Annotated in this window: 50 protein-coding genes (2 of these 50 only partly in view); 20 read left to right on the top strand and 30 right to left on the bottom strand. The window is 72.2% G+C overall.

Going from position 1 to position 56554, the window contains the following annotated elements; all coding sequences use genetic code 11:
* The 5 genes from proC to ABD371_RS31010 form a co-directional block, all read right to left on the bottom strand.
* A protein-coding gene (gene proC, locus ABD371_RS31030) for a pyrroline-5-carboxylate reductase (RefSeq protein WP_344484310.1) crosses the window boundary here: on the bottom strand, positions 1 to 466 show its 5' portion. The gene continues 344 nt to the left of window position 1, outside the view; the window shows 466 of its 810 coding nt (coding positions 1–466); it begins with the start codon at positions 464 to 466; the stop codon falls past the left edge of the window.
* A 152-nt stretch (positions 467 to 618) separates the two neighbouring features.
* Positions 619 to 1752, bottom strand: a complete 1134-nt coding sequence (locus ABD371_RS31025) for an NAD(P)/FAD-dependent oxidoreductase (RefSeq protein ID WP_344484307.1) — start codon at positions 1750 to 1752, stop codon at positions 619 to 621.
* A 57-nt stretch (positions 1753 to 1809) separates the two neighbouring features.
* Complete coding sequence (sigJ, locus tag ABD371_RS31020) at positions 1810 to 2685, bottom strand: RNA polymerase sigma factor SigJ (protein ID WP_344484304.1); 876 nt, start codon at positions 2683 to 2685, stop codon at positions 1810 to 1812.
* An 85-nt stretch (positions 2686 to 2770) separates the two neighbouring features.
* Complete coding sequence (locus tag ABD371_RS31015; RefSeq protein ID WP_344484301.1) at positions 2771 to 3307, bottom strand: hypothetical protein; 537 nt, start codon at positions 3305 to 3307, stop codon at positions 2771 to 2773.
* A 54-nt stretch (positions 3308 to 3361) separates the two neighbouring features.
* Positions 3362 to 3709 (bottom strand): peptidase, encoded by a 348-nt coding sequence (locus tag ABD371_RS31010; protein WP_344484298.1) that lies wholly within the window; start codon positions 3707 to 3709, stop codon positions 3362 to 3364.
* Between the two features lie 137 nt (positions 3710 to 3846).
* Here ABD371_RS31010 and ABD371_RS31005 point away from each other — a divergent pair, with 137 nt between their 5' ends.
* The gene (locus ABD371_RS31005; protein ID WP_344484295.1) at positions 3847 to 6036 is read left to right on the top strand and encodes a serine/threonine-protein kinase; all 2190 of its coding nucleotides are present in this window, start codon (positions 3847 to 3849) and stop codon (positions 6034 to 6036) included.
* 146 nt (positions 6037 to 6182) lie between these two features.
* Here the strand turns inward: ABD371_RS31005 and ilvD are convergent, their stop codons facing one another.
* The 3 genes from ilvD to ABD371_RS30990 all read right to left on the bottom strand — a co-directional run bounded on the left by ilvD (position 6183) and on the right by ABD371_RS30990 (position 10019).
* Positions 6183 to 8033, bottom strand: a complete 1851-nt coding sequence (gene ilvD, locus ABD371_RS31000; protein ID WP_344484292.1) for a dihydroxy-acid dehydratase — start codon at positions 8031 to 8033, stop codon at positions 6183 to 6185.
* A gap of 55 nt (positions 8034 to 8088) precedes the next feature.
* On the bottom strand, positions 8089 to 8982 hold the full coding sequence (locus ABD371_RS30995; RefSeq protein WP_381735432.1) for a sugar phosphate isomerase/epimerase family protein: 894 nt from the start codon (positions 8980 to 8982) through the stop codon (positions 8089 to 8091).
* A gap of 104 nt (positions 8983 to 9086) precedes the next feature.
* A complete protein-coding gene (locus ABD371_RS30990; RefSeq protein WP_344484289.1) occupies positions 9087 to 10019 on the bottom strand; it encodes a Ppx/GppA family phosphatase in 933 nt (310 codons plus the stop codon).
* Positions 10020 to 10060: 41 nt separating this feature from the next.
* Here ABD371_RS30990 and ABD371_RS30985 point away from each other — a divergent pair, with 41 nt between their 5' ends.
* Positions 10061 to 10861, top strand: coding sequence for a DUF3109 family protein (locus tag ABD371_RS30985; protein ID WP_344484286.1), 801 nt, complete (start codon positions 10061 to 10063; stop codon positions 10859 to 10861).
* A 79-nt stretch (positions 10862 to 10940) separates the two neighbouring features.
* On the opposite strand, the gene ABD371_RS30980 is transcribed toward ABD371_RS30985, so the two are convergent.
* Positions 10941 to 12578 (bottom strand): BACON domain-containing protein, encoded by a 1638-nt coding sequence (locus tag ABD371_RS30980; RefSeq protein ID WP_344484283.1) that lies wholly within the window; start codon positions 12576 to 12578, stop codon positions 10941 to 10943.
* Between the two features lie 217 nt (positions 12579 to 12795).
* Here ABD371_RS30980 and radA point away from each other — a divergent pair, with 217 nt between their 5' ends.
* A complete protein-coding gene (gene radA / locus ABD371_RS30975) occupies positions 12796 to 14274 on the top strand; it encodes a DNA repair protein RadA (protein WP_344484280.1) in 1479 nt (492 codons plus the stop codon).
* 44 nt (positions 14275 to 14318) lie between these two features.
* Positions 14319 to 15443, top strand: a complete 1125-nt coding sequence (gene disA / locus ABD371_RS30970) for a DNA integrity scanning diadenylate cyclase DisA (protein ID WP_190120749.1) — start codon at positions 14319 to 14321, stop codon at positions 15441 to 15443.
* Between the two features lie 83 nt (positions 15444 to 15526).
* On the opposite strand, the gene ABD371_RS30965 is transcribed toward disA, so the two are convergent.
* Positions 15527 to 16423 carry a hypothetical protein gene (locus ABD371_RS30965; RefSeq protein WP_344484276.1) on the bottom strand — a complete coding sequence of 299 codons (897 nt, stop codon included), beginning with the start codon at positions 16421 to 16423 and terminating at the stop codon, positions 15527 to 15529.
* 184 nt (positions 16424 to 16607) lie between these two features.
* Between ABD371_RS30965 and ABD371_RS30960 the strand changes: the two genes are divergently transcribed.
* The 6 genes from ABD371_RS30960 to cseC all read left to right on the top strand — a co-directional run bounded on the left by ABD371_RS30960 (position 16608) and on the right by cseC (position 21931).
* Positions 16608 to 17219, top strand: a complete 612-nt coding sequence (locus ABD371_RS30960) for a phosphatase PAP2 family protein (protein ID WP_344484273.1) — start codon at positions 16608 to 16610, stop codon at positions 17217 to 17219.
* A gap of 113 nt (positions 17220 to 17332) precedes the next feature.
* Complete coding sequence (locus ABD371_RS30955) at positions 17333 to 18238, top strand: HhH-GPD family protein (protein ID WP_344484270.1); 906 nt, start codon at positions 17333 to 17335, stop codon at positions 18236 to 18238.
* 193 nt (positions 18239 to 18431) lie between these two features.
* Entirely contained in the window at positions 18432 to 19040 is a 609-nt protein-coding gene (locus tag ABD371_RS30950) for a SigE family RNA polymerase sigma factor (protein ID WP_190120753.1), read from the top strand.
* Complete coding sequence (locus tag ABD371_RS30945) at positions 19028 to 19828, top strand: hypothetical protein (protein WP_344484267.1); 801 nt, start codon at positions 19028 to 19030, stop codon at positions 19826 to 19828. Before ABD371_RS30950 ends, ABD371_RS30945 begins: the two co-directional genes overlap by 13 nt.
* 11 nt (positions 19829 to 19839) lie before the next feature.
* Entirely contained in the window at positions 19840 to 20535 is a 696-nt protein-coding gene (gene cseB, locus ABD371_RS30940) for a two-component system response regulator CseB (protein WP_190120754.1), read from the top strand.
* A 46-nt stretch (positions 20536 to 20581) separates the two neighbouring features.
* Positions 20582 to 21931, top strand: coding sequence for a two-component system sensor histidine kinase CseC (cseC, locus tag ABD371_RS30935; protein ID WP_344484263.1), 1350 nt, complete (start codon positions 20582 to 20584; stop codon positions 21929 to 21931).
* 96 nt (positions 21932 to 22027) lie between these two features.
* Here cseC and ABD371_RS30930 read toward each other — a convergent pair whose 3' ends face one another.
* The gene (locus ABD371_RS30930) at positions 22028 to 22702 is read right to left on the bottom strand and encodes a M23 family metallopeptidase (protein WP_344484260.1); all 675 of its coding nucleotides are present in this window, start codon (positions 22700 to 22702) and stop codon (positions 22028 to 22030) included.
* 486 nt (positions 22703 to 23188) lie between these two features.
* On the opposite strand from ABD371_RS30930, the gene ABD371_RS30925 reads away from it, so the two are divergent.
* The 4 genes from ABD371_RS30925 to ABD371_RS30910 are packed head-to-tail and all read left to right on the top strand — an operon-like array spanning position 23189 to position 31480.
* Positions 23189 to 26413 (top strand): NACHT domain-containing protein, encoded by a 3225-nt coding sequence (locus ABD371_RS30925; RefSeq protein ID WP_344484257.1) that lies wholly within the window; start codon positions 23189 to 23191, stop codon positions 26411 to 26413.
* Between the two features lie 55 nt (positions 26414 to 26468).
* Positions 26469 to 28100, top strand: a complete 1632-nt coding sequence (dacB, locus tag ABD371_RS30920; protein ID WP_344484254.1) for a D-alanyl-D-alanine carboxypeptidase/D-alanyl-D-alanine endopeptidase — start codon at positions 26469 to 26471, stop codon at positions 28098 to 28100.
* A 42-nt stretch (positions 28101 to 28142) separates the two neighbouring features.
* Entirely contained in the window at positions 28143 to 28523 is a 381-nt protein-coding gene (locus ABD371_RS30915; RefSeq protein ID WP_344484251.1) for a trypco2 family protein, read from the top strand.
* On the top strand, positions 28520 to 31480 hold the full coding sequence (locus ABD371_RS30910; protein WP_344484248.1) for an NACHT domain-containing protein: 2961 nt from the start codon (positions 28520 to 28522) through the stop codon (positions 31478 to 31480). Before ABD371_RS30915 ends, ABD371_RS30910 begins: the two co-directional genes overlap by 4 nt.
* A gap of 91 nt (positions 31481 to 31571) precedes the next feature.
* Here the strand turns inward: ABD371_RS30910 and ABD371_RS30905 are convergent, their stop codons facing one another.
* Positions 31572 to 34100, bottom strand: coding sequence for an ATP-dependent Clp protease ATP-binding subunit (locus ABD371_RS30905; RefSeq protein WP_190120760.1), 2529 nt, complete (start codon positions 34098 to 34100; stop codon positions 31572 to 31574).
* 432 nt (positions 34101 to 34532) lie between these two features.
* On the opposite strand from ABD371_RS30905, the gene ABD371_RS30900 reads away from it, so the two are divergent.
* Positions 34533 to 35177: an SCO3374 family protein gene (locus tag ABD371_RS30900; protein WP_344484243.1), complete on the top strand. Its 645-nt coding sequence runs from the start codon at positions 34533 to 34535 to the stop codon at positions 35175 to 35177.
* Positions 35178 to 35197: 20 nt separating this feature from the next.
* Here ABD371_RS30900 and ABD371_RS30895 read toward each other — a convergent pair whose 3' ends face one another.
* The 10 genes from ABD371_RS30895 to ABD371_RS30850 form a co-directional block, all read right to left on the bottom strand.
* The gene (locus tag ABD371_RS30895) at positions 35198 to 35533 is read right to left on the bottom strand and encodes a histone-like nucleoid-structuring protein Lsr2 (protein WP_190120761.1); all 336 of its coding nucleotides are present in this window, start codon (positions 35531 to 35533) and stop codon (positions 35198 to 35200) included.
* Between the two features lie 153 nt (positions 35534 to 35686).
* Positions 35687 to 36208 carry an amino-acid N-acetyltransferase gene (locus tag ABD371_RS30890; RefSeq protein ID WP_344484236.1) on the bottom strand — a complete coding sequence of 174 codons (522 nt, stop codon included), beginning with the start codon at positions 36206 to 36208 and terminating at the stop codon, positions 35687 to 35689.
* Positions 36209 to 36217: 9 nt separating this feature from the next.
* Entirely contained in the window at positions 36218 to 36682 is a 465-nt protein-coding gene (locus ABD371_RS30885; RefSeq protein ID WP_381735419.1) for a BlaI/MecI/CopY family transcriptional regulator, read from the bottom strand.
* 151 nt (positions 36683 to 36833) lie between these two features.
* Complete coding sequence (locus tag ABD371_RS30880) at positions 36834 to 37007, bottom strand: hypothetical protein (protein WP_344484230.1); 174 nt, start codon at positions 37005 to 37007, stop codon at positions 36834 to 36836.
* Positions 37008 to 37021: 14 nt separating this feature from the next.
* Positions 37022 to 37624 (bottom strand): hypothetical protein, encoded by a 603-nt coding sequence (locus tag ABD371_RS30875; RefSeq protein WP_344484227.1) that lies wholly within the window; start codon positions 37622 to 37624, stop codon positions 37022 to 37024.
* Between the two features lie 240 nt (positions 37625 to 37864).
* Positions 37865 to 38665, bottom strand: a complete 801-nt coding sequence (locus ABD371_RS30870) for a type III pantothenate kinase (RefSeq protein ID WP_344484224.1) — start codon at positions 38663 to 38665, stop codon at positions 37865 to 37867.
* The gene (gene nadC, locus ABD371_RS30865; RefSeq protein WP_344484221.1) at positions 38665 to 39702 is read right to left on the bottom strand and encodes a carboxylating nicotinate-nucleotide diphosphorylase; all 1038 of its coding nucleotides are present in this window, start codon (positions 39700 to 39702) and stop codon (positions 38665 to 38667) included. Before nadC ends, ABD371_RS30870 begins: the two co-directional genes overlap by 1 nt.
* Complete coding sequence (locus tag ABD371_RS30860; protein WP_344484218.1) at positions 39699 to 41423, bottom strand: L-aspartate oxidase; 1725 nt, start codon at positions 41421 to 41423, stop codon at positions 39699 to 39701. Before ABD371_RS30860 ends, nadC begins: the two co-directional genes overlap by 4 nt.
* Entirely contained in the window at positions 41420 to 42439 is a 1020-nt protein-coding gene (gene panC, locus ABD371_RS30855) for a pantoate--beta-alanine ligase (RefSeq protein WP_344484215.1), read from the bottom strand. The genes ABD371_RS30860 and panC overlap by 4 nt, the downstream gene beginning before the upstream one ends.
* Before the next feature lie 127 nt (positions 42440 to 42566).
* Positions 42567 to 43487 carry a Rossmann-like and DUF2520 domain-containing protein gene (locus ABD371_RS30850; protein WP_344484212.1) on the bottom strand — a complete coding sequence of 307 codons (921 nt, stop codon included), beginning with the start codon at positions 43485 to 43487 and terminating at the stop codon, positions 42567 to 42569.
* A 112-nt stretch (positions 43488 to 43599) separates the two neighbouring features.
* Here ABD371_RS30850 and ABD371_RS30845 point away from each other — a divergent pair, with 112 nt between their 5' ends.
* Positions 43600 to 44772, top strand: a complete 1173-nt coding sequence (locus ABD371_RS30845; protein WP_344484209.1) for a threonine aldolase family protein — start codon at positions 43600 to 43602, stop codon at positions 44770 to 44772.
* A 40-nt stretch (positions 44773 to 44812) separates the two neighbouring features.
* On the opposite strand, the gene ABD371_RS30840 is transcribed toward ABD371_RS30845, so the two are convergent.
* Positions 44813 to 45064, bottom strand: a complete 252-nt coding sequence (locus tag ABD371_RS30840; RefSeq protein ID WP_344484206.1) for a hypothetical protein — start codon at positions 45062 to 45064, stop codon at positions 44813 to 44815.
* Positions 45065 to 45170: 106 nt separating this feature from the next.
* Between ABD371_RS30840 and ABD371_RS30835 the strand changes: the two genes are divergently transcribed.
* Complete coding sequence (locus tag ABD371_RS30835) at positions 45171 to 46286, top strand: DUF5937 family protein (protein ID WP_344484328.1); 1116 nt, start codon at positions 45171 to 45173, stop codon at positions 46284 to 46286.
* A 28-nt stretch (positions 46287 to 46314) separates the two neighbouring features.
* Here the strand turns inward: ABD371_RS30835 and ABD371_RS30830 are convergent, their stop codons facing one another.
* Together ABD371_RS30830 and ABD371_RS30825 are read right to left on the bottom strand one after the other, a co-directional pair.
* The gene (locus ABD371_RS30830) at positions 46315 to 46992 is read right to left on the bottom strand and encodes a response regulator (protein ID WP_190120772.1); all 678 of its coding nucleotides are present in this window, start codon (positions 46990 to 46992) and stop codon (positions 46315 to 46317) included.
* Between the two features lie 251 nt (positions 46993 to 47243).
* A complete protein-coding gene (locus ABD371_RS30825; protein WP_344484203.1) occupies positions 47244 to 48440 on the bottom strand; it encodes a sensor histidine kinase in 1197 nt (398 codons plus the stop codon).
* Between the two features lie 96 nt (positions 48441 to 48536).
* Here ABD371_RS30825 and ABD371_RS30820 point away from each other — a divergent pair, with 96 nt between their 5' ends.
* A complete protein-coding gene (locus tag ABD371_RS30820; RefSeq protein WP_344484200.1) occupies positions 48537 to 49553 on the top strand; it encodes an SAM-dependent methyltransferase in 1017 nt (338 codons plus the stop codon).
* Positions 49550 to 50692, top strand: a complete 1143-nt coding sequence (locus ABD371_RS30815; protein WP_344484198.1) for an NADH-quinone oxidoreductase subunit D — start codon at positions 49550 to 49552, stop codon at positions 50690 to 50692. The genes ABD371_RS30820 and ABD371_RS30815 overlap by 4 nt, the downstream gene beginning before the upstream one ends.
* Positions 50693 to 50733: 41 nt before the next feature.
* On the opposite strand, the gene ABD371_RS30810 is transcribed toward ABD371_RS30815, so the two are convergent.
* From ABD371_RS30810 to ABD371_RS30795, 4 genes are all read right to left on the bottom strand, one after another.
* Entirely contained in the window at positions 50734 to 51777 is a 1044-nt protein-coding gene (locus ABD371_RS30810) for a hypothetical protein (RefSeq protein ID WP_344484196.1), read from the bottom strand.
* Between the two features lie 105 nt (positions 51778 to 51882).
* Positions 51883 to 52842 carry an ABC transporter substrate-binding protein gene (locus ABD371_RS30805; protein WP_344484194.1) on the bottom strand — a complete coding sequence of 320 codons (960 nt, stop codon included), beginning with the start codon at positions 52840 to 52842 and terminating at the stop codon, positions 51883 to 51885.
* A gap of 76 nt (positions 52843 to 52918) precedes the next feature.
* A complete protein-coding gene (locus tag ABD371_RS30800) occupies positions 52919 to 53614 on the bottom strand; it encodes an ABC transporter permease (protein ID WP_344484192.1) in 696 nt (231 codons plus the stop codon).
* On the bottom strand, positions 53614 to 54312 hold the full coding sequence (locus ABD371_RS30795) for an ABC transporter permease (RefSeq protein ID WP_344484190.1): 699 nt from the start codon (positions 54310 to 54312) through the stop codon (positions 53614 to 53616). The genes ABD371_RS30800 and ABD371_RS30795 overlap by 1 nt, the downstream gene beginning before the upstream one ends.
* A 129-nt stretch (positions 54313 to 54441) precedes the next feature.
* Here ABD371_RS30795 and ABD371_RS30790 point away from each other — a divergent pair, with 129 nt between their 5' ends.
* Positions 54442 to 55629, top strand: a complete 1188-nt coding sequence (locus ABD371_RS30790) for an ABC transporter ATP-binding protein (protein ID WP_344484188.1) — start codon at positions 54442 to 54444, stop codon at positions 55627 to 55629.
* On the opposite strand, the gene ABD371_RS30785 is transcribed toward ABD371_RS30790, so the two are convergent.
* Positions 55619 to 56554, bottom strand: partial view of an alpha/beta hydrolase gene (locus ABD371_RS30785; RefSeq protein ID WP_344484186.1) — the 3' portion only. It continues 174 nt past the right edge of the window; 936 of the gene's 1110 nt are visible here — the last part of the coding sequence; the start codon falls outside the window, past its right edge — the gene reads right to left on this strand; the stop codon is at positions 55619 to 55621. The two genes, ABD371_RS30790 and ABD371_RS30785, sit on opposite strands and share 11 nt — an antisense overlap.

The raw sequence follows: 56554 nt of genomic DNA, 5'->3' as shown, positions 1-56554 counted from the left end.
GGGTCTTGCCGACGCCGCCGAAGATCTCCTCGGTGTGGGCGAGGTCGTCGGAGGTGGCGTGGTTTCCGGCGGAGATCACGGACATGCCCTCGTCGACGAGGACGGGGGTGTTGGGCATGACACGGACCACGGGGGTGCCGGAGACCAGGCGCTCCTCGATGAAGGAGGTGGGGATTCCGGCCGCGGCGCTGATGACCAGGCGGTCGGCCGGGGTGTGGGGTGCCAGCTCGTCGAGGAGTCGGCCCATGTCCTGGGGCTTCACGGCCAGGATGAGGGTGTCGGCGCGCTTGGCGGCCTCGGCGTTGGTGACCGTGTCGACGCCGTAGCGGGTGCGCAGCTCTTCGGCGCGCTCGGGGCGGCGGGTGGTGACCAGGAGGTCCGCCGGTCGCCAGCCGGCTCGGATCATGCCGCTGAGGAGGGCTTCTCCGATCTTGCCGGTGCCGAGGACTGCGACTGTCTTGGTCATGGCTCTGCTCACCTCGCCGGTGGGGGTATGTGCCCACATCCTCGCACCGGGGGCGAGGCGGTGCCGTGGTGTCCGAGGGGCGGTACGGACCCCGCGTGGCGCGGGGTCCGTGGAAGGGAGCGGGAAAGGAGTGGGACGGCACCCGGCGGGGCTCAGCCCAGGCCCGGGACGAGCGGCAGGGCGCGGGGACAGCCGCGGGCCAGGCGCATGATGCCGACGGTGGCGCGGACCACCTGTTCCTTGACCAGGGCGGCCGTGCGGCCGGTGAGGACGCGGTCGCGCGGGGTGTCGTCGGGGTTGACGAACTGGATCAGGCCGTCGTGGCGGCCCAGGCTCACGCACTGGGTGACATAGCCGAAGCGCAGGGGCTCCGGCCGGCGGCCCAGGCCCTCGGCGATGATCGCGCCGGCCGCGTGGAAGCCGGTGGGCAGGGCCGCCGCGCAGCCCATGCGCAGGGGGCCGGAGGGGGCGGAGCGGGCGGCGGCGGCGTCGCCCACCGCGTAGATCTCGGGGTACGAGACCGAGCGCAGGGTCTCGTCCACCTCGATCCGGGCGGTGACCGGGTCGAGGGCGAGTCCGGCCGTGCCGGCGAGGGCGGTGTTGGGGATCATCGAGGCGGCCCAGAACAGCGCGTCCGCGTCCACCTCGCCGGGGCTTCCCACCTTCCGTCCCTCTTCGACGCGGACGCCGCGCGCGGTGAGGACCGTACGGACATGGGCGCGGCCCCTGGCGGAGTGACCGGCGGCCACCTCGCCGGCGGAGAGGAGGCTGATCTTCCAGTCGGGGTAGGTCTCGGCCAGCTCCGCGGCCGTCTCGGTGCCGGTGAGTCCGCCGCCGACGACGGCGAGGGTGCCGGGGCGGGCGCTCCGTATCCGGGCGCGGAGGGAGTCGGCGGACTCGGCGGTGTAGACGCGCTCCGTCGCCTTCTCCCACTCCGTTTCGCCCGGTGTCCCGCCGGTGCGGCTGCCGAGGGCGTACACCAGCCTGTCGTACGGCAGGTTCTGCCCGTCGTCCGTGGTGACCCGGCGGGCGGTGGGGTCGATGGCGGTGGCGCGGCGGGCGAGATGGCGGACGCCGGTGCCGCGCAGCATGGTGGTGAGGGGGTGGGGCGGGCGGGGGGCGCGGGCGACGAGTTCGTGCTGTCTCACACGCTCGGTGAAGTGGTCGCTGGGGTCGATCAGGGTCACCCGGGCGTGGGGGGCGAGCCGGAGGGCGGCGATGAGTCCGCCGTATCCGGCTCCCAGGACGATGACCCGCTGGTTCCGGTGGTTCGGTGCTGTCGTCATGCAGGGGGGACGAGGCGGGGGCCCCGGCTGTGACAGTCGGGGCCCCAGGGGTGTCGGTCAGCGCAGGGCGTCGAGATCGAGGTGGGTGAGCTTGTCCGGGTTGAGGGTGGCGTCGACGCCGGTGATGAGGCCCTGGTGGACGGTGAAGGAGTACACCGCGGCCCAGCCCTCGGGGTGGACGACGACCAGGCCGGGCGCACCGTTGACCTCGCGCATCGAGAGCCGGGTGCGGCCGGGGACGAAGCCGCGCCGGACCACGTTCTCGATGAAGAGGGCGACCTTCCGGGCGCCGACCACGGGGAGCCGGGCGGCGGTGACCTTGCCGCCGCCGTCGGAGCGCCAGATCACCTCGGGGTCGAGGATGTTCAGCAGCTCTTCGAAGTCGCCGCCCATGATGGCGGCGAGGAAGGCCTCGACGGCCTTGCGGTGCTCGCCCCGGTCGACCGAGCGGCGCGGCGCGTCCGCGCGTACCCGCCGGCGGGCGCGGGAGGCCAGCTGGCGCACGGAGTCGGGGGTGCGGCCCACGGCCTCGGCTATCTCGGGGAAGGGGACGGCGAAGACGTCGTGCAGGATGAAGGCGGTGCGCTCGGCGGGGGTGAGGCGTTCCAGCACGGTGAGCAGGGCGGTGCCGACGGACTCGTCGAGGGTGACCCGGTCCTCGGGGCCGGCTTCGGTGACCACCGGTTCGGGCAGCCAGGGGCCGGTGTAGGTCTCGCGGCGGGCGCGGGCGGAGGTCAGCTGGTCGTAGCAGATGCGGCTGATCACGGTGGTCAGATAGGCGCGCGGGTTGTCCGCCTCGCCGTCGGGGAGCCGCTGCCAGCGCAGCCATGCCTCTTGTACGGCGTCGTCCGCGTCGGCGACGGAACCGGTGATCCGGTAGGCGATGCCCCACAGTCGGCTGCGCTGACGCTCGAACTCGATGTGCTCGGCCATGCTTCCCCGGCCCCTTTTCTCTCGTTCTCTCGCGGTTGCTTCACCGGGTGGACGACGGGGGCGGCCGAAGTGTGACAGGGGCGGTTCAGCTCTTGCCGCTTCTGCCGCCGCCCTTGGTCCTGCGGCGGGCGCGGGCGGCCGGGTTGCCGGTGCGGGTGCTGCGGCGCTTCTCGTACTGGGCGCGGGCGGTCTCGTACTCCTCGCGGTGCAGCTTCTCGCCCGGGGCCTCGGTCAGGGCCCGGAAGGAGTAGGCCAGCAGGACGCCGATGAAGCCGACGGCCTTGACGCTGCGCAGCGAGTCCGGGTTGGCGGCACCGGTGAGGCGGCGGCCGAAGCCTTCCCAGGTCTTGCGGAACGCGATCGCGGCGCAGACCGCGAACATGGCGATGACCATCGCGTTGACGAAGCCGCCGACCTCGGCGATGACCAGGCCCTGGTGGGCGAAGCGGAGGATCAGGAACCCCGCGACGGCGGCGGCCAGCGCGCCGACGGCGACGGCGGCCCGGCGCGGCCCGTACCCCCCGTCGTGGTTCACCCATGTGGTGCCGAAGAAACGGATGGGTTCGGGCCGGGGGCCTTCGCCGCCGCCGTCGCTCTGGATGGTGGTTCTCTGCTCGCTCACGGGTCGATTATCCCCGGTGCGTCCCGGGATCGGCCCGGAGCGGTTCCGTCGCCGTCAGGAGCAGCGGACGGTCACATAGCCGTTGCTGCCGGTCTTCACGTAGGCGTCGGAGACGTACTCGCCGTTGGCGATGCAGTCCCAGATGGTCGTGGTGCCGTACGGGCCGGTGATCCGCTCTCCCGGCTTCTGGCAGTTGATCTGCACCCTGGCGTCGTAGGGGAGGACCCGGACGACCCGGTATCCGGTGCCGGGGCCGCTGCGGACATTGACCCGCTCACCGGGTGCGACCGGGTAGCGCTTGGGGGCGGAACGGGCGGATACGGAACTGCCGTCGCTCGCGTCGCCCGTCACGTTGTCCGTCGCGTTGTCGACTGTTTCCGGACGTGCTTCATCAATCGCCATCTAAAACTCCCCCGTTGCTGTATGCGCGGATACGCGCCGTACGACTCCCCGAGGCTAACAAGCTCTCCTCGGATCGCACGCACCATCGACTAAGCTCCGTGAGTCGCGTGTGCGCACTGATTAGACGGGGGTCGCAGATGCCACCGCTGCGCAGCACCGGGCACTCCCCGGAAGCGGAGCGTCCGGAATATGCCGGGCAGTATCGCCTTGAGTCATGTCTGGGAACGGGTGGCATGGGGGTGGTGCATCTGGCCACTTCCGACTCGGGACTACGGCTCGCGGTCAAGGTCATTCATGCCGAGCATGCCTCGGATCCCGAGTTCAGAGCCCGTTTCCGGCAGGAAGTCGCCGCCGCGCGGCGGGTCAGCGGGGCGTTCACGGCCTCGGTGGTCGATGCCGATCCCACGGCCGGGCGGCCCTGGATGGCGACCCTGTTCATCGAGGGGCCGACGCTCTCCGAGCGCGTGAAGCGGAGTCCGCTGGGTGAGGCGGAGCTGCGCCGGATGGGGGCGGGGCTGGCCGAGGCTCTGCGGGACATCCACCGGGCCGGGGTGGTCCACCGCGATCTGAAGCCGAGCAATGTCCTGCTCGCTCCGGACGGGCCGAAGGTGATCGACTTCGGGATCTCCCGCCCCACGGACAGTGATCTTCGGACCGAGACCGGGAAGCTGATCGGGACACCGCCGTTCATGGCTCCCGAGCAGTTCCAGCGGCCGAGGGAGGTCGGCCCGGCGGCCGATGTGTTCGCCCTGGGCTCGGTGCTGGTGCACGCGGCGACCGGGCGCGGGCCGTTCGACTCGGACAGCCCGTACATAGTGGCGTACCAGGTCGTCCACGACGAGCCGCAGCTGACGGGGGTGCCCGCCGATCTGGTGCCGCTGCTGCTGCGCTGTCTCGCGAAGGACCCGGACGAGCGGCCGACGCCGTACGAGGTGATGGTGGCGCTGCGCGGCTCCACGCCCTCGGCGTCGTACGACACCCAGACGCATATTCCGGTACCGAGGACTCCGGATCCGCGCGAGTGGGCACCGGCGGTGTCGAAGAATCCGGTACCGGAAACGGAACCGGAACCGGAACCGGTACGGCCCGGGGAACCCCCGGCGGGTCCGGTGTCCCGGCGGACGGGACGGCGGCGGCGGCGTCGGTGGGCGGCGGCCGGTGCGGCGGCGGTGGCGCTGGCCGTGGCGGCCGGGGTGGTGGCGGTCGTGGGGAGCGGGGGCGAGGAGCCGGGACGGACGCCCTCGGCGCGGGGCTTCGCCGGCTGGAGCGTGACGCTGCGGTCGGGCAACGAGGAGCACCGGACCCCCGTCTGCACACCGGGTCCCGGGCTGTCCGCGCTGTACTGCGCCGCGCCCGGTCTCAAGGCGGTCCGGCTCGACCCGGACACCGGGCGGACCCGCTGGTCGCTGAAGGCGGGCGGCGGCGCGGCGGCCCAGAGCGACGTGGGCGCGGCCCCGGTGTTCGCGGGCGGGCTGCTGCATGTGGTCACCCCCGGCGGGGGACGGCTGGAGGCGCTCGACCCGAAGACCGGCGCCGTCCGCTGGGACGTCCGGATGGACTCGTACTCCGAGGTCCGGCACATCGGCGACACGGTGCTGCTGGTCGGCGAGGGCGGGCGGATCAGGGCGCTGGACGCGGCGACGGGCGCGAAGCGCTGGGACGGGCGGCACGGCGGCATCGGTACGCAGTGGGTGTCCGCGCCGGGGGCCGGTGGGCCCGCGCTGGCGGCGACGCCCTCGGCGGACGGTACGTCCACGCTGATCACGGCGGTCGACCCGGGTGACGGGAAGCGGCTGTGGCAACGGCCGCTCAGGGGGGAGCTGCGGCCGGTGCAGCTCTCGGGCAGGGACCTGTATCTGCTGTCCGTGAACCGGGACGGGAGCACGGACGCGGTGGTCCGGCTCGGCACGGAGGGCGCCGGTGCGGTGGTGCGGAGGGTGCCGGTGGCGGTGCCCGCGCTGGACCAGGCTCAGGCCGTGGTCGCGAAGGAGATCGTCTATCTGAGCGGGGCGGGGGGCTCGCTGCTGGCGATCGACACCGGGGCCGGCCGGGCGCAGGAGAAGTGGCGGCGCGAGATGGGTGCGACGCATCTGTCACGGCCGACGGCGGACGGGCGCGCGGTGTATGTGACGGCGGGGGACGGCCGGCTGCTGACGGTGGACGCGGCGCGGGGCACCTTGGTGGCGCAGACGGATCCGAGGATGGACGACGGGCGGTTCACGTTCGCGTCGATGCTGGGGGCGCCGGTGGTGGGGAGGGGGAGGGTGTACGGGGCGGCACCGGATGGGGGGGTGTTCGGGGTTGCCGACGAGCGGGGCGGGCGGTGAGGTTTTGTGCGGGGCGCGGTCCGTGCGGGTCTCGGTCGGGGCTCCGCCCCGAGCCCCGCTCCTCAAACTCCCCCAGGCTCCGCCCGGGAGGGACCCCCGGAGGGGCTGAAATTGGGCTCCCCCGAGGTCGGGGGAGCCCTTGGGGGCTACGGGAGGAGGGAGATGTCGCGGACGGCGCCGCGGTCGGCGCTGGTGGTCATGGCGGCGTAGGCGCGGAGGGCGGCGGAGACTTTGCGCTCGCGGTTCTTGGGGGCGTAGACGCCGTTGAGGGCTTCGCGGCGGGCGGCGAGGTCGGCTTCGGGGACCAGGAGGTCGATGGAGCGGTTGGGGATGTCGATGCGGATGCGGTCGCCGTTCTCCACCAGGGCGATGGTGCCGCCGGAGGCCGCCTCGGGTGAGGCGTGGCCGATGGAGAGGCCGGAGGTGCCGCCGGAGAAGCGGCCGTCCGTGACGAGGGCGCAGGCCTTGCCCAGGCCGCGGCCCTTCAGGAAGGACGTCGGGTAGAGCATCTCCTGCATGCCGGGGCCGCCCCGGGGGCCCTCGTAGCGGATGACGACGACGTCGCCCTCCTTGATCTCCTTGCGGAGGATCTTGTCGACGGCCTCTTCCTGGGACTCGCAGACCACGGCGGGGCCCTCGAAGGTCCAGATCGACTCGTCGACGCCGGCCGTCTTCACGACACAGCCGTCGACCGCCAGATTGCCCTTGAGGACGGCGAGCCCGCCGTCCTTGCTGTACGCGTGGGCCGCGTCCCGGATGCAGCCGCCGGCCGCGTCCGTGTCGAGCGTGTCCCAGCGCTCCGACTGGGAGAAGGCCTCGGCCGAGCGCACGCAGCCGGGGGCCGCGTGCCACAGCTCGACGGCCTCGTCGGACGGGGAGCCGCCGCGGACGTCCCAGGTCTCCAGCCAGTCCTTGACCGACGGGGAGTGGACCGTGTGGACGTCCTCGTTGAGGAGTCCGGCGCGGTACAGCTCGCCGAGGATCGCGGGGATGCCGCCGGCGCGGTGCACGTCCTCCATGTAGTACGTGCCGCCGGGCGCGACGTTGGGCGCGACCTTCGCCAGGCAGGGCACCCGGCGCGAGACCGCGTTGATGTCGTCGAGGCCGTAGTCCAGCTCGGCCTCCTGGGCGGCGGCGAGCAGGTGGAGAATGGTGTTGGTGGAGCCGCCCATGGCGATGTCGAGCGCCATGGCGTTCTCGAAGGCGGCGCGGGTGGCGATGTTGCGCGGCAGGACGCTGTCGTCGTCGCCCTCGTAGTACCGCTTGGTGATCTCCACGACCGTGCGGCCCGCGTTCTCGTACAGCGCGCGGCGGGCGGTGTGGGTCGCCAGGACCGAGCCGTTGCCCGGCAGGGAGAGACCCATGGCCTCGGTCAGACAGTTCATCGAGTTGGCGGTGAACATGCCGGAGCAGGAGCCGCAGGTCGGGCAGGCGTTCTCCTCGATACGGAGGATGTCGGCGTCCGAGATGCTCTCGTCGACGGCGTCGACGATGGCGTTGACCAGGTCGAGCTTGCGGACCGTGCCGTCGACCAGGGTGGCCTTGCCGGCCTCCATCGGGCCGCCGGAGACGAAGACCGTCGGGATGTTGAGGCGCAGTGCCGCGTTGAGCATCCCGGGGGTGATCTTGTCGCAGTTGGAGATGCAGATCAGGGCGTCGGCGCAGTGCGCCTCGACCATGTACTCCACGCTGTCCGCGATCAGATCGCGGGAGGGCAGGGAGTAGAGCATTCCGCCGTGGCCCATGGCGATGCCGTCGTCCACCGCGATCGTGTTGAACTCGCGGGGGACGGCTCCGGCCGCGAGGATCGCCTCGCTGACGATCCGGCCGACCGGCTGGAGGTGGGTGTGGCCGGGGACGAACTCCGTGAAGGAGTTGGCGACCGCGATGATCGGCTTGCCGATGTCCGCGCTGGCTACGCCCGAGGCCCTCATCAGGGCACGGGCGCCCGCCATGTTCCGGCCGTGGGTGACTGTGCGGGACCGCAGCTCGGGCATCGTCGCTCGCTCCTCGGTAGAGAGTTTTCGCCGGGTACGAGCGTACGCCGGTGGCTCAAGATCCGGACAGAGTGTCCGGCATGCGGGACAGCCTGCTCACTCCTCGGTCGGTCGGCACCGTCCGCGCGGCTGCCGCCAGCTGCCGCCGGGTGAAGGCGAGCGCCTCGGCGAGGTCGGCCTCGCGCTCGGCCGCCGACATCGCGCGGCGGGTGTTCACCTCGATCACCACATGTCCGTCGAAACCGGTGTGGACCAGGCGCTCCAGCAGTTCGGCGCAGGGCTGGTCGCCCCGGCCGGGGACCAGGTGCTCGTCCTTCGCGGAGCCCTTGCCGTCGGCGAGGTGCACATGGCCGAGGCGGTCGCCCATCCGGTCGACCATCGCCATGGTGTCCGAGCGGGAGGTGGCGGTGTGGGAGAGGTCGATCGTGAAGTGGCGGTAGTCGTCCTTGGTGACGTCCCACTCGGGGGCGTACGCCAGCATCTCGCGGTCCCGGTAGCGCCACGGGTACATGTTCTCGACGGCGAACCGCACATCCGTCTCGTCCGCCATCCGCCAGATTCCGCTGACGAAGTCCCGGGCGTACTGCCGCTGCCAGCGGAAGGGCGGGTGGACGACGACGGTCGACGCGCCGAGCCGCTCGGCGGCGTCCCGCGCCCGCTGGAGCTTCACCCAGGGGTCCGTGGACCAGACCCGCTGGGTGATCAGCAGACACGGCGCGTGGACGGCCCGCACCGGGACCTGGTGGTAGTCGGAGAGCCGGCGCAGGGCTTCGACGTCCTGGCTGACCGGGTCGGTCCAGACCATCACCTCGACGCCGTCGTACCCCAGGCGCGCGGCGATCTCGAAGGCCGTCGCCGTCGACTCCGGATAGACCGAAGCGGTCGACAGGACGACCTTCACATCTTTCGCATCCTCCGCATCGGGGGTGCGCGCCACTGGTTCTGCCACGGGAATCAGGGTACGGGGCCGCGCCCGGCCGCGGAGCGGGTCGGGGCGCGGCCCCGGAGCCTGTGGCGAGGGTGTGACAACGGGCGGCGGGGCGGGGTGCGGGCCTACCGGGCCGGGAGGTGGTCCAGGCGGCGCAGGATCACGCCCTCGCGCAGCGCCCAGGGGCAGATCTCCAGCTCCTGGGCCCCGAAGAGGTCCATCGCGCCCTCGGCGACCAGGGCCCCCGCCAGCAGCTGGCGGGCCCTGCCGATGGAGACGCCGGGGAGCGTGGCGCGCTCCTCGACCGTCATCGCGGCGAGCTTGGGGACCCAGTCCTGGAGTGATTTACGGCTCAGCTCGCGCTGGACGTAGAGCCCCTCGGCGTCCCGGGCCGCGCCCGCGATCCTGGCCAGCTGCTTGAAGGTCTTCGAGGTCGCGACGATGTGGTCGGGGCGGCCGAAGCGGCTGAATTCACCGACCGTACGGGCGATCTCGGCGCGGATGTGGCGGCGCAGCGCGCGGACGTCCTCGGCGGCGGGCGGGTCGCCGGGGAGCGAGGCGGCCGTCAGCCGGCCCGCGCCCAGCGGCAGGGAGACGGCGGCGTCCGGCTCTTCGTCGATCCCGTACGCGATCTCCAGCGAACCGCCGCCGATGTCGATGACCAGCAGCTTCCCGGCGGACCAGCCGAACCAGCGGCGGGCCGCGAGGAAGGTGAGGCGGGCCTCCTCCTCGCCGGTGAGGACCTGGAGGTCGACGCCGGTCTCGGCCTTGACCCTGGCCAGCACCACATCGGCGTTGCTCGCTTCCCGGACGGCGGAGGTGGCGAAGCTGAGGACCTGCTCGCAGCCCTGGTCCTCGGCGGCCTGCACCGCCCGGTGGAGGGTCTCGACCAGCCGGTCGACGCCCTTGGGGCCGATGGCGCCGTCCGGGTCGAGCAGCTCGGCGAGGCGCAGCTCCGCCTTGTGCGAGTGGGCGGGAAGGGGGCGCGCACCGGGGTGCGCGTCCACCACCAGCAGGTGCACCGTGTTCGAACCGACGTCGAGGACTCCCAGTCTCATGCGCAGAACGCTACTAGCGGTCGCGGACATACCCTTGCCATGTGCCAAAGACGAAAAAGGCGAAGCAGGGCAAAGCCACGCCCCCGAAGAAGATCCAGGGCGATGAGCGGGGGCTGAACTTCCCGCGAGCGTGGGTGGAGTTCCCCGATCCGGCCGACGACGAACAGGTGTTCCGCTGCGATCTGACCTGGCTGACCTCCCGGTGGAGCTGCATTTTCGGCAGCGGCTGCCAGGGGATTCAGGCGGGCCGGGCCGACGACGGGTGCTGCACGCTGGGCGCGCACTTCTCGGACGAGGAGGACGAGGAGAGGGTGGCCGGCCATGTCGAGCGGCTGACTCCGGACCTCTGGCAGTTCCACGAGGTGGGGACGGACTCGGGCTGGGTGGAGGTGGACGAGGACGGCGAGCGGCAGACGCGCCGCTGGAAGGGGTCGTGCATCTTCCAGAACCGGCCGGGGTTCGCCGGGGGCGCGGGCTGTTCGCTGCACATCCTCGCGCTCAAGGAGGGGAAGGAGCCGCTGGAGACCAAGCCGGACGTGTGCTGGCAGCTGCCGGTGCGCCGGACGTACGACTGGATCGAGCGGCCCGACGACACCAAGGTGCTCCAGGTCTCGATCGGGGAGTACGACCGGCGGGGGTGGGGGCCGGGCGGGCACGATCTGCACTGGTGGTGCACTTCGGCGACGTCGGCGCACGGGGCGGGGGATCCGTTGTATGTGACGTACCGGCCCGAGCTGGTGGAGATGATGGGGCGGGAGGCGTACGAGGTGCTGGTGGGGCTGTGTGAGGCGCGGCTCGCGTCGCAGCTGCCGCTGCTGGCTCCGCATCCTGCGGACGGGTGAGGACGGGGCGGGCCGGGGCGGGGGACCTGGGGTTCGGGTCTCCGGCTTGATCCGGGGCCTCGGGGCGCGGGGTCCGTCCTCAATCGCCGGACGGGCTGGGAATTGACGCCCCCGTCGGAGTCGCCGATGGAGTGGTCTGGGGGGAGGCCGGGGTCGGGGTCGGGGTCGGGGTCGAGGGCGGCGAGGTGGAGGGACGGGCCGGGGGCGGGGTGGTCCGGGGCGGGGGTGCGGGGCGGGTGCCCCGGCCCTCGACGGTGACGACGGCGCCGGAGGGGTCGACGCCGATGCGGGCGCGCCAGGGCCCGGACGGCTCGCGGGCGGCGTCCACCTCGATGCGGAGGGTGAGGGTCTGCCCGGGGTTCAGGACTCCCGAGGTGCGGCTCGGCCGGATCCAGGACGCGTCCGACCACACCGACCAGCGGACCGGTGCGCCGCCGGAGGCGCGGAGGGTGATCCGGGTGGTGCCGGCGAAGGGTTCGGCGTCGACGGTGAGCCGGCCGGGCCCGGGGTGTCCCGCGGGGGTGGTGGAAGGGCGGGGGCCGGCGGCCGGGACCTCGACCGAGACCTCGGGGGAGCGGGATCCTGCGGTGAAGCGCGGGGCGGGCTTCCCGTCCGCGTTGCCCGCGTGCTCGTAGCGGTCGTAGGCGTCTCCCGTGAGCCGCTCCCCCGTCTCCGTCTCCGTGGCGCTGACCGGGGCCCCGTGCCGGCCCTCCCCCGTCAGCGGGGCGCCCCGGTAGGCGGCCCAGAGCGCGAGGACCGGCGCGGCCACCACCGTCGCCACGACCGTGGTCGTCACCGCGCGGGCGCGCAGCCGGTCGCGCCGGGCGGCGTGGTCCTTGGGGTCCAGCGGGAAGCCGGTCGGCCCGAAGCGGGGGGTGCTCGCCCGGCCCCGCCGGGGGGTGTGGCGGGGCGCGGGACGGGCCGCGGTGCGGGGCGCGGGGATCAGCGGGAGGGTGTCGGGGGTGACCGCCGAACCGGGCCAGGGCCCGTTCGCCCCGGCGTGCTCGGCGGCGCGGCGGCAGCGCGGGCAGTCGTCGACGTGCCGGACGAGTTCGGTGCGGAGCACGGCGGAGTGCAGGACCCGCCGGTCCCCGGCGAGCCGGGCGACGGTGGGGCAGCCGCAGGTCTCGACGACGGCGAGCGCCGCGCGGGTGCGCTCGACCTCGCAGGCCGCGGCGGCGAGGAGCTCCCGGGCGGGGAGCGGGTCCAGGCCGAGGACGGCGGCGACCTCGCGGGGGGCGAGTCCGTGGCGTACGGCGAGCTCCAGGGCGTCGCGCTGCTCGGGCGAGGTGCCGGCGGCCTCGGGCCAGGCCAGCAGGGCCAGCTCGGCGCGGCGGCGCTCGGCGGTGGCCGCCGGGACGCGGGGCCGCTCCTCGGGGGCGGCGGGGCGGCCGGTGTGCGCGCCCTGGCGGGCCCGCCGCTGTTCGGCCAGCCGGCGCAGACAGGCCCAGCGGGCGAGCGCGTACAGCCATGCCTTGCGTCCGGGTTCGTGCGCGGGGCCGCGCCCGCGCCGGCGGTCCGCGACGGCGAGGACGTCCCCGAGCAGCGCGGCTGCGGTGTCGTGGTCGCGCACCAGGGAGAGGCAGTAGGTGAAGAGCCCGTCGAGGTAGGGCTCGTAGCGGCCCGGCCGCTGCTGCGGGGAGGGCTGCGGCGCGCGCCGGCGCGGTCGGTGCGCGCCGATGGCGTGGGCGGATGGTTCCAGCCTGCTGCTCGTCACGCCGAGACGGTAGGCGCAGGGCGGCATCCTGTTCGTACCTCTTGAGCGGTTTTACTTCTTACGGGTGAACAGTTCCCTCGATAGGGGACATGAGTCGCTCATTTCTCCTCTATTGACTCGTGCCAGTTCTCACCCGGGAGGGGGACCCGCCCCGGGACGGGCGGTCGCGGGGCGGGCGGGGACGGCGTTGTCAGCGGGCCCGGGTACGGTTCGCGTCATGGCTGCCCGTACGAAATCCGCGAAGGACCGGCCGTCCTACCGCTGCACCGAGTGCGGGTGGACGACCGCGAAGTGGCTCGGCCGCTGCCCCGAGTGCCAGGCCTGGGGCACGGTCGAGGAGTACGGCGCGCCCGCCGTGCGGACGACGGCGGCGGGGCGGGTCTCCACCGCGGCGCTGCCGATCGGGCAGGTCGACGGGCGGCAGGCGACCGCCCGCTCCACGGGGGTGGACGAGCTGGACCGGGTGCTGGGCGGCGGTCTGGTGCCCGGGGCCGTGGTGCTGCTCGCGGGCGAGCCCGGGGTCGGCAAGTCGACCCTGCTGCTCGACGTCGCGGCCAAGGCCGCCGACGAGACCCACCGCACGCTGTATGTGACGGGCGAGGAGTCCGCGAGCCAGGTGCGGCTGCGCGCCGACCGCATCGGCGCGCTGCACGACCATCTCTATCTCGCCGCCGAGACCGACCTCTCCGCCGTCCTCGGCCATCTGGACGCGGTCAAGCCGTCCCTGCTGATCCTGGACTCGGTGCAGACGGTGGCCTCGCCGGAGATCGACGGCGCGCCGGGCGGCATGGCCCAGGTCCGGGAGGTGGCCGGGGCGCTGATCCGCGCCTCCAAGGAGCGCGGGATGTCCACGCTGCTGGTCGGCCACGTCACCAAGGACGGCACGATCGCCGGGCCCCGGCTGCTGGAGCATCTCGTCGATGTCGTGCTGCACTTCGAGGGCGACCGGCACGCCCGGCTCCGGCTGGTCCGGGGCATCAAGAACCGCTACGGGGCGACCGACGAGGTCGGCTGCTTCGAGCTGACGGACGAGGGGATCAACGGGCTCGCCGATCCCTCGGGGCTCTTCCTCACCCGCCGGGCCGCGCCGGTGCCCGGCACCTGTCTGACGGTCACTCTGGAGGGCAAGCGCCCGCTGGTGGCCGAGGTGCAGGCGCTCACCGTGGACTCGCAGATCCCCTCGCCCCGGCGGACCACCTCGGGTCTGGAGACCTCCCGGGTGTCGATGATGCTCGCCGTGCTGGAGCAGCGCGGCCGGATCACGGCCCTGGGCAAGCGCGACATCTACAGCGCCACGGTCGGCGGGGTGAAGCTCTCGGAGCCCGCCGCCGATCTGGCGATCGCGCTGGCGCTGGCGTCGGCGGCGAGCGACTCCCCGCTGCCGAAGAATCTCGTCGCGATCGGCGAGGTCGGTCTCGCGGGCGAGGTCAGACGGGTCACCGGAGTTCAGCGCCGGCTGGCCGAGGCGCACCGGCTCGGCTTCACCCACGCGCTCGTTCCCAGTGATCCCGGGCGGATCCCCGCCGGGATGAAGGTGACGGAGGTGGCCGATGTGGGAGAGGCCCTCAGAGTGCTGCCGCGCGGCCGGAAGCAGGCCTCGGAGGAGCCCTCGGCGAGGGCCGCGCGCGGGGCCTCGTCCGGGGCCTCGCGGGAAGAGCGCGCGGACGCCCCACGGGGCGGCGACACTCGCCGGTAGACTTTGCCCTGGTCTCGCCCATCCGTACGAGCCGGAGGAGTGCAGTGGCAGCCAACGACCGGGCATCATCGCCCGGAAAGTCCGGCGCGGGCTCCGGCAACGAAGCACTGATCCGCGCCGCCCTGAGCGCTGTCGCCCCCGGCACGGCGCTCCGCGACGGCCTGGAGCGCATCCTCCGGGGCAACACCGGCGGCCTGATCGTCCTCGGCATGGACAAGATGGTCGAGTCGATGTGCACGGGCGGCTTCGTGCTGGATGTGGAGTTCGCCGCCACCCGGCTGCGTGAGCTGTGCAAGCTGGACGGCGCGCTCATCCTCGACAAGGACGCGACGAAGATTCACCGCGCCGGTGTGCAGCTGGTGCCGGACGCCTCGATCCCCACGGACGAGACCGGCACCCGGCACCGCACGGCGGACCGGGTCTCGCGGCAGTGCGGTTTCCCGGTGATCTCCGTGTCCCAGTCGATGCGGCTGATCGCGCTGTACGTGGACGGGGAGCGCAGGGTCCTGGAGGAGTCCGCGGCGATCCTCTCGCGCGCCAATCAGGCGCTGGCCACCCTGGAGCGGTACAAGCTCCGGCTGGACGAGGTCGCGGGCACGCTCTCGGCGCTGGAGATCGAGGACCTGGTCACGGTCCGGGACGTCACCGCGGTCGCCCAGCGGCTGGAGATGGTGCGCCGGATCGCCACCGAGATCGCCGAGTACGTGGTGGAGTTGGGCACCGACGGGCGACTGCTCTCCCTCCAGCTCGACGAGCTGATCGCGGGCGTGGAGCCGGAGCGGGAGCTGGTCGTGCGCGACTATGTGCCGGAGCCGACCGCCAAGCGGTCCCGCACGGTCGACGAGGCGCTCCACGAGCTGGACGCGCTCACCCACACCGAGCTGCTGGAACTTCCCATAGTGGCCCGCGCCCTGGGCTACAGCGGCTCCCCCGAGACGCTGGACTCCGCGGTCTCGCCGCGCGGCTACCGGCTGCTGGCGAAGGTGCCCCGGCTGCCGGGCGCGATCATCGAGCGGCTGGTGGAGCACTTCGGCGGTCTGCAGAAGCTGCTCGCGGCCAGCGTGGACGACCTCCAGACCGTCGACGGCGTGGGCGAGGCCCGGGCCAGGAGCGTACGGGAGGGGCTGTCCCGCCTCGCCGAGTCGTCCATCCTCGAACGGTACGTATGAGACGGCGCGCATGAGACGCCACGCATGAGAGAGACCGGCCGTTCCCCCCGGGGAGCGGCCGGTCCCGTCGTTCTGACGCTTCCTCAGTCCTTCTTCAGCACGAAGGAACGCTGTGTCATCGACTCGCCGGGGAAGCGCAGTTCCACCAGATAGGTGCCGGCCTCGACCGGTCCGGCGGGCGGGGTCGCGCAGCGCGGCTCGCTCTCCCGGCGGTCCCACTCGACGGTGTGGGTGATCGTGGCACCGGCCGGGACCCTCAGCAGCAGGCTGCCCGCGGGCTTCGGGCAGTCCTTGGACGACCACACCTCGTCGGCGCTGTTGTCCCTGATGGTGAGCACGGCCGCGGCGGGTCCGAAGTCCGCCTTGCAGTCGGTCGCCGAGGTGTTGGCGGCGCTCACCCGGAACGAGGGCTTCTCGCCGGGCGCGTAGTCGTTGCGGGTGGTGAGCGCCAACCGCAGTGAGCCGGAGGGGCAGTCGGGCAGCGGGGAGCCCGCCCGGACCCGCTCGCCGGCCGGACCGCCGGAGCCCGGACCGCTGCCGGAGTCCCCGGAACCGGAACCGGGACCGGAATCTGACCCGGAGCCAGAACCGGGACCCGAGCCGCCCGTACCGCCGCCCGAGGACGACCCCGTACCCCCGTCGGCCCCGCCGGAACCCGAACCCGAGCCCGAGCCGGAACCGGAACTTGAGCCGGAACCGGAACTTGAGCCCGAACCGGCGTTCGTACCGCCCGAGTCCTCGCGTCCGCCGGGCTGCGCGCTGATCGCCGGGCCGGACCGCGAAGGCCCCGGTGTGATGGTCGAAGGCGCCTTGGTGGACCCGCCGTTGGCATGGTCGTCACCGCCTCCGCTCCCGTCGCCCGAGGTGACCGCCCACACGGCCAGCGCCAGGAGCAGCGCGGCCAGTGCCAGCGCGACGGCTCTCCGCCGCCAGTAGATGGAGGAGGGGAGCGGCCCGATCGGATTGCGCATAGATCCCACGGATCAAACTCTACGAGAGAACCCGGCCAACTCCCGTCCTCCCCGCCGCAGAGTTCCCAAGTTCTGCCGATCATCATCATGGGGCTGGGCCGAATGGAACCGATCGCCGCCGGATTCCATCAGGGCGGGCCCCCGCCGAACGCGCTGGTCGGGGGCGTTTGAGCAGCGGGTACGGTCGCACATCATGGACAGCACCATCACTCGCGGGCTCTATCGCGACATCACCGAATACGCCGCCACCACCCCCTACTGGGTCCACAAACTGGCCGAGTTCTGGACCGAGGCCGGACTGCTGCTCTTCGGAGTGCTCTTCGTGGTCATGTGGTGGCGGGCGCGCGGCGGCGCCACCGGCGAGATAGCCGTGGCGGTGCTCGCCCCGATCGCGACCGCGATCGGCTATGTCGTCAGCGAGTCCCTCAAGACCGTGTTCGACGAGGAGCGCCCCTGCCGCGCGGTCACCGATGCGGTGGGCTCCCTGGCGACCTGCCCGCCCGTCGGCGACTGGTCCTTCCCCAGCAACCACTCCGCGATCGCGGGCGCGGCGGCGGTGGCCCTGCTGCTGGTCCGGCCGAAGCTCGCGTGGCTGACCGTGCCGATGGCGCTGCTGATGGCGTTCTCCCGGGTCTTCGTCGGAGTGCACTACCCGCACGATGTGATCGTCGGCCTGGTGCTCGGCGGTCTGGTCGCGGCGATCGTCATGGTGGCGCTGCGCACCCCGGCGACATCCCTGTTCGGCTCGGTGCGCACCAGCCGGAACGGCCTGGTGGCCTGGTTCGCCGGGCCCGGGCGCGGCTGACGCCCGTACGCCCGCCCGGCGGGGCCCGCCCTGATCCGGAAGGAGGGCCGCGGCCCCGCCCCCGGAGCGGGTGCGGGCGCTGGTGCCCGTGGCATGTCAGGATCGTCAGTGCCATGACTGAGACCAGCACAGACTTCGCCCCCGCCGACGCCGCGTCCCTGCACTCCCCCGTCATCGCCTGGTTCGACGAACACGCCCGCGATCTGCCCTGGCGACGCCCGGAGGCGGGCGCGTGGGGGGTGATGGTCAGCGAGTTCATGTTGCAGCAGACCCCGGTCTCCCGGGTGCTCCCGGTGTACGAGCAGTGGCTGGCCCGCTGGCCCCGGCCCGCCGATCTGGCGGCCGAGGCCTCCGGCGAGGCGGTCCGCGCCTGGGGCCGGCTCGGCTATCCGCGCCGCGCGCTGCGCCTGCACGGGGCCGCGCAGGCGATAACGGAGCGGCACGGCGGCGATGTGCCCAGCGACCACGCCCAGCTGCTGGCGCTGCCCGGGATCGGCGAGTACACGGCGGCGGCCGTCGCCTCCTTCGCGTACGGACAGCGGCACGCCGTCCTGGACACCAATGTGCGCCGGGTGCTCGCCCGCGCCGCGAGCGGCATCCAGTACCCGCCGACCGCGACGACGGCCGCCGAGCGCAAGCTCGCCCGGGCGCTGCTCCCCGACGACGAGGAGACCGCGGCCCGCTGGGCGGCGGCCTCGATGGAGCTGGGCGCGCTGGTGTGCACCGCCCGGAACGAGGCGTGCGCGCGCTGCCCGATCGCCGCCCAGTGCGCCTGGCGGCTGGCCGGGAAGCCCGCTCACACCGGCCCCGCCCGGCGCGGCCAGACCTACGCGGGCACCGACCGCCAGGTGCGCGGCAAGCTGCTGGCCGTACTGCGGGAGGCCCACGCCCCGGTGGAGCAGTCGGCGCTGGACGCGGTCTGGCACGATCCTGTGCAGCGCGCCAGGGCGCTGGACGGGCTGGTCGCGGACGGGCTGGTGGAGCCGCTCGCCGAGGGCAGGTACCGGCTTCCCGGCTGAGCGGGATCCGCCCGTTCCCCGGGAGCCTCCCGGCGCGTTCCCCGGCACGCGACCCCCGAAACATTGGCTGTTACACAACCGATGGATGGCCGTGCGCCCTCCGACGGCTTCTCCGCACAGCGCCGTGACAACCGCTCCGTAGCTTCTGAGGTAACGGAACGCGGTGCAGTTCACGGGGACGGAGGCGGTTGGAATGGCGCACGGCGAGGTGCTCGGTTTTGAAGAGTACGTACGCACCCGGCAGGAGGCTCTGCTGCGCAGCGCCCGGCGGCTCGTGCCCGACCCGATCGACGCCCAGGACCTGCTGCAGACCGCGCTGGCCCGCACCTACGGCCGCTGGGACGGCATCGCCGACAAGTCCCTCGCCGACGCCTATCTCCGCCGGGTGATGATCAATACCCGTACGGAGTGGTGGCGGGCCCGCAAGCTCGAAGAGGTGCCCACCGAGCAGCTGCCCGACGCCTGTGTCGAGGACGGCACCGAGCAGCGCGCCGACCGCGCCCTGCTGATGGATGTGCTGAAGGTGCTCGCGCCCAAGCAGCGCAGTGTGGTGGTGCTGCGCCACTGGGAGCAGATGAGCACCGAGGAGACCGCTGCCGCGCTGGGCATGTCTGCGGGTACGGTGAAGAGCACGCTGCACCGGGCACTGGCCAGGCTGCGTCAGGAGCTGGAGAGCCGGGACCTGGACGCGCGGGCGCTGGAGCGCGACGAGATCGACGGACCGGACGGGATCGGCCGGATCCGCGGGGTGCGGGACGACCGTTGTGACGACGAGCGGGGGCAGGAGCGGTGCGCGGCCTGAAAGGCCCGGGAACCAGCCGTACGGGCGGCCCGAGGAAGATCGCGGGCACCGGGCCCGGACGCGCCGCCGACGGGCGGCCCGGCACGGGAGACCACCCCGGAGGACATCCGGGACGGCATCCGGGGCTGCATCCGGGAGGACTGACGGCGGGCGCCGCGGCGCTCGCCGCGCTCGCCGTCCTCGGGCTGTTCACCGTCGGCTGCTCGGCGAGCGGCAGCGGCGTCCAGGACGAGGGCTCGGCGCACGCCCAGGCCGCCCCGAAGAGCACCCCGGCGGCGAGTTCCCCGGGCGCGGCGGCGGACACCCCGGCGGGGAAGACCGCGGCCGTCGACCCGGTCGAGCTGATCAAGAACGACCCGGAGGTCGACAAGCAGGTCAAGGCCGACCTCAAGCCCTGCGGCCGGAGCGCCTACCCGGTGGACGTCGCGTACGGGAACATCACCGGCGGAGAGTCGCCTGACGTGGTCGTGAATGTGATGACCTGCGCCGACGGGGTCGGGCTCGGCACCTATGTCTACCGGGCGGCCGGCTCGGCGTACAAGAATGTCTTCAAGTCCGAGAAGACCGCCGTCTACGCCTCCATCGACCGGGGCGATCTGGTGGTGACCCAGCAGGTCTACAGCGAGCGCGACCCGGTGGCCTCGCCGTCGGCCGAGGTGGTCACGACGTACCACTGGGCGAGCGGCCGGTTCAGCGAGCTGCACTGGGTGCGGAACGAATTCAGCAGGACGGTCGGGGAGGACGAACTGGTCGTCCCCGAACCGACCTCCGCCCCGAACGAGAACTGAGAGAGCGACCGATGGCCGACACCCATGTGCTGTTCGTGGAGGACGACGACGTCATCCGCGAGGCGACCCAGCTGGCGCTGGAACGGCACGGCTTCGTGGTGACCGCCATGCCCGACGGGCTGCTGGGCCTGGAGTCCTTCCGGGCGAACCGGCCCGACATCGCGCTGCTCGACGTGATGGTGCCGGGGCTCGACGGGGTGAGTCTGTGCCGTCGCATCCGGGACGAGTCGACCGTACCGGTGATCATGCTGTCGGCGCGTGCCGACTCCATCGACGTGGTGCTCGGCCTGGAGGCGGGCGCGGACGACTATGTGACCAAGCCCTTCGACGGCGCGGTGCTGGTCGCCCGGATCCGCGCGGTGCTGCGGCGGTTCGGCCACGCGGGCGGCGGCGACCGGGCCGCCGCGGACCAGGGCCCGGGCGCGCTGCTGACCTTCGGCGATCTGGAGGTCGACACGGAGGGCATGGAGGTGCGCAGGGCCGGCGACCCGGTGGGGCTCACCCCCACGGAGATGCGGCTGCTGCTGGAGTTCTCCTCCTCGCCCGGCACCGTGCTCTCCCGCGACAAGCTGCTCGAACGGGTCTGGGACTACGGCTGGGGCGGTGACACGCGGGTGGTGGACGTCCATGTCCAGCGGCTGCGCACCAAGATCGGCCAGGACCGGATCGAGACGGTCCGGGGCTTTGGCTACAAGCTCAAGGCATGAGGGCCGGAAGGCGTATGAGGCCCACTGGACCGCGCGGGAGCGCGGTATGAAGCGTCTGGTGCTGCGCACCGGAGTCCGCTGGAAGATCAGCATCGCCATCGCGGCGGTCGGCGCGCTCATCGCGCTGACCCTGAGTCTGGTGGTGCACAACGCCGCCCAGGGTGCTCTGCTCGACAACGCGCGCGATGTGCAGCTCGAACGGGTGCGGACCGCCGAGCGCGGCTTCGAGGGCCCCAAGAGCAAGAATCAGGGCTTCAACGTCAAGGTCAACGACCCCGACCTGCCCAAAGAGCTGCGGCGGCTGATGGACGAGAAGCGGCGCGGCAGCTATGTGGAGACCCGGGACGACGAGCCGCCGGTGATCTGGGCCGCCGTGCCGCGCGCCAACGGCGATGTGCTCTCGCTGCACGGCGATTTTCCCGAGCGCAGCGCCGTCATCCTGCGGAATCTGGACCGGGCGCTGATCATCGGCTCGGTCTCGGTGGTCGCGGGCGGCTGCGCGCTGGGCGTGCTGATCGGCGGCCAGCTCTCGCGCAGGCTGCGCAAGGCGGCCGCGGCTGCCGCCAATGTGGCCGAGGGCCACACCTCGGGGCGGGTACGGGACGCGATCGGCGGTGTCGTCCGCGACGAGACCGACGATCTGGCCCGCGCCATCGACGCGCTCACCGACGCGCTGAACGCGCGCATCGAGGCCGAGCGCCGGGTCACCGCCGATATCGCGCACGAGCTGCGCACCCCGGTGACCGGGCTGCTCACGGCCGCCGAGCTGCTGCCGCCGGGCCGGCCGTCGGAGCTGGTGCGGGACCGGGCGCAGGCGATGCGGACGCTGGTGGAGGACGTGCTGGAGGTGGCCCGGCTGGACAGCGCCTCGGAGCGGGCCGAGCTTCAGGAGATAGCCCTCGGCGAGTTCGTCACCCGGCGGATCGCGGCGCTCAACCCCGATGTGCCGGTGCAGGTGGTGCACGAGTCCTGGGTGAACACCGACCCCCGGCGGCTGGAGCGGATCCTGCTGAATCTGCTGACGAACGCCGCGAAGTACGGCAAGCCGCCGGTCGAGGTCACGGTCGAGGGCCGGGTGGTGCGGATCCGCGACCACGGCCCCGGTTTCCCGGACGCGCTGCTGCGGGAGGGGCCGAGCCGTTTCCGTACGGGGGCGAGCGACCGCGCGGGCACCGGGCACGGCCTGGGTCTGACGATCGCGGCGGGCCAGGCCCGGGTGCTGGGGGCCAGGCTCACCTTCCGCAACGCGGCTCCGAAGGGCGTTCCGGCCTCGGAGGCGACCGGGGGCGCGATCGCGGTGCTCTGGCTCCCCGAGCACGCCCCGACGGCGGGCGGCAGTTTTCCGCTGCCGCCGTCATCGCCGGCATCGCCGGCACGCGGGCGCGCCAAGGGCTGAGCCCCGGGCGTACGACAGCGGCCCCCGGTGCGAGACGCACCGGGGGCCGCTGTCATTGCGCTGTGTCAGTACCGCGTCGGTACCGCGCGTGCGAGGTCAGATGGTGATGCCCTCGGAACGCAGGTGGGTGACGGGGTTGATCGCGCTGCCGTAGTTCGGGGTCGTACGGATCTCGAAGTGCAGGTGCGGGCCGCTGGAGTTTCCGGTGTTGCCGGAGAGGGCGATCTGCTGGCCGCCCTTGACCTGCTGGCCGATCTTCACGTCCACCCGCGAGAGGTGGGCGTACTGCGAGTAGGTGTCGTTGTCGTGCTTGACGACGACGGCGTTGCCGTACGCGGGACCGTCACCGGCGCCGTTCGGGCCGGCCTTCACGACGGTGCCGGGGCCGACGGACTTGACCGGGGTGCCGGTCGGGACGGCGAAGTCCTGGCCGGAGTGGTTGCTGGCCCACATGGCGCCGCCCTTGCCGTAGGTCGCGCTCACGACGTACTGGCTGACCGGCTTGGACCACCCGGAGGCGGAGAGCGCCTTCGGGGCCGCGACGGGCTTGGCGGTGACTGCGGCGGCCTTGGCGGCCTGCGCCTTCGCCTGGGCGGCGACGGCGCTGGAGGTGCTGGAGGTGCTCGCGGCGGCCGGCGCGGCCTGCACACCGGTCTCTGCGGCGAACGCGGCTCCTGCGCCGAGCACCGTCGACGCTCCCAGACCAGCAGCCAGGACGGCGGTACGGGTACGGAGGGCGGACAGGCGGGGACGACGAGAAGTGACACGCATACGGGAAAGCCTCCGGGCGATAAGGGACCCGGCACGGGAAGTGCGCCGGGCTGCGTTGCTGCCATCCCTTGGTAACCGAAACCCCCACTTCACCTCAAACACCCCATCTACGACATTAGGTCGTAGCGGAAGTACCGGGAATCAGACCCTTGACACCCATTGGTCAAGATCGCCCACCGGGGCCCCCGGGCAGTGGAGTCGATCTTCAAAAGGGGGTTTATCCGCATGCCGGACCCCGGGGGGCACCGCGTGCCGACCTCGTACGCGCCGCTCCCCCGGCCACGGGACCAAAGTCCCGAGCGGGGCCGCGCGCCCGGACCGGCCCCGGGTCCCGCCGACGCCCCTATGCCGGCTAGTAGGCCCGAATGGGCCTGTGTGCCTTGTCACCGGGCGGCCCGATACGGCTGTGGGCCGGGTCACTGATTCACCGGCCGGAAAGTGGCCTGGGCCACTAATCTCGGGGCGGGGAGAAGGGGGTTGGGACAGATGGGGCTCACGGTGTCGTCGCGGGTGGTCGCGGTCTTCGGGGGGCAGCAGGGAACCGGGGTGCTGATCGACCCCAAACACGTCCTGACCTGCGCACATACGGTCTCGGCCGACCCTGCGGCCGAGGTGGCGCACCCGGGGACGGGACGCCGGATCCGCTGCCGGGTGCTCTGGAACGGCGCATCCGAGGGGCTGGACGCCGCGCTGCTGCGCGCGGAGGACGGCATCGTCCCGGCGGACGACCTGGGCAGGCTCCGCTGGGCCCGTCTGACCAGGGACGATGCCCTGCCCGGCTGCGAGACGATCGGCTTCCCGGACCATCAGCGGTACGCCAGGGCCACCGGCCCCGGAAAGCTCGACTTCGGCCAGTACCGGGGCAGCGTGCTGCCCGTCGCGGGCCGTGTCCACGGCGCACTCACCTTCTGGCTCGACCGCTCCCCCGGCGCGGTGTCACCGAACGGCGCGAGCCCGCTCGCCGGGCTCTCCGGCTCCCCCGTCCTCGCCGGGGACGTCCTGCTGGGCGTCGTCGCCCGTGTGATGGGCGCGGAAGGGCAGCAGCACCTCGAAGCCGTACCCGTGGCGGCGATCCGGGCCGCGCTGGCCGCCGGGACCGACCTGACCCTGCCGCCGCTGGAGAACCTCGCCGGATTCGACCCGCGCGACGGCGCGTTCGAGCAGCGGTACGCGGCAGCCCTCAAGGCCCAGTACGCCAAGACGGAGATCTTCGGCATCGACGAGCTGAGCCTGAGCGAGTCCACCTGGGACCTCGACACCGCCTATCTCAGCCTGGAGGCCACCGACTTGGCGGGGGACGAGGACACCCTCTGGTTCGGCCCCCACGAGTCGAGGCCTGCCCCGCCGCCGCACAGCCCCCGCCCCCGGCGGGTGGAGGAACTCCTCGGCCTCAGCCGCCGCACCCTGGTGCGCGGCGAGGCCGGCGCGGGCAAAACCACCCTGGTGTGGTGGCTCGCCGCCCACGCCGCCGTCGGCACCCTCCCCGACCAACTCGCCGAACTCAACGGCCTGGTCCCCTTCGTCGTCCCCCTCCGCAGCGTGCAGGCCCAGGCCGACGGCCGTTTCCCAGGACCCGACGAACTCCCCCGCATCGCCGGTCTCCCCATCGGCGAAGCCCCCGACGGCTGGGCCGAACGCGTCCTCCACTCCGGGCGCGCCCTCCTCCTCGTCGACGGCCTCGACGAACTCCCTCCCTCAGCCCGCCCCAAGGCCCGCCGCTGGCTCAGCCGGCTCCTGCGCACCCACGCCGGCACCCGCTGCCTCGCCACCGTCCGCCCCGGCGCGGTGGAGTCCGACTGGCTCACCGGCGAAGGCTTCGCCGACCTGCTCCTCCTCCCCATGAGCGACGACGACATCAACGCCTTCGTCACCGCCTGGCACCGCGCCGCCCGCCTGGAGTACGCCGCCCTCGGCCTCGCCCGCGCCGAAGCCGAGTCCGAACTCCTGAACCAGCTCGAACGCGACCTCCACCACGAGTTCGCCAGCCACCGCGTCCTCCGCGACCTCGCCCGCACCCCGCTGCTCTGCGCCGTCATCTGCGCCCTCCACCGCAAGCGCCGGGGCCGTCTCCCGCGCAGCCGCTGGGAGCTGTACCGCGCCACCCTCGACATGCTCCTCGGCAAACGCGACAGCGACCGGGGCATCGACGCCCCCGAAGGCCTCACCATCAGCGTCGACGAACACAAACTGCTGCTCCAGCAGCTCGCCGTCTGGCTGGTACGCGGCGGACAGAACCAGCTCACCCCCGAGGAAGCCATCACCCAGATCGACCTGGCGACGCGCTCCATGCCCCAGGTCCGCGAGCAGGGCAGCGGCCGGCAGATCCTCACCCATCTGCTCAACCGCAGCGGACTGCTCCAGCAGCGCACCGGGGACGCCGTGCAGTTCATCCACCGCACGTTCCAGGACTACCTGGCCGCCAAGGAGTTCGCCGAGACGGACGGCGTACGGGAGCTGGTGCAGAACGCGGGGGACGAGCGGTGGCAGGACGTGGTGCGGATGTCGGTGGGGCACTTCGACAAGCGGGTGGGGAGGCTGGCGGAGGCACTCATCGAGGCGGGGGACCAGAGGGCCGATGGGCGGGTCGCGTATCTGCTGGCGGGGCACTGCGCGGCGACGGCGGTGTTCTTGGAGGAGGGGGTGCGGGCGGAGGTGGAGCGGAGGATCAGGGGGCTGATGCCGCCCCAGAACTGGAGCGAGACAGAGGAGCTGGTCGAGCTGGGTTCGTATGTGCTGCCCCTGCTGCCTGGCCCGTCCGGGGACGACCTTACCGACGCACGCGTCATTGAGACCATCACGATGGTGGGTGATCCGTCGGGCATCGACAGGCTGCGGGAGTTCACGGGACAGCCGGACGAATACGTACAGAGCGCTCTGGTGGATGGGTGGCACCACTTCCCGGCGGAGAGGTACGCCCGTGAGGTGCTCTCCCGCACCGATCTGCCCGATGCCCATATCGACGTCTTCACCGCTGAAGATCTGCGGCTGCTGCACCATCTCGGCCCGTTCTCCTACATCGGGCTCTCCGGTGATCACTCATCGGACGACTTGGACGCCCATCTGCCACGCACCGGACTGATCAGCGTCTCCGTGTACAACAACCCGAGCCTGACCGGCCTTGCCTTTCTGCGGTCCCGCCCCACCATCCGCAGACTCGCCCTCACGAGCTGCGATGGGGTGAAGACCCTGGAGGAACTCGCCGACCTGGCCTTCGACCAGCTGACGCTGCATCCGGAAACCCTGTCGCTGCCTGGCCGGCTTCCCCTCGCCCGCCGTCTCCGTGTGCTGAGCAGAAAGGGGTTCGACGGTGGCTCCCTGTCTCGCTGGGCCGGGATCGAGGAGCTGCACTTGGACCCTGTTGTACGTCTCTCCACATTGATGCACTCCCTGAAAGCTCTCCCCGCCCTCTGGTTGCTGCGAATGGCATCGGTCGATGAATGGGACTTCGAGGCCTCCGACGAGGCTCCCAGCATCACCGATCTGATCGCGGGAATCCCCGCCCAGTCCTTTGACACCGCCGCGCTCTCACGGGTCTTCCCCTCCCTGGAACACCTTGACTTGACCATCGCGCAGAGCGCGGAGTGCACGATCGACCTCACCCCTCTCCAACGACTCCCGAAGCTGTCCGTCCGGCTCCGTCACATACCCGACACCCAGCTCCACATCACCGGCGGCGAGCACTTCGGCGGCCGCCTGACCATCACCCCATGACGTCCACCACCCACCGCCCTTCTCCCATCCCTCCCCATCAGGGATGCTCCTTGGCATGACCAGAGCAGAAAACCCACCCCGGCCCCGCCGACCGCGCAGCCGCCCCCTCCTCACCACCGCCGCCTGCGTCCTCACCGCCGCCCTCACCCTCACCTGGAGCGCCCCCGCCGGAGCGGGCCCCTCCGACAACGGGCTGAAGGGGGCGCTCGACACGATCCTCGCCGACCCCAGGCTGGAGGGCGGGGCGGCCGGGGTCGTGGTCGCCGACGCGGTGACCGGGGAGAGGCTGTATCAGCGGGCGGGGGGCGACCGGTTGATGCCGGCGTCGAACACGAAGCTGCTCACGTCGGCGGCGGCGATGGCGCTGCTCGGCCCGGAGTACCGGTACACCACCGATGTGCTCGCCTCGGGCACCCGTAACGGATCCCGGCTCGACGGTGATCTGCATCTGCGGGGCAGCGGCGACCCGACCACCCTCCCCAAGGACTACGACGCGCTCGCCGCCGAGGTCGCGGCGAGCGGGATCCGGCGCGTCTCGGGGCGGATCGTCGCCGACGACACGCGTTTTGACGCCCAGCGGCTGGGCCGGGGCTGGGCGGGGGACGACGAGTCCTCGTACTACTCGGCGCAGACCTCGGCGCTGACGGTCGCGCCGGACACGGATTACGACTCCGGGACGGTGGTCGTGGAGGTGGCCCCGGGCGCGAAGCCCGGTGACCGGCCGAAGGTGACCGTGACGCCGAGGACCGACTACGTACAGGTCGATCTGACGGACTCCGCCACCGTCGCGACCGGACAGCCCGGCACCCTCGGCATCGATCGACGGCACGGCTCCAACACCATCACCGTCAGCGGAAACGTTCCCGTAGGCGCGAGCGCGACCAAGAAGTGGGTGACCGTCTGGGAGCCGACCGGCTACGCGGCGGCCGTCTTCGCCGACGCGCTCGACCGGCACGGCGTACGGGTCAAGAAGGACGAAGCGCTCCTCGGCGGCGCGACCCCCGCCGACGCGCGCCCGGTCGCCTCGCACAGCTCCATGCCGCTGCGCGAGCTGATGGTTCCCTTCATGAAGCTGTCGAACAACATGCACGCCGAGGCGCTGACCAAGACGATCGGGTACGAGAAGGCCGGGCGCGGCAGTTGGGGCGCGGGGCTCGCCGCCATCGGTGACCATCTGCGCGCGCAGGGGCTCGCCACCGGCACTCTGCGGCAGGTCGACGGCTCGGGTCTGGGCCGGATGAACGTCGTGCCCGCCGAGCAGTTCGCCCGGCTGCTGCTCGCGGTGCGCGCCGCGCCCTGGTACGCCGACTGGTACGCCGCCCTGCCGGTGGCCTGCGGGCCGGACCGGGCCACCGGGGGAACCCTGCGGACCCGGATGTGCGGGACTCCCGCCGCGCTCAACACCCGTGCCAAGACGGGCTCGCTGACGGGGGCCTCGGCGCTCTCCGGGTACGTCAAGGACGCGGGCGGGCGGGAACTCGTCTACTCGATCGTCCTGAACAACTACCTCACGTCCTCCGTGAAGAGCGTCGAGGACGCGATCGTGGTCACGCTCGCCCGGTCGGACACGGCGGCGGGCTCCATCGCCACCGTCGCTCCCCGAAAGGCGCTCACCTCGGACGGCGCGTCAGACACGACACCGGCCACCGACGGCGAATGTTCCTGGCAGAAGCCACAAATCTGCTGAACGGGCCACGGCCCGGACCGGACCTTGGGTACCGTCCGGGCCATGACCGACGACACCTCCGGCGAGAACGCCGAACTCCCCGACATCGAACTCGCCGACGCCATCGAGTCGATACGCGACCAGCTCATCGAGGCGGCCGGCCGGTCCACCGGCCGCCCGGTCCTCTTCGAGGTGGGCGACATCGAGATGGAGTTCACCGTAGAGCTGCGCAAGGAGACCAGGGGCGGCGCACGGGTGAAGGCCTGGGTGGTGGACGCGGGCGCGGAAGCCGCCCGGACCAGCGGCCGGACCCACCGCGTCGCCCTCACCCTCAAGCCGAAGGACGCGCGGACCGGCGGGTCCTGGCTCGTCGGCAATAACGACGCCGGCGACACGAGCGACTTCGGCGGCCCCGGCCCGTACCCGGCCGCCGGAGCACAGTGAGCGCAGGGCCCGTCCTCCCGGTCGGCCGCAGGGCCGTGGTGGTCCACGGCGGGCGGCAGGGCAGCGGCGTACTCCTCACGCCACGCACCGTGCTGACCTGCGCCCATGTGATCGGTCCTGGACACACCGCCCGGGTGTCGGTGCCCGGTGTCCGGGGCTCCGTGCTCTTCCAGGTCATCTGGTCGGACGCCCGGCTGGACGCGGCGCTGCTGGTGAGCGCCCAAAGTCCGCATCCGGGCGTCACGACGCCGAATCAGCTGATCCGGATGATCGAGGTCACCACCGACCAGCCGATCACAGGGTGCGAGATCGTCGGCTTCCCCGAGATCCAGCGGTACGACGGCCAGAGGCTGGAGGCCGACCAGTACCGAGGGACCGTGCTGCCGCTCGCCGGGCTCATCCGCCGGACGATGGTGTTCGAGTTCGACCGGGAGCCCGCCGCCGAACGCGATGACGGCACCACCGCGCTCGCCGGGCTCTCCGGCGCGCCCGTCTACGCGAACGGGGCCCTGCTCGGCATCGTCCGCGAGATCCCGCGCGACCGCCGGCTGCTGCGGGCGGAGTGCGTGCCCATCTCCCAGATCGTCTCCGACCCCGCGTTCCGCGAATGGTTCGACGGCAACAAGGCCGCCTCCGACTCGCTGCCGCGACTGGAACCCGTCACCCACACCCACCCCGGCGATCCCCGGTACGAGGAGGAGTACGCGGAGGCCCTCGCCACCGAGTACCGCAAGACCAAGGTCTTCGGCCTGGACGAGCTCTCCCGGCGGGACGCGGAATGGGACCTGGACACGGCCTATCTCAGCCTGGAGGCCAGCCCCGGAACACCACGGCCGGACCCCCGGACCCCCTTCCGGGAACCGGTCGGAGGCACCCCGCAGCGCATCGAGGCGCTGCTCGCCGACCGGCCCCGGGTGCTGCTGCGCGGCGACGCGGGCGCGGGCAAGACCACCCTGATCTGGTGGCTGGCCGCCCACGCCGCCTCCGGCACCCTCGACACCCGGCTCGCCGAGCTGAACGGCCTGGTCCCCTTCGTCGTACCGCTGCGCACCCTGCGCGCCCAGGGCCAGGCCCTGCCCTCCCCGGGCGCGCTCTCCGGCGTCTCCCGGCTGGTGATCGACGAGCCGCCGGACGGCTGGGCGGGCCGGGTGCTGTCCGCCGGGCGGGGGCTGCTGCTGGTCGACGGGCTGGACGAGGTGCCGCACGACGACCGGGAGGAGGCCCACCGCTGGCTCTCGGCGCTGCTGAGCCGCTATCCCCGGACCCGGTGCGTGGCGACCGTACGGCCGCTGGCGGTCGCACCCGACTGGCTGGAGTCGGAGGGGTTCGAGGAACTGAGCCTGCTGCCGATGCGCGACGCGGACATCACGGCCTTCACCGCCGCCTGGCACGCGGCGGCCCGGCTCGACGACGACGGCCATGACGCGCTGCACGAGCTGGAACGGGATCTGACCCAGCAGTTCGCGAACACCCCGGCGCTGCGGGAGCTCGCCCGCACCCCGCTGCTCTGCGCGGTCATCTGCGCCCTGCACCGGCTGCGCGAGGGCTTCCTCCCCGAGACCCGCTGGGAGCTGTACCGCTCGGCGCTCCAGATGCTCCTGGGCCAGCGCGACAAGCGCCGCAAGGTCGACCGGCCCGAGGGCGTCGCCCTGAGCGTGGAGGAGCATCAGCAGCTCCTCCAGCGGATCGCGGTCTGGCTGGTGCGCGGCGGCCAGACCGAGTTCACCGAGGAGAGCGCCCTGCGCCAGCTCAATCGGGCGCTGACCGGGATGCCGCAGGTCAGCGACCAGGGGGACGCCAGCCGGATACTCTCCCATCTGCTCAACCGCAGCGGTCTGCTCCAGGAGCAGACCGACGGGGTCTACCAGTTCACCCACCGCACCTTCCAGGACTTCCTGGCGGCCAAGGAGTTCGTCGAGGGCGACGATCTCCACGAGCTGCTGCGGCACGCGTCCGAGCAGCAGTGGCACGACGTACTGCTGTTGGCCGCCGGCCACTGCTCACGGCGTGAGCTGCCGGTCCTGGTCAACGGCCTGCTGCGGGCGGGCACCACGGCACGGCGACAGGGCGGCAAGCGCACCGCCCTCTATGTGCTCGCCGCGCTCTGCGCCCAGCACGCGGCCTGGCTCGACGCGGCCGTGCACCAGAAGGTCCAGACGGCCGTCCGGAGTGTGCTGCCGCCCCGGACCGTGGAGGAGCGGCAGTCCCTGGCTCGGCTCGACACCGCCGTGCTGCCGCTGCTGCCGGAAATGAAGGAGCTGGATCCGCCCGAGCGGGAACAGCTGGCGGAGCTGCTCGCTCTCATCGGCGGATCGGCGGCCCTGCCGTACGCGCGGAAGCTGGCGGAGGCCGACGACGGATCCGGAGGTCTGCGCTCGGTGCTGGCCCGGAACTGGGAGAGGTATCCGGCCAAGGAGTACGCCGAGAGCGTCCTCGCCCCGCTGGATCTGAGCAGCAATGTGGTGATGGTGAGCGCTCTGGAGCAGTTGCACCAGCTCCCTCTGGTGCCACACGCCCGCCATCTCGGCCTCATCGGTGACTTCACCTCTGCGGAGCTTCGCTCCGGGCTGACGGGAGCGGCCCTTCACCACATGGTTCTTGTCAGCAATGACACGCTCACCGATCTCAGTGCGCTGGGCGCGTGCGGCAGCAGTCTGGAAACATTGAGCATCATCAGCTGCACCATGTTGAAGGACCTCGCCGGCCTCGCGGAGTTCGGGGCGCTGAAAGCGCTGACAGTGGGCGGCATCCCGATCTCCAGGGAAGATCTGGAACTGATCGCCGGGCTGCCCCAGCTGGGAGCGCTCATCCTGACCCACCCTCATCTCCCGGACGGCAAGCTCAACCTCGCTCCTCTGCACTCCCTGCCCGACCTGCGCATCGCGATCACCGGAATCCCCAAGGGGAAAGTGCTCGGCCGCCAGAAACTGGGCAACCGTCTCACCTTCAAAACCTGACCAGCTACGCCAGAAGGGGCTGCCCCGGACTCCGTACGTCTCCGTACGCGTCCGGGGCAGCCCCTTCTCAGGCTGTTACCGCCCGGGAGGCTTACGCCTCCTTCGAGAGGTTCGGTCCGGCTCCGCCGGCCGCCTGCTCAATCGGCGGGACGTCGGGCAGTGCCGACTTCTCCTCGCCGCGGAAGGTGAACTTCTTCTCTTCACCCTCGCCCTCGGTGTCCACGACCACGATGTGACCGGGGCGCAGCTCACCGAAGAGGATCTTCTCGGAGAGGATGTCCTCGATCTCGCGCTGAATCGTCCGGCGCAGCGGCCGGGCACCCAGAACGGGGTCGTAGCCCTTCTTGGCGAGCAGCGACTTGGCCGTGGAGCTGAGCTCCAGACCCATGTCGCGGTCCTTCAGACGCTCATCCACCTTGGCGACCATGAGGTCGACGATCTGGATGATGTCTTCCTCGGTGAGCTGGTGGAAGACGACGGTGTCGTCGACACGGTTGAGGAACTCGGGCCGGAAGTGCTGCTTCAGCTCTTCGTTGACCTTGACCTTCATCCGGTCGTAGTTCGACTTGACGTCGCCCTGGGCGGCGAAGCCCAGGTTGAAGCCCTTGGAGATGTCCCGGGTCCCGAGGTTGGTCGTCATGATGATGACCGTGTTCTTGAAGTCCACGACGCGGCCCTGGGAGTCGGTCAGGCGACCGTCCTCCAGGATCTGCAGAAGGGAATTGAAGATATCGGGGTGGGCCTTCTCGACCTCGTCGAAGAGGACGACGGAGAACGGCTTGCGGCGCACCTTCTCGGTGAGCTGGCCGCCCTCCTCGTACCCCACGTATCCGGGCGGGGAGCCGAAGAGACGCGAGACCGTGTGCTTCTCGCTGAACTCCGACATGTCGAGGGAGATCAGCGCGTCCTCGTCGCCGAAGAGGAATTCGGCGAGCGTCTTGGACAGCTCGGTCTTACCGACGCCGGACGGGCCGGCGAAGATGAACGAGCCGCCGGGGCGCTTGGGGTCCTTCAGGCCGGCACGGGTACGGCGAATGGCCTGGGAGAGCGCCTTGATGGCGTCCTTCTGGCCGATGACGCGCTTGTGCAGCTCGTCTTCCATGCGCAGCAGCCGGGAGGACTCCTCCTCGGTGAGCTTGAAGACCGGAATGCCGGTGGCCGTGGCCAGGACTTCGGCGATCAGCTCGCCGTCGACCTCGGCGACGACGTCCATGTCGCCGGCCTTCCATTCCTTCTCGCGCTTGGCCTTCGCGGCGAGCAGCTGCTTCTCCTTGTCGCGGAGAGAAGCCGCCTTCTCGAAGTCCTGGGAGTCGATGGCCGACTCCTTGTCGCGTCGCACGCCCGCGATCTTCTCGTCGAACTCGCGGAGGTCCGGCGGCGCGGTCATCCGGCGGATGCGCATCCGGGATCCGGCCTCGTCGATCAGGTCGATCGCCTTGTCCGGGAGGAAGCGGTCCGAGATGTACCGGTCCGCCAGGGTGGCGGCCTGAACGAGGGCCTCGTCCGTGATGGAGACACGGTGGTGGGCCTCGTAGCGGTCGCGCAGACCCTTGAGGATCTCGATGGTGTGCGGCAGCGAGGGCTCCGCGACCTGGATGGGCTGGAAGCGGCGCTCAAGGGCCGCGTCCTTCTCCAGGTGCTTGCGGTACTCGTCGAGCGTGGTGGCACCGATGGTCTGGAGTTCACCACGGGCGAGCATCGGCTTCAGGATGCTGGCCGCGTCGATCGCGCCCTCGGCGGCACCCGCGCCGACGAGCGTGTGCAGCTCGTCGATGAACAGGATGATGTCGCCGCGGGTGCGGATCTCCTTGAGGACCTTCTTCAGGCGCTCCTCGAAGTCACCCCGGTACCGGGAGCCGGCGACGAGCGCGCCGAGGTCCAGGGTGTAGAGGTGCTTGTCCTTGAGGGTCTCGGGCACCTCGCCCTTGACGATGGCCTGCGCCAGGCCCTCGACGACCGCCGTCTTGCCGACGCCGGGCTCGCCGATGAGCACGGGGTTGTTCTTGGTACGGCGGGACAGCACCTGCATGACCCGCTCGATCTCCTTCTCGCGCCCGATGACCGGGTCGAGCTTGGACTCACGGGCGGCCTGGGTGAGATTGCGGCCGAACTGGTCCAGGACGAGCGAGGTCGAGGGCGTGCCCTCGGCGGGACCGCCTGCGGTGGCGGCCTCCTTGCCTCCCGAGTAACCGGAGAGCAGCTGGATGACCTGCTGCCGCACTCGGTTCAGGTCGGCGCCCAGCTTCACGAGGACCTGGGCGGCGACGCCCTCGCCCTCGCGGATCAGGCCGAGCAGGATGTGCTCCGTGCCGATGTAGTTGTGGCCCAGCTGAAGGGCCTCGCGGAGCGAGAGCTCCAGGACCTTCTTGGCACGGGGGGTGAAGGGGATGTGCCCGGACGGGGCCTGCTGGCCCTGACCGATGATCTCCTCCACCTGCTGGCGGACCGCCTCGAGCGAAATCCCGAGGCTCTCCAGGGCCTTAGCGGCGACACCCTCACCCTCGTGGATCAGGCCCAGGAGGATGTGCTCGGTGCCGATGTAGTTGTGGTTGAGCATCCGGGCTTCTTCCTGAGCCAGGACGACAACCCGCCGCGCGCGGTCGGTGAACCTCTCGAACATCGTTAATCGCTCCTCAGAGCGGTCAGGCAGTAAGGGGTCGGTCCCCTCCCTGTCCTTCCGCAGCTTAGTCCCGCAAGCGGGGACCGCTCATTCCAACTGCCGACACCCGTCCGTGGCCTCCTGACCCCTGAACGCCGACAACTGCTCCAACCCGATGGTGCGAGACGATGTTCCCGCAGGCCAGGCAGTTACCCTCGCCGCGAATACGCCGATGGCGAACGTAAGGCCGCCCTGCGAGCGTGTCGCCCCTCCCCACTAGGGATGTCTTACCCGCAAGCACTGACAGTCCATGCGGCGCACCCCCCTCCCCTCCGCTACGGGCGAACAACATTGCGCCCCCGGTCGCGTCCGAACGCCCCCGGATCCGCGACCGTGCGGGACCGTTCCCGCACCCTCCGTAACTCCCGGCGCCGCGCGGGAGTTCCCGGGGGTATGGCATCGACTCCCCGGGGCGGCCCCCCGGCCGTCCCGCCCCCGCGTCCGCCCGCCTCCGGAGCCGGCGCGCCCTGGGCCCGGTGGTACGAGAACGCCCTCGGCTGGGCGGTGGGCGGCGGCCCGCCGGCCGGGCTGCTCACCGGGCTCCGTTTCGACGTGCTGGAGCTGCCGGCGGACGCCGGTGCCGCCGTGCTGCGCCGGATCGCCGTCACGGGGCCCGTGGCGCTCGCCGGGGGGCGGATGCGGCTTCTGGTGGCCGCCGGCGGCGCGGAGGAGCTGCCGGGGCTGCTGGAGTGGCTCGAATGGGGCGGGATCGCACTCGATCTGACCGCCCTCGGCGCGGGCGGCGTGATGCCCGCCCCGCCACCTCCGGGCCGGGCCGGCTCCCGGGAGGCCGCCGTCTGGCTGCGGCCCCCCGTGCCGGGGCGCGAGGTGGAGCCCACTCTTCCGGCCCTCACCCCGTTCGGGCGCGGTACGGGAGCGGGCCGGGGCGGCTGCCCCGATCTCGTACGGCTCCTGGACACGGTGGCGACCGAGTGCCACCGGGCCCGGTTGCTGCGGGCGAATGCGCGGACACACGCGCAATCGCATGCGCGTGCGAACACGCACGAATACGCAGCGTATGAATACTCGGCCGATTAAGAGTGGGCTGAAGCCGCTGCTCAGCCGTTCGCCTTCTCGTACGCCTCGCGAACCGTGGCGGGGACGCGGCCGCGGTCGTTGACCTCGTAGCCGTTCGCCTTGGCCCACGCGCGGATTTCCGCGGTGTCCTTGTTGCCGCTCGCCGCCGCGCGGCCCTTGCCGCGTCCGGAAGCCGCACGGCCACCCGTGCGCCGGCCGCTCTTCGCGTACGGCTCAAGGAGACCACGGAGCTTGTCCGCATTGGAGGTCGTGAGGTCGATCTCGTAGGTCTTGCCGTCCAACGCGAACGTCACTGTCTCGTCCGCCTCGCCACCGTCGAGGTCATCGACAAGAAGGACCTGAACCTTCTGTGCCACCGGATTTCCTTTCATCGAAAATGCAGTACGCGGAAAGGAAACCGCTTTTCACGGAAAAACACAAACCCTTGGGAGAGGTTCAGAAGCGCGAGAACACGGGAAACGTGCGCGATTCGGACATAGGGATCGGCCGGGTTGGCTCTCAAGTGGTGATCACAGGTGCAGAAGCATCCGGCTGTTGCCCAAGGTGTTCGGCTTCACGCGTTCGAGGCCGAGGAACTCGGCGACACCCTCGTCATAGGAACGCAGCAGCTCGGCGTAGACATCTGTGTCGACCGGGGTCTCGCCGATCTCCACGAAGCCGTGCTTGCCGAAGAAGTCCACTTCGAAGGTGAGACAGAAAACCCGGCTGATCCCGAGCCGGCGCGCCGTGCTCAACAGCTTGTCGAGGACCTGATGGCCGACGCCATGGCCCTTGAAGGCGGGGTCGACGGCGAGAGTGCGGACTTCCGCGAGGTCTTCCCACATCACATGAAGAGCACCGCAACCGACGACCGTACCGTCATCGTCGCGTTCCGCGACCCAGAACTCCTGGATGGCCTCGTAAAGAGTGACCGGCGCTTTGTCGAGGAGGATGCCTTCACTCACGTACGGATCGACGAGCCGGCGGACCGCGGCCACATCGCTGGTCCTGGCCCGGCGGACGGTGATGGCATTTGGCACGGCATAAGGCATGCGGTGACGCTATCGCCCCGGGGATGTCCCGTCGTCGGCGGGCCGCTCGGCCGGGAGTTCCTCGCCGGCCCGCTGTTCGCGATCGTCCGGAAGCGGCCGGTCGTCTTGTGCCGTGTCTTGTGCCGTGTCTTGTGGCGCGTCGCTCACGACATCGTCCTGAACGATACGGACGGCCGCTTGCAGTGACTCGCGCTGCTCGGGCGACATCATCCCGAAGAAGGCGACGAGGGCGGCGGCGGGGTTGTCACTCCGGGACCAGGCCTCGTTCATCAGTGCGGCCGAGTAGGCGGCGCGGGTGGAGACCGCCGTATATCGATAGGCGCGGCCCTCGACTTCCCTGCGGACCCAGCCCTTCTGATGGAGATTGTCCATTACCGTCATGACGGTCGTGTAGGCGATGGACCGTTCCTGCTGAAGGTCTTCCAGGACTTCCCGGACGGTGACCGGCCGGTTCCATTGCCAGACCCGTGTCATGACGGCGTCTTCCAGCTCTCCCAATTGGCGGGGCACATTGCCACCATAGTGGGAGAATCACGAATTCTCGGTAATGACGTAACAAAAAGGACGTACGGTCGACCCCGAGGGTCTGCCGTACGTCCATTCGCGCGCCGGGAACGCGCCCGGGTCACTCGCTGCTGTCGGGCCGGTGCGGCGAGTTGGCGCGGGCGAGCGTGGCGTCCACGATCGCGTCCTCCTTGGACTTGTTCGGGCCCCCCTGGCTCTTGACGATCGTCACGATCAGGGCGGTGAAGAGCGTAGCCATCACGACGGGCGGGAGGAGCGCGGATACATAGTCCATGGCTCCCAGAGTAACTAGCCCGCGGCCCGCTGCTCGGGTGGGGGCACTGGGCGGCGGCGTGGCGGGAAGACCTCCGACGGCTTGGGCACCGGCCGCTCGCCGGGCGCGGGGGCCTTGGGCTGGGGCTTCGCCGGCTCGGGGGCCGGCTGGGGTCTGGTCCCCGGCTTCGGAGCCGGTTCGTCGGCGGCCCGGCCGCCGGGGAGCGCGAGGAGCCGGGCGCGCGGGGCGGGCGCGGCGGGGAAGGAGCGCCGGGCGAGCCGGGCGCGCACCGACCGCTCGGCGAGTTCCTGACAGCGGTCCAGGAGGACGGCGGCGACCGGGTTGCCGCGCAGCGCGCGCAGCGCGGCGAGGTCGTCGACGACCGGGTCGTAGCCGGCCGCCAGGGCGTCCTGGAGCAGCTCCAGATAGCCGGCGGCGGAGCCGGGCAGCGCCTGGCGGTAGCGGGTGAGGTCGGCGAGGAGGAAGGCACGCAGCCTGCGGGCCTCGTGGGCGGCCTCGTCGAGGGAGTCGGCGAGGCGGAGACAGTCCTGGATGTCCTCGTCGGGCAGGGTGGTGGGGTGGAGGGCGACGGAGAGGGCGCGTCGGAGCACACGCAGCTCGTCTGCGCTGAGGGCCATGCCGCCGCGGGATCCGTATGGCGTGGGCATGGGGCGACGATACGTGCGGGTGGGACAAAATCGACTTAATGCCAGTGAGTGGGCGCGCCGTGCGCGCCGGATGCGGGATTCACCGCCCCCGGGCGGCCCGGCGCGGGCCCGGGGGCCCGCGGCCCTGCCCGGGTTGGGGCGGGGCCCGGGGGTGCCGCGTGTCCGCGTGTGAGGGATCCCCGGGGCATGGCCGGGGCCGGGGGCTTCGGGCTACATGCGGGCGATGTTGCGTTCGTAGACGAGGCGGAGGCCGATGAGGGTGAGCCAGGGCTCGTGCTCGTCGATCTCGGAGGATTCGCCGAGGACCATGGGGGCGAGGCCGCCGGTGGCGATGACGGTGACGTCCTCGGCGTTGTCCGGGGCCAGTTCCTTCTTCATGCGGCGGACGACTCCGTCGACCTGGCCGGCGAAGCCGTAGACGATGCCGGACTGCATGGCCTCGACGGTGTTCTTGCCGATCACGCTGCGCGGCCGGGCCAGCTCGATCTTGCGGAGCTGGGCCCCCTTCACGCCGAGCGCCTCGACGGAGATCTCGATGCCCGGGGCGATCACCCCGCCGGTGTACGCGCCCGCGGTGCTCACCGCGTCGAAGGTGGTCGCCGTACCGAAGTCCACGACGATCGCGGGCCCCCCGTACAGCTCGACCGCGGCGACCGCGTTGATGATGCGGTCCGCGCCGACCTCCTTGGGGTTGTCCATGAGGATCGGCACCCCGGTCTTGATGCCGGGCTCGACGAGGACGGCCGGGACGTCGCCGTAGTAGCGGCGGGTGACCTCGCGGAACTCGTGCAGCACCGAGGGGACGGTGGAGCAGATCGCGATCCCCTCGATGCCGTCGCCCAGCTCCATCCCGAGCAGCGGGTGCATGCCCATCAGGCCCTGGAGGAGGACGGCCAGCTCATCCGCCGTGCGGCGGGCGTCGGTGGAGATGCGCCAGTGCTCGACGATCTCTTCGGAGTCGAAGAGCCCGAGGACCGTGTGGGTGTTGCCGACGTCGATGGTGAGCAGCATCAGGCATCCGCCTCTCCGGGCTCGGAGCGGGACGGCTCGCGCAGGTCGAGGCCGATGTCCAGGATCGGGGAGGAGTGCGTCAGCGCCCCCACCGCGAGGTAGTCGACGCCCGTGTCGGCGTAGGCGCGGGCGTTGGCGAGGGTGAGCCGGCCGGAGGATTCGAGGACGGCCCGCCCGGCGACGAGGGCGACGGCCTCCTCTGTCTCGGCCGGGCTGAAGTTGTCCAGCAGGATGAGGTCGGCGCCCGCGTCCAGCACCTCGCGGACCTGGTGCAGGGTGTCGACCTCGACCTCGATGGGCAGCTCGGGGAAGGCCGCGCGGACCGCCTTGAAGGCCGGTGCGACCCCGCCCGCCGCGATCACGTGATTGTCCTTCACCAGGGCCGCGTCCGAGAGCGACATCCGGTGGTTGACCCCGCCGCCGCAGCGGACCGCGTACTTCTCCAGGGCGCGCAGCCCCGGCGTCGTCTTACGGGTGTCGCGGACCCTGGCCTTCGTGCCCTCCAGGGCGTCCGCCCAGGCGCGGGTCGCCGTCGCGATGCCCGAGAGGCGGCACATGATGTTGAGCGCGCTGCGCTCGCCGGTCAGCAGTTCGCGGGTGCCGGTGGTGACGGAGAGCAGCTTCTGGCCGGCCTCGACCCGGTCGCCGTCCCTGACATGGCGCTCGACCTCGAACTCGCTGGTGGCGACGACGGAGAGGATCGCCTCGGCGATCTGGATCCCGGCGACGACGCCCGCCTCGCGGGCGGTGAAGTCGCCGGTGGCGATCGCGTCCTCGGGCACGGTGGCCTCGCTGGTGACGTCGGTGCCGCCGTCGAGGTCCTCGCTGAGCGCGAGATGGGCGACGTCCTCGATCAGTACGGGGTCGAGCCCGGCCTCGGCGAGCAGCGCGGCGAGCGCGGGGTCGAGGCCGCACTCGTAGAGGTCGTCGCCGTCGCCGCCGGCGTCCTGGCCGCAGCCGCAGGAGTCCCCGCAGCCGCTCTGGATCAGCGGTACGTCCACGGGCAGCGGACCTTTCTCGGCTTCGGGCGTGCTCACGGCTGGTGCTCCCTCGGGGCGGTGGGTGGGAATGCGGTGCCGTCGGTGCGGGTGACGACGAGCGTGCGGTCGGGTGCGGCGCGTACCACCAGATGGCGGTGGAAGGCGGCGTCGTCCCGGTCGGGGTGGTCCTCGCGCCAGTGGCAGCCGCGGGTCTCCTCGCGCTCCAGCGCGGCGGCGGTCAGCACCTGGGCGACGGAGAGCAGATTGGTGGTCTCCCAGGAGTCCACGCCGGGCAGACCTGCCTTGGCGCGGCCGTCGCCGTCGGCGGCGGCGGCGCGGTGGACGGCCTCCAGCGCGTGCGCGGCCTGCCGGAGGCTGTCGGCCGAGCGCAGTACGCCCGCGCCGTGGGACATGATCCGCTGGATGTCGGCGCGGGCCTCGGGGGCGATCAGGGGCAGCGGCGGGAGGTCGCCGGTGACGGGCGCGGCGGCCGGGGCGAGGCCGTGCGCGGCGATGCGCTCGGCGATGTCGTCGGCGATGCGCTCGGCGAAGACCAGGCCTTCGAGGAGGGAGTTGGACGCGAGCCGGTTGGCTCCGTGGACTCCGGTGCAGGCGACTTCGCCGCAGGCCCACAGGCCGGGGACGGTGGTGCGGCCGTGCAGATCGGTGCGGACGCCGCCGGAGGCGTAGTGGGCGGCCGGGGAGACGGGCACCGGCTCGGTGACCGGGTCGATGCCGTGGGCGCGGCAGGCGGCCAGGATGGTGGGGAAGCGGCGCTCCCACATCTCGGCGCCGAAGTGGCGGGCGTCCAGATACATGTGGTCGGCGCCCTGCTCGCGCATGCGCCGCATGATGGCCTTGGCGACGATGTCGCGGGGGGCGAGTTCGGCGAGTTCGTGCTGTCCGAGCATGAAGCGGTCGCCCGAGGCGTCCACCAGATGGGCGCCCTCGCCGCGTACCGCCTCCGAGACCAGCGGCTGCTGGCCCTCGGACTCCGTACCGAGGAAGAGCACGGTGGGGTGGAACTGGACGAATTCGAGGTCCGAGACCTCCGCTCCGGCGCGCAGGGCGAGCGCGACGCCGTCGCCGGTGGAGACGGCGGGGTTGGTGGTGGCGGAGAAGATCTGTCCCATGCCGCCGGTGGCGAGGACGACGGCGGGGGCGTGGACCGCTCCGACGCCGTCGTGGCGGCCTTCGCCCATGACATGCAGGCTGACTCCGGCGGTGCGGCCGTCGGCGTCGGTGAGCAGGTCCAGGACCAGCGCGTTCTCGACGGTGCGGAGTCCGGCGTCGCGTACGGCGTCGACGAGGGCGCGGGAGATCTCCGCGCCGGTCGCGTCGCCGCCGGCGTGCGCTATGCGGCGGCGGTGGTGGCCGCCCTCCCTGGTGAGCGCTATGTCGCCGCCGGCCGCTGTGTCGAAGCGCGCGCCGGTGGCGATGAGCCGGCGGACCGCGCCGGGGCCCTCGGTGACCAGGGCGCGCACGGCTTCCTCGTCGCAGAGGCCCGCGCCCGCGACGAGGGTGTCGTCCAGATGCTGCTCGGGGGTGTCGCCCTCGCCGAGCGCGGCGGCGATGCCGCCCTGGGCCCAGCGGGTGGAGCCGTCGTCGAGGCGGGCCTTGGTGACGACGACGGTGGTGAGGCCGGCGGCGGCGCAGCGCAGCGCGGTGGTGAGCCCGGCGACCCCGGAGCCGACCACGACGACGTCGGCGGTGATGGCCCAGCCGGGGGCGGGGGCGTCCAGCCGTATGCCCGTGCCCTTCGCGGGGTGGGTGGTCACGAGCCTGCTCCGAACCTGAGGGGGATGTTGTCGATCAGCCGGGTCGCGCCGACCCTCGCGGCGACGGCGAGGAGCGCGTCCCCCCGGTGGTCGTCGGGGATCTCGGTGAAGGTGGCCGGGTCGATCAGGGCCAGGTAGTCGAGGGTGAGCGGCGGGGTGGCGCGGGCGGCCTCGTCCAGCACGGCGCGGGCGGCGGCGCGGGCCGCGTCGGCCCCGCCGGGGGCGGCCTGGGCCACGGCGGCGGCGTCGGCCGCGGCGCGCGCCTCGCCCAGGTCGAGGAGGGCGGCGGCGCGGGAGGGGGCGCCGGGGACGGCTTCGGCGCGGGCGAGCAGCGCCTGCTGGGCGGCGAGCCGGTCCCGCGCGGCGAACAGGGCGCGGGAGAGCGCGAGCGCGGTCTCCCGCTCGGCGGGGGAGAGATAGCGGTTGCGGCTGGAGCGGGCGAGGCCGTCGTCCTCGCGGACCGTCTCGACGCCGACGATCTCCACGGGGAAGTCGAGGTCATGGACCATGCGCCGGATCAGGGCGAGCTGCTGGGCGTCCTTCTGGCCGAAGAGGGCCAGGTCGGGGCGGGTGAGATGGAGCAGCTTGGCGACGACGGTGAGCATGCCGTCGAAGTGGCCGGGGCGGCTGGCCCCCTCCAGCAGCCCGCCCATGGGGCCCGCGGTGATCCGGACCTGGGGCTCTCCGCCGGGGTAGACCGTGGCGGCGGTGGGCGCGAAGACGGTGTCCGCGCCCGCCTCGCGCGCGATGCCGAGATCGGCGTCGAGGGTGCGGGGGTAGCGGTCGAGGTCTTCTCCCGCGCCGAACTGGAGCGGGTTGACGAAGACGGTGACGGTGACGAAGCCGTCTTCGCCGACGCGCTCGCGGGCGGCGCGGATCAGGGCGGCATGGCCCTGGTGGAGTGCGCCCATGGTCATCACCACGGCGGTGCGGCCGGGGGCCGCGCGGCGGGCGAGAAGCTCCGCCAGTTGGTCCGGCGCGGCGACGAGGGCGAAGTCGCGGCTGGTCACGGTCATGATCGGTCGTCCTCCGCGGAACAGGCGCAGCGGCTGGCAGTGGTGAGGGCGGCGGGGCGGTGTGCCCCAGCGGGAGGGCTCTCGGCGGACGCGGGGGGCCGTGCCCCGCCGTAACGGCTGACGGCGGTCATGATCGGTCGTCCTCCGCCAGTACGCCGAGGAGGTCCTCGGCCAGCTCCGGCTTGAGCAGTCCGTGGGCGAGTGCCCGGTCGGCGGTGGTGCGGGCCATCGCGAGATATCCGGCGACGGTGCCGGGGGCGTGCTTGCGCAATTCGGCGACGTGCGCGGCGACGGTGCCCGCGTCGCCCCGGGCGACGGGCCCGGTGAGGGCGGCGTCGCCGGAGCGCAGGGCGTTGTCCAGGGCCGCGCCGAGGAGGGGGCCGAGCATACGGTCCGGGGCGGCGACCCCGGCGGTGCGCAGCAGCTCCATCGACTGGGCCACCAGCGTGACCAGGTGGTTCGCGCCGAGGGCGAGGGCCGCGTGGTAGAGCGGGCGGGACTTCTCCTCGATCCACTCGGGCTCGCCGCCCATCTCGATGACGAGGGCCTCGGCGGCCAGCCGCAGCTCTTCGGGCGCGGTCACGCCGAAGGAGCAGCCGGCGAGCCGCTGGACGTCGACGGCGGTGCCGGTGAAGGTCATCGCGGGGTGGAGCGCGAGGGGCAGCGCGCCCGCGCGCATCGCGGGGGCCAGCACCTGGACCCCGTACCGTCCGGAGGTGTGCGCCAGCAGCTGGCCGGGGCGGACCGCACCGGTGTCGACGAGCCCCTCGACCAGGGCGGGCAGCGCGTCGTCGGGGACGGTGAGCAGCACCAGGTCGGCGTGGGCGAGCACCTCGGCGGGCGGGACGACGGGGACGCCGGGGAGCAGCTCGGCCGCCCGGCGGCGGGAGGCCTCGGAGACTCCGGAGACCGCGACGGGCCGGTGTCCGGCGAGCTGGAGCGCGGCGGCGAGCGCGGGGCCGACGCGGCCCGCGCCGACGACGCCGACCGTCAGCCGGGCGGGGCGGTCCCGCGGGTCGAGCGGTTCTTGTGGTGATGTGAAGCTCACGCGGTGCCTTCCGTTCCAGTCCGCGGCGGGTACCGGACGATGTGCCCGTCATGCTACGCCAGCACCGCACAGGCCCCCGGGTTGTCCACAGGCTGTGGGCGATGATCGGGGGATGAACGAGACGGCGGCGGAAGAGACGGAAGAAGCGACGGAAGAGGAGCTGCGGCGGCACCGGTCGGCGGTGTGGCGCGGCTCGCGGCGGCTGCTGTGGCGGGGCCCGGCCGACCGCCCGCTCGGGGAGCGGCTGACCGCCCTGGCGGCGGACGCGGGCCAGGTCTGCGACCTGGCCGACACCCCCGATCTGTACGGGGACGGGGTGGTCGGGGAGGTGGAGCGGCGGGTGGCGGCGCTGCTCGGGTTCCCGGCGGCGGTCTACTTCCCGACCGGGACGATGGCGCAGCAGGTGGCGCTGCGCTGCTGGGCGGAGCGGACCGGGAACGCGACGGTCGCGCTGCATCCGATGGCGCACCCGGAGCGCCATGAGCGGGGCGCGTTCGGGGCGGTGAGCGGGTTGCGCACGGTCCATCCGACGCGGGAGCCCCGGCTGCCGACGGCTCGGGAGATCGCTGATTTCGAGGAGCCGTTCGGCGCGCTGATGCTGGAGCTGCCGCTGCGGGACGCCGGTTTCGTCCTGCCGGAGTGGGACGAGCTGACGCGGACGGTGTCGGCGGCGCGCGAGCGGGATGCCGTGGTGCACTTCGACGGCGCGCGGCTGTGGGAGTGCGTCACGCACTTCGGCCGTCCCCTGGCGGAGATCGCCTCGCTCGCGGACAGCGTGTACGTCTCCTTCTACAAGTCCCTCGGCGGGCTCTCGGGCGCCGCCCTCGCGGGCCCGGCCGAGGTGATGGCCCAGGCCCGCGCCTGGCGGCACCGCTACGGCGGCCTGCTCTTCCAGCAGTACCCGGCGGCGGTGTCGGCGCTGCTGGGGCTGGAGCGGGAGCTGCCGAGGCTGCCCTCGTACGTCGCGCACGCCAAGCGGGTCGCCGCGGCGCTGACGGACGCCTTCCACGAGGGCGGCGTCCCCTGGTTCCGGCTCAATCCGCCCGTCCCCCACACCCATCAGTTCCAGGTGTGGCTGCCGTACGAGGCCGAGGTGCTGGACCGGGCCGCGCTCGGGCAGTCGGAGGAGACGGGGGTGACGCTCTTCCGCCGCTGGTTCGCGGAGGGCGGCGCTCCGGGTACGTCGGTGACCGAGGTGACGGTGGACTCGGCGGGGCTGGAGTGGACGCCGGGGGAGGTACGGGAGGCCGCGGCGGAGTTCCTGCGCCGGGTGGAGGCGGGGTAGCCGGGCCCGCCGGCGCCCGGGAGACCTCGGGGCCCGGGGCTCAGGCGCAGGTGCGGGTGCGGGTGCGGGTGCGGCGGCCCCGGCGGAGCAGGGAGGCCACGAAGGCCCGTACGGCGGACCGGCCGCCCCGGGCCCGGGGCTCTCGCCCGGGCTCGGCCGAAAGGGCGGCGGGCGTCAGGCCGTCCAGCTCACGGATCAGCTGCCAGTCGTGGCGGCCCGGCTGCGGCGGCATCCGCTCCCCGAGGCGCGCGGCCCGGTGGCAGTCGAGCAAGTACTGCTGCGTCGCGTTCATGCCTCTCACGCTCCGCCCGCCCGACAGCCCCGGTCACGTCGATTGACGAGCCCCGTCAACCGACGTCCCGGCCGCCCGGCCGACCCAGCACCATGGAGGCGTGAGCCTGACCATCGACATCAGCGGCCTCCCCCCGGAGCGCGTCCTCTTCGAGATCTCCCCCCTCGCCGAGCTGGGCCTCGCCCTGCACGCCCTTGCCGAACCCGGCCACCACCCCGGTCTGCACGGCTGGGCCGCGGCCACCTCCGCCGGGCTGGAACCCGATCTCGCGGACCGGCTCTGCGAGGCGGACTTCCTGTGGCGGACCACCTTCTCCGACGTGTTCATGGCCTTCGCCGGGCTCACCGGAGCCTCACCCGCCCCCACCCTCGCCGAGGAGCTGGACCTCCTCGACCGGCTGGACGACGAACGCTTCGTCCTCGCCGCCCTGGAGTTCACCTGCGGCAGCAGCTACGCCTGCGGCGGGCTCTCCGCCCTCAGCGACCCAGTCCGCCGTGAGCGCTCGCTCGAACTCGCCGCCAACCGGGGGCCCCGGCAGCTGGAGTTCACCAAGCGGCTGCTGAGCGACCCCGTCTCGGTGCGCGCCTGGCTGCGCAGGCTCTTCGAGGACTGCGACGAGGCCTTCTTCGCCGACACCTGGCAGCGGGTCGCGCCCCAGCTCGCCGCCGACGCCCGGCACAAGACCGAGCTGCTGCGCCACAAGGGCCTCGCCGAGGCGCTGCGCGCGGTCTCCCCCGCGCTCTCGGTGGACGCGGACCGCACCCGTATCACCGCGGACAAGCTCGCCGACGGACGGACCACGGCCGTCGACCCCGGCCGCGACCAGGGCGACCGGGGCCTCACCCTCATACCGTCCAGCTACGGCTGGCCGCATCTGATGGTGCTGCACGCGAAGGACTGGCGGCCGGTGATCCACTACCCCGTCGCGGCCCCCGCGCCCCGGGACCCGGGCTCCGTCGAGCTGCTGACCCTGCGGATGGAGGCCCTCGCCCACCCGCTGCGCATGCGGCTCTGCCGCAACCTCGCCCGCGCCCCGTACACGACCAGCGAGCTGGCCGAGGCGTACGACATCACCGCGCCCGAGGTCTCCCGGCACCTCTCCGTCCTGAAGAAGGCCGGGCTGCTCTCCACCCGCCGGCGCGGCCGGTATGTGATGCACCAGCTCGACGTCTCCGCCGTCGCCCGGCTGGGCAGCGACTTCCTGGAGACGGTGCTGCGCTGAAGGCGCTCGGTCAGCGGCGCGCGGCCGGTCAGAGCGCCGGGCCGCCGCCCGCGCGGACCAGCCCGCTCTCGTACGCCAGCACCACCACCTGCACCCGGTCGCGCAGATTCAGCTTGGTGAGGATGCGCCCCACATGGGTCTTCACGGTGGCCTCGGAGAGCACCAGCCGGGCCGCGATCTCGCCGTTCGACAGCCCCTGGGCGACCAGCAGCATGACCTCGCGCTCGCGCTCGGTCAGCCGGTCGACGTCCTTGTTCCTCGGCTCGTTCGAGGAGCTGGGCAGCATCGGGGAGAAACGGTCCAGCAGCCGGCGCGTGGTCGAGGGGGCGACCACGGCGTCCCCGCTGTGCACCGAGCGGATCGCGGCCAGCAGCTCACCGGGGGGCACGTCCTTGAGCATGAAGCCGCTCGCGCCCGCCTTCAGCCCGGAGAAGGCGTACTCGTCGAGGTCGAACGTCGTCAGGATCAGCACCTTGGGCGGATTGTTCTGGGCGCAGATCCGCCGGGTCGCCTCCACCCCGTCCAGCCTCGGCATCCGGACGTCCATCAGGACGACGTCCACGGCCGTCGAGCGCAGGATCTCGATCGCCTCCGCGCCGTCCCCCGCCTCCGCGACCACGTCCATGTCCGGCTGGGCGGCGAGCACCATCCGGAATCCGGTGCGCAGCAGCACCTGGTCGTCCACGAGCATCACACGGATGGACATGACAGCTGGTCCTCAATCTCTCGGTCGGTCTCAACAGACAGTGTGGTGGGGCTGCGGCTAGGTCGTTTCTTACGGATCTGGCTGGATCAGGGAGCGGGGCCTGGTGCGTGCGATCGCAAGGCGGAGGAAGGAGCCCACGCGGAGCGTAGGCGACTGACGACAACGCGGCGTGGGGGCACCTCCCGGGCCGCCAGGCCCAGGGGGAGTGCGTGCCAGGCCCCGCGAGCCCAGCAAGATCCGTAAGAGACGGCCTAACCGGACTTGAGAGGGAGCAGGGCGCTGATCCGGAATCCGCCGCCGGGACGCGGCCCGGCGTCCAGTGTGCCGCCGACCATGCCGATGCGCTCCCGCATCCCGATGAGCCCGTGTCCCTGACCGTCGACTCCCCCGTCCTCGTACAGCTCATGGGCCGACCCCCGGCCGTCGTCCTCGACCAGCAGCCCGAGACCGTCGTCGAAATAGACCAGCCGCACGCTCGCGCCGACATCGGGACCGCCGTGCTTGCGGGTGTTGGTGAGCGCCTCCTGCACGATGCGGTACGCGGTCAGCTCGACCCCGCTCGGCAGCGGTCGGGCGGTGCCCTCGATCTTGAAGTCGACGGTCAGCCCGGCCTTGCGCACATGCTCCACCAGATCCTCGATCTGCCGCACATCGGGCTGCGGCACGTACTCCCCGCTCTCGGGGTCGTCGCCGGTGCGCAGCACCCCCAGCAGCCTGCGCATCTCCGCGAGCGCCTGGCGGCCGGTGGTGGAGATCGTCTCCAGGGCCTGGCGGGCCTGATCGGGCGCGGCGTCGAGCACATAGGCGGCCCCGTCGGCCTGGACGACCATCACGGAGACGTTGTGCGCGACCACGTCGTGCAGCTCACGGGCGATCCGGGCGCGCTCGGCGGCCACCGCCACCTTGGACTGCGCCTCGCGCTCCCGTTCCAGTCTCATGGCGCGCTCCTCCAGCTGGGCGAAGTACGCCCGTCGGGTGCGTATCGAGTCGCCGAGGACCCAGGCGAGGGCGAACGGCACGGCCAGCACGATGGTCAGGAAGATCCGCGCCGTGGTGGAGACGCTTCCCTCCGGGGGCCAGAGCAGCTGGGAGAGCGGGGCCGCCAGGAGCCCTCCGACCAGGGCGAGCGAGCGCGCCCAGCGCGGGCTGTCGCGCGCGGCGACGGTGTAGACGATCACCAGCATCGCGAAGTCGCCGGGGATGATCTGGATGTTCGCGATCATCTGGGCGATGCCCATCAGCGTCGCCAGGATCAGCATCCGCTCGGGCATCTTGCGGCGCAGCGCGACGACCAGGGCCAGCCCGAGCGAGATCGGCACCCCGGCCCAGCCGGGCTTGTACAGGGTCTCCTGGGCGAGGTCCATCAGGGAGAGCGCCAGGAGGACCAGGGCCCAGAAGGCGTCGACACCCGTGGGGTGTCTGCGGAGGAAGTCATAGACGCGCTGCACGTAACCCAGAGTAGGGAAAACCACCAGGTGTAGGGGTCAACCGTCAGAGCGATCCGGAGGACGGAGGCGTACTCCGGAAGGTGGAGACTTGCGTTCGTGACGGACGAGACGTGTGAATGGCGCAGCTGGCGGGAAGCGACGGAGACCGCGCTGTACGGGCCGGAGGGCTTCTATCTGCGGCCCGAGGGCCCGGCGGGGCACTTCCGTACGTCGGTGCACGCGTCGCCGCTGTTCGCGGGGGCCGTCGCCCGGCTGCTGCTGGCCACCGCCGAGGAGCTGGGGGACGGGGCGGGGGCCGGGGATCCGGTGATCGTCGACATGGGCGCGGGGCGCGGGGAGCTGCTGACGGGGGTGCTGGCGGCGCTGCCGCCGGATTTCCCGGTCCGGGCGTACGCCGTCGAGCGGGCGGCCCGCCCCGGCGGTCTCGATCCCCGTATCGAGTGGGCGCCGGAGCCGCCGCGGGGGGTGAGCGGGCTGCTCTTCGCCAATGAGTGGCTCGACAATGTGCCCGTCGACATCGCCGAGGCGGACCCCGACGGGGTGGTACGCCTGGTGCAGGTGCGGCGGGACGGGACCGAGCGGCTGGGGCCGCCGGTCACGGGCGCGGACGCGGAGTGGCTGGCCCGGTGGTGGCCGCTGACCGAGCCCGGCGCCCGGGCCGAGATCGGCCGGGCGCGCGACGAGGCGTGGGCGGCGGCGGTCGGCACCCTGCGCTCGGGCCTGGCGGTGGCGGTGGACTACGCGCACCTGGCCGGGGCCCGGCCGCTCTTCGGCACCCTGACCGGCTTCCGCGCGGGCCGCGAGGTCCGTCCGGTGCCCGACGGCAGCTGCGATCTCACCTCGCACGTCGCCCTGGACTCCTGCGCCCTCCCCGGCGCGACGCTGACCACGCAGCGGGACGCCCTCGCCGAGCTGGGTCTGACCGCCGGCCGCCCGCCGCTCTCCCTCGCCTCCACCGACCCGGCGGGCTATCTCCGCGCCCTCTCCCGCACCGGCGAGGCGGCGGAGCTGATGTCCCCGGGCGGCCTCGGCGACTTCCTCTGGCTCCGGCAGCGCCGGCAGGCGGGCACCGGGGACGGGCATCCCCCAGGTCAGGGGATACTGGCCGCATGACGGAGACCACGTTCGGCATCGGCGGCGCGGCGGAAAGCACCGACATGGTGCTCAACATCGGCCCCCAGCACCCCTCCACCCACGGCGTGCTCCGCCTGCGGCTCGTCCTCGACGGCGAAGTCATCCAGCACGCCGAACCCGTCATCGGCTATATGCACCGGGGCGCGGAGAAACTCTTCGAGGCGCGCGACTACCGCCAGATCATCATGCTCGCCAACCGCCACGACTGGCTCTCCGCCTTCTCCAACGAGCTGGGCGTCGTCATGGCCGTGGAGCGCATGCTGGGCATGGAGGTCCCCGAGCGGGCGGTCTGGACGCGCACCCTGCTCGCCGAGTTGAACCGGGTGCTCAATCACCTCATGTTCCTCGGCTCCTACCCCCTGGAGCTGGGCGGCATCACCGCCGTCTTCCACGCCTTCCGGGAGCGCGAGGAGCTCCAGACGGTGATGGAGGAGATCTCCGGCGGCCGGATGCACTACATGTTCAACCGGGTCGGCGGCCTCAAGGAGGACCTCCCGGCCGGCTGGCTGGACCGGGTGCGGCACGCCGTCGCCGAGGTCCGCTCGCGGATGGACGTGTACGACCGGCTGGTCCTCGGCAACGAGATCTTCCGGGGCCGGACCCGCGCGGTGGGCGTCCTGTCGCCGGAGGCGGTGCACGCGTACGGGGTGAGCGGCCCCATCGCCCGCGCCTCGGGCGTCGACTTCGACCTCCGCCGGGACGAGCCGTATCTCGCGTACGCGGAGCTGGCGGACACCCTGAAGGTCGTCACCCGGCCCGACGGCGACTGTCTGGCCCGCTTCGAGGTGCTCCTCGACCAGACGCACAACTCCCTGGACCTGGCGGACGCCTGCCTCGACCGGATCGCCGACCTGCCGCCCGGGCCGATCAACCAGCGGCTGCCGAAGGTGCTCAAGGCCCCGGAGGGCCACACCTACGCCTGGACCGAGAACCCGCTCGGGGTCAACGGCTACTACCTGGTCTCCAAGGGCGAGAAGACGCCGTACCGGCTGAAGCTGCGCTCGGCCTCGTACAACAACATCCAGGCGCTGACCGAGCTGCTGCCCGGCACCCCGGTGCCGGACATGGTGTCGATCCTGGGCTCGCTGTTCTTCGTCGTCGGCGACATCGACAAGTGACCGGGGGACGGACTCCGGGGCCCTGACCGGGCCCCGGCCCGTCAGGAGTTGACCGCGTTCCGCAGCTCTCCGAGGTCGAGCTTCTCCGTCTCGTCGTGCGCGGTCAGATCGATGACGGCGGCGGCCGGGCGGGCGGTGTCCGCGCGGCGCTCGGCGAGGGCCTCCTCGCCCACCACATCGGCGAGGTCCTCCTGCTGCGCGGCCTCGATCGCCCTGGCGTGCCGCTCCGGCGCGGCCCGGAGCTCGGAGCCGGGCTCGCCCGGGGCGAGGGCCTGGGTGCCGAAGAAGTCGAAGTTGCCCTCGGGGCGCGCCGCGCCGGGGCCCCGGCGCGGTCCGTACGGGGCGATCGCGGCGGCGGGACGCCTGGCGGGGAGGGCGGTCGCCGGACGGGCATGCTGCTCAGAGCCCGTGTCCACGCCCGCCCCGGGCTTCCCCGGCGACTCCTCCGCCTCTCCGGCCGACGCCTTCTCCCGCTCCCCGGCCGCCTTGACCCCGGCAGTGGCCGTGGCGCGCGCGGAGCGCTGGGCCTCGGCGGTACGGGTGAGCTCCTCCAGCGCCCTGGCGGCACGGAGATAGACGGCGGGGCCCAGGGCGGCGGCGGCCCGCGCGGGGCCAGGCGCCTTGGGCGCGCCCGTGTCGCCGGTGAGCTGACGGCGGTCCTCCAGCACGCTGGCCCGCTCGGTCTCGGCGGTCGCGTACCGCCGGAGCAGGGCGGCGTGCTCGCCGCGCAGCCCCGCCAGCTCGACCCGCTTGGCGCGCAGCTTGGCGTCGAGCTTGGCGCGCAGCTCGCGCGATTCCTCCAGCTCGGACTCCAGCTCGGCTATCCGCTCCTCGGTCTGCCAGGCGTCACTGGCCCGCCCCCGGGTCAGGTCGGCGACCTGACGGCCCGCCGCGCGGTCCCAACTGCGTGTCAGGAAAGCGCCGGTCACGGCCGCCGCGGCGGCGGCCGCGGCCAGCACCCGGAGTGCGACGGGTTCGCTCAGCAGCCATGCGGCGGCGGCGCACAACACCGACGCTCCGGCGACCGCGGTGGGCGGCAGCAGCCTGTGCAGGGGCGGGGAATGGCGGTGGCGTCCACGTGGCATGGCCTGAAATTTACCGTGCCGAGTAGCCGATGGGGATATCGGTCCGGAAAATCTCCTGTCCGGGAACACCACGGGAACGCCGCCGGGAACGCCGCGCCCGCGGTACTACTTCTTGAGCAGGTTCTTGGAGCGGAGATACTCCTTCGCCGCGTCCTCGGGCTTGACCCGCTCCGCGTCGACCTTGCGGTTCAACTCGGCGAGATCCTCCGTGGTCAGCACATTGGTGATCCTGGCGAGAGCGTCGGCTATCTCCGTCGCGCCCGCGTCCTTGGCATTGACCACCGGCAGTACGTTGTCCGCGTTCTGGAGCTTCTTGTCGTCCTCCAGGAAGACGAGGCCGTCCAGCACCGCGTCCGTGGTGGTGGTGAGCACCAATTGGTCCTCGCCGTCCCTGACCGCCTGCTTGGACTGCGGGGTTCCGACGCCCTTGGGGTCGATGCCCACGACATCGATGCCGTAGGTCTTCTTCAGACCCGGCGCGCAGAACGGCCGCACCTCGCACTCGTCACCCGCCGCGATCTTCACCTTGAGCTTCGACTTTCCAAGATCGGAAAGCGTCTTCAGCTTGTTCTTCGCGGCGAATTCCTCACTCACCGCGAACGCGTTCTGGTCGACGGCCCCGCCGGCCGGGAGCACCTTCAGCCCGCGCGGCTCGGCGAGCGCGGTGAGCGCCGCCACGGTGGCCTTCGCGTCGCTGGAGGCGACGGGCTTCTCCTCGGGGGCCTTCGGGCCGTTCGCCTTCGCGTTGAGGAATTCGGCGAGCGTGGCGGCGTATTCCGGCACGATGTCGATCTCCCCCTTCTCCAGCGAGGGTTCGTACAGCTCACGGTTCTTCACCGAGGTGATCGAGGTCGTGTACCCGGCGTCGGCGAGGACCCCCGCGTACAGCTCGGCCAGGACCTTGGACTCGGTGAACGAGGCCGAGCCGATGACCAGCGAGCCCTTTCCGCCCGATCCTCCGTCGCCCTTCGACTCCTCCAGGGCATCGCCGCCGCACGCGGCGAGGGAGCCCGTCAGGGCCGCCACGGCCAGTGCCGCTCCCGCGATACGAGAGGTCTTGCGCATCAGGTTCTCCGTCCAGAGGTCCACGAGGGTTCGGTTCGCCCGGCCCGCGCGGGCCGCGTCGAGAGGTTCACAGAAGTCATGCGGATACCCGGGCCGGGCCGGGCGAAACCGCCTTGCGCAGCGGATCGACCAGCCGGTCGACGAGGACCAGCACCCCTTCCACCACCAGTGCCAGCAGCGCCGCGAGCAGCGCGCCCGCCACCACCTGCGCGGTGTCCAGGGTGTTGAAGCCCGCGGTGATGATCCGGCCGAGCCCGCCCTGACCGACCATCGAGGCGATGGTGGCCGTGGCCACGACCTGCACGGCCGCCGACCGCAGCCCGGTCATCAGCAGCGGATAGGCCAGCGGCAGCTCGACCCGGAGGAAGACCTGACGGCCCGACATCCCCATCCCCCGCGCGGCCTCCACCACCGAGCGGTCCACCTCCCGCATCCCCACATGAGCGTTGGTCAGCAGCGGGGGGACCGCGAACAGCACCAGCGCGATGATCGTCGGCGCGTACCCGGCGCTGCGCAGCGGAGTGAGCATGAAGAGGGCGAGGACCGCGAAGACCGGCACGGCCCGGCCCGCGTTGGAGAGGGAGACGGCGAGCGCGCCGCCCCGGCCGATGTGGCCGAGCCAGAGCGCCAGCGGCAGGGCGATCGCGCAGGCGATCAGGAGCGCCGCCCCGCTGACGTACACATGCTCGCCGAGCCGGTGCCACGCACCGCTCTCCCCCGACCAGTTGGACCCCGTGGCGAGCCAGGTCCAGGCATCAGCCAGCACCCCCATCAGGCGGCCCTCCCGGCCCTGGGTATTCGGGTCCAGGGCGTCAGCAGCCGCTGCGCCCCGAGCAGCAGCAGATCGGCCGCGGCGGCCAGCAGCACACAGAGCACGGACGCGGTCAGCACCTGGGCCTTGAAGGTGGTCTGCACCCCGTCGTCGATGAGATTGCCGAGCCCGCCCCGCCCGATCAGCGCCCCCACCGTCGTCAGCGCGACGGTGGAGACCGTGGCGATCCGGATTCCGGCCATCAGCGCGGGCAGCGCGAGCGGCAGCTCGACCTCCCAGAGCAGCCGGCCCGGTCCGTACCCCATGCCCCGGGCGGCCTCGCGCGCCTCGGCGGGCACCGCCTCGAGTCCGGCGAGGATGTTCCGTACCAGGATGGTGAGCGAGTAGAGCACCAGACCGGTGACGACCAGCGCGGCCGAGAGCCCGAACACGGGCAGCAGCAGCGAGAACATGGCCAGCGAGGGAATCGTGTAGAGCAGGGTGGTCAGCCCCAGCACGGGGGCGGCGAAGGCGGGTCTGGCACGGACGAGAAGCGCGAGCGGGAATGCCACCGCGAGACCGATCAGAACCGATGCGGCGGTGATCCAGACATGCTCGATCGTCGCCTCGGTCAACTCCTGGCTCCGGCTCCGCAGATACTCCCCGCAGATCCAGTCATTGGCCGTCAGACAGCTCTGCGCGGCCAGTCGCGTACTCATGATTCCCCACCTCCCCACCCATGCCGAACGTATGACTGAAGACCTTAACCTTGGCCACTGACAATCGCCGACGGACGGCGCACTCCGGCAACACGGCCTTCACACACCACGCGTCACATTGGGGGAACCATGATCCGTTTCGAGAATGTCACCAAGCGATATCCGGACGGGACGACGGCCGTCGACGATCTCTCCTTCGAGGTGGCCGAAGGCGAACTGGTCACCCTGGTGGGGCCGTCCGGCTGCGGCAAGACGACCACGATGAAGATGGTCAACCGGCTCATCGAGCCGAGCGAGGGGCGGATATTCCTCGACGGCGAGGACATATCCACCGTCGACCCGGTGCGGCTGCGCCGCCGGATCGGCTATGTCATCCAGCAGGTCGGGCTCTTCCCGCACAAGACGGTCCTGGAGAACACCGCGACCGTCCCCCAGCTGCTGGGCTGGCGGCGCGCCAAGGCCCGGGACCGCGCCGCCGAGCTGCTCGACCTGGTCGGCCTCGACCCCTCCGTCCACGGCGACCGCTACCCCGAGCAGCTCTCCGGCGGCCAGCGGCAGCGGGTCGGGGTGGCCCGCGCGCTCGCGGCGGACCCGCCCGTACTGCTGATGGACGAGCCGTTCGGCGCGGTCGACCCGGTGGTGCGCGAGCGTCTCCAGAACGAGTTTCTCCGGCTCCAGTCCCAGGTCCGCAAGACGGTTCTCCTCGTCACCCACGACATCGAGGAGGCGGTCCGGCTCGGGGACCGCATCGCCGTCTACGGCGCGGGGCGGATCGAGCAGTTCGGCGCGCCGGCCGCCGTCCTCGGGGCCCCGGCGACGCCCTATGTGGCCGACTTCGTCGGCGCGGACCGCGGTCTCAAGCGGCTCTCGGTCACCCCGATCGAGGAGAGCGACCTGGAGGAGCCGCCCGTCGTCCGGCTGGACGACCGGCTGCCCCGGGAGCTGGGGGCGCGCTGGGCCGTCGTCCTGGACGCGCGGGGCGATCTGCACGGCTGGATCTCCGCCGAGCAGGCCCGCGCGAAGGGCACGGTCGGTGAGCACGCCCGCCGGATGGACGCCTGGCTGCCGCTGGGGTCCTCGCTCAAGCAGGCCTTCTCCACCATGCTCCAGCACGACGCGGGCTGGATCGCGGTGATCGACGCGGAGGGCACGGGCCGGTTCCTGGGCGTGCTGACCCCGGCGCGGCTCCACGAGGCGCTGCGGCGCTCGATCGACGCGGACGCGCAGGACATCCCCCGGGCCGCGGTGGACCTGGAGTCGATCGCCACGATCACGGCGGCCGACGGACAGCAACAGCGGCCGGCGGCTAGGCCCTGAGCCGGCCGCTCATCCACTCCAGCGCCGGCGGGACCTCGCGCGCCCAGGTGTTGAAGTTGTGCCCCCCGCTGTCGAGGATGATCGAGGAGACCCGGGCGGGCGGTCGCACCCTGCCGATGAACTCACGGGTCGCCGCGAGGTTGTCCTCGCCCTTGAGGGAGCTGGTGACCAGGAACGAGGCGTCCGGCTGCGGCAGCCGGTCCAGGCTCCACAGCAGATCCGCCCGGTCCCTCAGCGACTGGTCGCCCTGGAAGAGGTCGCCGGTCGTGGGGTCCTCGGCCGCCCGGTAGTACGGGGAGAGCCCGGCCCCCACCGAGTACCGCTCCGAGTGGTGCATGGCGATCTTCAGCGCGCAGTAGCCGCCCGTGGAGACGCCGATGACGCCCCAGCCGCGCGGCTCGGTCCCCACCCGGTAGCTCCGCGAGACCGCCGCCGGCAGATCCCGGCCGAGGAAGGTCTCCGCCTGCGGCCCGCCCGGGATGTCCACGCACTCGGTGTCCCTCGGCGGGGCGACGGTCGAGCGCAGCATGATGAGGACCACCGGCTGCATCCTGCCCTCCCTCGCCTTGCGGAACGCGATCTGCGGATACTTCTGCCCCTTGATCAGGTTCTCCGCCATCCCGGGGTAGCCGGTCAGCGCGACCACGGCCGGAAAGGATCTCCCCCGGTGCTCGGACTGAAAGTATTCCGGCGGCAGATAGACATAGGCGGAACTGGTGATCCCCGACTTCTCCCCGGAGATCACGACCTTCTGGATCTGCCCGCCCCGGTCCGGCCGTGAGCCGCCCTCCACCGGGGCCATTCGCTTCTCGACCACCTTGATCCGCTGCTGTCCGGCCGAGTGGTCCACCACCACACCGAGCTTCTGCTCACGGCCGAGAAGATCGGACCAGGAGCCGTAGAACAGAAAAGCGTTGTTCGCCGC

Origin of the sequence: Streptomyces amakusaensis, from assembly GCF_039532665.1 — a bacterium.
GTDB lineage: Bacteria > Actinomycetota > Actinomycetes > Streptomycetales > Streptomycetaceae > Streptomyces > Streptomyces amakusaensis.
This window is presented reverse-complemented; position numbering and strand designations above follow the sequence as displayed.

What these genes read in the sequence shown, in the direction of transcription:
- ABD371_RS31025 (WP_344484307.1), bottom strand. Translation starts at nt 1,752, where the DNA reads ATGACGACAGCACCGAACCACCGGAACCAGCGGGTCATCGTCCTGGGA.
- sigJ (WP_344484304.1), bottom strand. Translation starts at nt 2,685, where the DNA reads ATGGCCGAGCACATCGAGTTCGAGCGTCAGCGCAGCCGACTGTGGGGC.
- ABD371_RS31010 (WP_344484298.1), bottom strand. Translation starts at nt 3,709, where the DNA reads ATGGCGATTGATGAAGCACGTCCGGAAACAGTCGACAACGCGACGGAC.
- ABD371_RS31005 (WP_344484295.1), top strand. Translation starts at nt 3,847, where the DNA reads ATGCCACCGCTGCGCAGCACCGGGCACTCCCCGGAAGCGGAGCGTCCG.
- ilvD (WP_344484292.1), bottom strand. Translation starts at nt 8,033, where the DNA reads ATGCCCGAGCTGCGGTCCCGCACAGTCACCCACGGCCGGAACATGGCG.
- ABD371_RS30990 (WP_344484289.1), bottom strand. Translation starts at nt 10,019, where the DNA reads ATGAGACTGGGAGTCCTCGACGTCGGTTCGAACACGGTGCACCTGCTG.
- radA (WP_344484280.1), top strand. Translation starts at nt 12,796, where the DNA reads ATGGCTGCCCGTACGAAATCCGCGAAGGACCGGCCGTCCTACCGCTGC.
- ABD371_RS30960 (WP_344484273.1), top strand. Translation starts at nt 16,608, where the DNA reads ATGGACAGCACCATCACTCGCGGGCTCTATCGCGACATCACCGAATAC.
- ABD371_RS30955 (WP_344484270.1), top strand. Translation starts at nt 17,333, where the DNA reads ATGACTGAGACCAGCACAGACTTCGCCCCCGCCGACGCCGCGTCCCTG.
- ABD371_RS30950 (WP_190120753.1), top strand. Translation starts at nt 18,432, where the DNA reads ATGGCGCACGGCGAGGTGCTCGGTTTTGAAGAGTACGTACGCACCCGG.
- cseB (WP_190120754.1), top strand. Translation starts at nt 19,840, where the DNA reads ATGGCCGACACCCATGTGCTGTTCGTGGAGGACGACGACGTCATCCGC.
- cseC (WP_344484263.1), top strand. Translation starts at nt 20,582, where the DNA reads ATGAAGCGTCTGGTGCTGCGCACCGGAGTCCGCTGGAAGATCAGCATC.
- ABD371_RS30930 (WP_344484260.1), bottom strand. Translation starts at nt 22,702, where the DNA reads ATGCGTGTCACTTCTCGTCGTCCCCGCCTGTCCGCCCTCCGTACCCGT.
- ABD371_RS30925 (WP_344484257.1), top strand. Translation starts at nt 23,189, where the DNA reads ATGGGGCTCACGGTGTCGTCGCGGGTGGTCGCGGTCTTCGGGGGGCAG.
- dacB (WP_344484254.1), top strand. Translation starts at nt 26,469, where the DNA reads ATGACCAGAGCAGAAAACCCACCCCGGCCCCGCCGACCGCGCAGCCGC.
- ABD371_RS30915 (WP_344484251.1), top strand. Translation starts at nt 28,143, where the DNA reads ATGACCGACGACACCTCCGGCGAGAACGCCGAACTCCCCGACATCGAA.
- ABD371_RS30905 (WP_190120760.1), bottom strand. Translation starts at nt 34,100, where the DNA reads ATGTTCGAGAGGTTCACCGACCGCGCGCGGCGGGTTGTCGTCCTGGCT.
- ABD371_RS30900 (WP_344484243.1), top strand. Translation starts at nt 34,533, where the DNA reads ATGGCATCGACTCCCCGGGGCGGCCCCCCGGCCGTCCCGCCCCCGCGT.
- ABD371_RS30890 (WP_344484236.1), bottom strand. Translation starts at nt 36,208, where the DNA reads ATGCCTTATGCCGTGCCAAATGCCATCACCGTCCGCCGGGCCAGGACC.
- ABD371_RS30885 (WP_381735419.1), bottom strand. Translation starts at nt 36,682, where the DNA reads ATGACACGGGTCTGGCAATGGAACCGGCCGGTCACCGTCCGGGAAGTC.
- ABD371_RS30880 (WP_344484230.1), bottom strand. Translation starts at nt 37,007, where the DNA reads ATGGACTATGTATCCGCGCTCCTCCCGCCCGTCGTGATGGCTACGCTC.
- ABD371_RS30875 (WP_344484227.1), bottom strand. Translation starts at nt 37,624, where the DNA reads ATGGCCCTCAGCGCAGACGAGCTGCGTGTGCTCCGACGCGCCCTCTCC.
- ABD371_RS30870 (WP_344484224.1), bottom strand. Translation starts at nt 38,665, where the DNA reads ATGCTGCTCACCATCGACGTCGGCAACACCCACACGGTCCTCGGGCTC.
- panC (WP_344484215.1), bottom strand. Translation starts at nt 42,439, where the DNA reads ATGACCGTGACCAGCCGCGACTTCGCCCTCGTCGCCGCGCCGGACCAA.
- ABD371_RS30845 (WP_344484209.1), top strand. Translation starts at nt 43,600, where the DNA reads ATGAACGAGACGGCGGCGGAAGAGACGGAAGAAGCGACGGAAGAGGAG.
- ABD371_RS30840 (WP_344484206.1), bottom strand. Translation starts at nt 45,064, where the DNA reads ATGAACGCGACGCAGCAGTACTTGCTCGACTGCCACCGGGCCGCGCGC.
- ABD371_RS30830 (WP_190120772.1), bottom strand. Translation starts at nt 46,992, where the DNA reads ATGTCCATCCGTGTGATGCTCGTGGACGACCAGGTGCTGCTGCGCACC.
- ABD371_RS30815 (WP_344484198.1), top strand. Translation starts at nt 49,550, where the DNA reads ATGACGGAGACCACGTTCGGCATCGGCGGCGCGGCGGAAAGCACCGAC.
- ABD371_RS30810 (WP_344484196.1), bottom strand. Translation starts at nt 51,777, where the DNA reads ATGCCACGTGGACGCCACCGCCATTCCCCGCCCCTGCACAGGCTGCTG.
- ABD371_RS30805 (WP_344484194.1), bottom strand. Translation starts at nt 52,842, where the DNA reads ATGCGCAAGACCTCTCGTATCGCGGGAGCGGCACTGGCCGTGGCGGCC.
- ABD371_RS30800 (WP_344484192.1), bottom strand. Translation starts at nt 53,614, where the DNA reads ATGGGGGTGCTGGCTGATGCCTGGACCTGGCTCGCCACGGGGTCCAAC.
- ABD371_RS30795 (WP_344484190.1), bottom strand. Translation starts at nt 54,312, where the DNA reads ATGAGTACGCGACTGGCCGCGCAGAGCTGTCTGACGGCCAATGACTGG.
- ABD371_RS30790 (WP_344484188.1), top strand. Translation starts at nt 54,442, where the DNA reads ATGATCCGTTTCGAGAATGTCACCAAGCGATATCCGGACGGGACGACG.